Raw genomic sequence first — 57,671 nt, forward strand, 5'->3', positions numbered from 1 at the left:
GAACGCGAGTTGTTCGGCCTGTTTGGCGGCGGCCTCGGCGAGCTCTAGGCGGCCGTGCCCGGCCTGGACGACGAACAGCCCGGACAGTCCGTCGAGGTAACTCTTGCCGGTGGAGTCGAAGATGCGGGCGCCGTCGCCGCGGGTGATGATCGGCGGGGTGATGTTCTCCCCGTGCCGGGAGAAATGCCCCCACAGGTGGCGGCGGGCGGACGCTTCGAGGTCTGCTGTTGTGCGCGAGGAGGTGGTTTCCGTAGTCATCGGGTTCCCCAATCATATTGCTGTTTGACAAGTTTCAGGTACACCATCGTCTCGGTGCCGAGCACGCCGGGAATGGTGCGAATCTCTTTGTTGAGCACGGTCAGGAGGTGGTCGTCGTTCTCGCAAACGATCTCGGCCAGGATGTCGTAGGCGCCTGCCGTCAGCACGACGTAGTCGATGGCGTCGACGTCGGCGAGCCGGGCGGCGATCTCGGTGACGTCTCCCGAGCAGCGGATCCCGACCATGGCCTGGCGGGAGAATCCCACCTGCACGGGGTCGGTAACCGCGACGATCTGGGTGACGCCGGTGTCGATCAGCTTCTGCACGCGTTGGCGTACAGCCGCTTCCGACAATCCGACGACCTTTCCGATGGCCGCGTACGACCGTCGTCCATCCTCTTGAAGTTGCTCGATGATCTGCTTGGACACGGGATCGAGAGACGCGGGCTGCTCAGACATGGTCGAATCCTCCCTTGCTCACTGTGTCGAAGACAATCGGCTCGGAATCTCGGAAACTATCGCCTCTTCCCGGTGACTTCGGCGCTCATCACTCCGGCACCTTCACTTCCGTGTCGGCGGTGAGGGTGCGTCCGCGGAAGAAGTTCTTGGAACCGGTGGCGAAACACACCAACATGAGGGGGATTCCGACGACCAGCATGCCGACGCCGAGAACGAACACGCCACCGAACGGACCGAACGCGGTGAATCCGTAGTCGGGACGCAGCATGTCGACGGCGCTCTGCACGAAGGCCCACGTCATGCACAGGGCGCCGAGCAGCGGGAAGATGCCGCGCATGAACAGATTCCGGGTCGAATCGAACAGGGTCCGCCGGAAGTACCAGACGCAGGCGTAGGCGGTAATGCCGTAGTAGAAGGCCACCGCGAGCCCGAGCGAGGCCACCGAATCCTGCAACGCGTTGGAACTGGCGAACGACAGCACCAGGTAGAACAGCAGCGCCGCCGCACCCATGACGAGCGTTCCGAAGCCGGGTGTCATGTATCGGGGGTGCACGGACGCGAACCGTTTCGGCAGCGCCTCGTAGACCGCCATCGACAGCGTTCCGCGCGCCGTCGGCAGGATGGTGGTCTGGGTGGAGGACAGCGCGGAGATCGACACCGTCAGCAGCAGCAACGACGCAGCCACCGGCCCCGCGACCGGCCCGCCCAGGGTGGTCAGCACGTCGTCGACGTTCTCGGGGTTGTTCAGCCCGATCCCGGTGTCGCCGAACCCGGCGAACGACTGGACCGCGTATCCGACCAGCACGTACGTCGCCACGAGGATGACCGTCGTCAGCACCGCGGCGCGGCCCGGCGTCCGCTCCGAATCCTTCGTCTCCTCACCCACGGCGAGGCAGGCGTCCCACCCCCAGTAGATGAAGATGCAGAGGATGATCGCCTGCGCGGCACTCGACATCGAGATGCCGGTGGGGATGATCCAGTCGAGTTGCGGGGTGACGGCCTGCGGGCCGGCGGTGCCGCCGAACACCTTCGCCAACGCGAGGACGCTGACGCCGATGAGGACGGCGAACTGCACGGCGATCAGGACGTTCTGCAGCCGTTCGCTGATGAGGATGCCGCGGAAACTGACGTAGGTCATGGCCGCGATGAAGAAGCACCCCAGCAGCACCTTCGCGGCGAGCGACTCGGCCGCCGCGTGCAACCCGAGCACCTCGAACAGGTAGATCGCCGCGATCTCCGCGGTGTTGGCGAGGACGATGATCGCGGACACGGCGAGCCCCCACCCCGCCATCCAGCCCACCCACGGACCGAACGCCTTGGTGCCCCACGTGAACGAGGTCCCGCAGTCCGGGGTGTCCCGATTCAGCTCGCGGTAGGCGAATGCCGTGAGCAGCATCGGAATGAAGGCGACGAGGAACATCGACGGCGCCTTCTCGCCGACCGCGAGCACGACGTATCCCAGCGTCGCGGCGAGGCTGTAGGCCGGTGCGACGGAGGAGAGCCCGATCACCGTGTTGCCGATCAATCCCAGTGCGCCGCTGTTGAGCCCCTTCGCGGGGCCGAGCGGATCGGGGGTCTGGGTCTTCAAGGGTGGAGGTTCGGCAATGCTCATTCAAACTCCCTCGCGGTGTGGCTATGGGGCGTAATGCCCGGGCAGAAGTGGTTAAGGGGTGCAGCGGTTTTCGTGGCTAGGGGGTCGGCGCGGTGAGGAAAACCTTCCGCAGTGTGTCGCGCACGATCCACCGGGTCTTCTGACCGGCCCGCACGCGAACGACACTTCCGGGACCGAGGTCGAGATCCGGGGTGTCGTCCTCGAACTGCACGGTCGCGTCGCCGCTGAGCACCACGAACACCTCGTCGATCTCGACGTCGCACGAGACGCTGGGCTCGATCTCCCACACGCCGACGGTGACGCCGGCGAAGTCGCCGAGCACTCGTTCGCCGACCATCGGCGCTCCCTCGCCGACCACCTGGTCGCCGGGCAGGCGGTGGTACGTGAGATCGGCGGTCCGAGCCTCGGTGTGCGGTCCGGAACGCCACGACTCGTCGGTGCGGACGGCGGTCACGAATCGAATCCCAGGCCGACGGCGTCGAGGGCCTTGAGGAAGACATTTCGTCGGCCTTCGTTGTGGTCGGCGCGATCGAGCGACCAGCGGGTGGCGTTGATGCCCGCCGCCGCCAACGGCTCCGGCGGGAAGGGGAGGGGCATGTCCTTCACCAGGGCCAACTCGGTCAGGGCCGTCTTCTCGCCGGCGACCCTGTCGAGCATGACGTTCGCCGCGAACCGAGAGGCGCCGACGCCGAGACCGGTGAACCCGGCGGCGTAGGCGATGCGGCCCTTCGCCGCGGAACCGAAGAACGAGCAGAAGCGCGTCGACGTGTCGATGACGCCGCCCCACCGGTGGGTGAACTCGAGACCCTCGAGCTGGGGGAACGTCGTGAAGAAGTGTCGTGCGAGCCTCGCGTGGGACTCGGGACGGTCTTCGAGGTCGTGGTTCAAGCCGCGCCCGAAGTGGTAGATGGCGTCGTAGCCGCCCCAGAGGATCCTGTTGTCCCGGGTGAGCCGGTAGTAGTGGAACTGGTTGGACATGTCGGCGATGCCCTGTCGGGCAGACCATCCCACGTCCGCGAGCTGGGCGTCGGACAGCGGTTCGGTCATGAGGACGTAGTCGTAGACCGGAACCGTGTGCAGCCGGTACCGCTTCAGCAGCGACGGAAAGGCGTTGGTTGCCAGGATCACTCGGTCCGCCGACAGGGTTGCGCGCGCCGTCCGGACGCCGACCCGGGACGACGAGCGGGAGCGGACGAGGTCCAGAACCTTGGTGTGTTCGTGGATCTCGACGCCGTGCTCCGAGCAGACCCGGCCGAGTTCGGTGGCGAGCTTGGCCGGATGCACCAGCGCGGTGGACGTCTTGTCCCACACCCCGGCCAGATACGTCGGCGAGTTCACCTGCGCGCGCATCGCGGGCCCGTCCAGCACCGCGGTCGTGGCGGTCGGCGGGGTGCCGAGCGCCTCCTCGGCCTGATAGTCGGCGATGGCGACCGAGATGGCGCCGTTCCGTTCGAAATCGCAGTCCAGACCGAGCGTGTGGACGGTCTTCTCGATGGCATCGAGGTTCTCGAGCCCGAGCGACTCGAGGGTGTCGATCTCCTCCGGCCAGCGTCGGCGGCCGTTCTCGCTGCCGTGGGTCAGGCTGGCCTCGACGAACCCGCCGTTACGACCGGAGGCGGCCCACCCGATCGTCTCGCCCTCCACGAGGGCGACGGACAACTCGGGGTGGCGTTGCTTGGCGAGGAGCGCACTCCAGAGTCCGGTGTATCCGCCGCCGACGACCACCAGGTCGTATGCGGCGTCGGCCGTGGCGGACAGGTAGGTGGGGGTGTCGGCGACGTCCTCGATCCAGAACGGTGCCAACCGGGTGCGCCGGAGCGCATGGTCGACAACCGTGGCGTTCGGTTGTTGCTTCTCGAACACTGTCTGCTGCATGTAGCACCTTTGTCGATGGACTGACCGAAGGTGTCGTGTGAGGCACGTCACCGTGAACCATCCTGACGCGGCGGAGCCACTATTTCAATAGCCAGTGACGAAATTTGTTACCGATTTCGTTGTGCATCTCGGTTTTGGAAACCGAATCGGTTGTCTGGATCGGCTGGAGCCGAACCGCTCGCCGTCAGCGCGCGAGCTTGCCGAGGTGCAGCGACACCGAGCGGACCGGGCTGATCCTCGCCTCGTCGCCGGTCTTGACGGCGTGGATCGTGCCGAATTCGACGGTCTCGTCGGGGTAGCTGCCGGCGAACGCGTAGGCATAGTAGGTTCCCCCGACCGCATCACCCGGGACCGTGTACGTGATGGCCTCCTCGAGGACCTCGCCGGGTTGCAGGTCGACGTCGATCGGCCCGAAGAACGGATCGCTGGTCCGGTTGTCGGGCGACACGGCGCTCACCCACACCTGGCCCGCGTAGGGGCGATCGTCGGGTGCCTCGACGAGCATGGTGGCGTCGACGGTCCCGCCGTCCCCGGGCAGCGTCGTGTCGGAGTCGGCGCGCAGCGTGACTCGCACCGGCAGATCCGTGTCAGGGTTCGCCGGTCCGGTCGACGCGGGTGAACCGTCGCCGACCTCGGGCCAGCCGTTCGCCCAGACGATCCGGTCGATCATCCCTTCGCGACGCCGGGCCCCGCTGGGCAGATCCCGGTTGTCGCGCGGAATGGCGTGGTACACGATCCAATCCGCGCCTGCGTCGTCGGAGACCACCGTGTTGTGGCCCGGTCCGGCCCACGGTTCGCTGCCGGCGAGGATGAGGGCGCCGCCACCGTCGTTCAGGTCCTGCCCCTTCCGGTCGAGGTACGGCCCGGTGAGTGATTCGGATCGGCCGACGAGGACGCGGTAGGCGGTGTCGGCGCCGTTGCAGCAGTTGCCGGCCGAGAGGAACAGGTAGTAGTAGCCGTCGTGGAATTCGACGTAGGGGCCTTCGAAGCGTTCGTCGGCGACCCGGACGGGTTCACCGGCCGCCGCGGTCCCGTCGGCGCTGAGCGGGATGGCGTGGACGCCCTGGAAGTTGCCGACGAACATCGTCTTCGTCGTTCCGTCGTCCCACACGAACGGGTCGATGGTGCCGCCGACGCCGACGTCGTGGGCGCAGAAGACGGGCCGGCCGAGGTCGTTCCACGGTCCGGTGGGACTGTCGGCGGTGGCGAGACCGATGCAGGGATTCGCCTCGTCGTAGAGCGAGTAGTAGAGGCTGTAGTGGCCGTCGGTTTCGAGGACGTTCGGTGCCCACGCCAGCTTGCCGTCCGGATGCCACGCGGGCCGGTCGGGGAAGACGTCGCCGAGGTACATCCAGTCCATGAGGTCGGCGGACTTGAAGATCGACATGTTGTGCATGCCCTGGCCGTCGCCCCAGTCGTCGGCGGTTGTGTACATGTAGAACATGCCGTCGGAGGCGCGGAGGACGCTCGGGTCGGCGGCCACCGGTTGCACGATGGCTTCGGCCGTGGCAGACGGCGCCGGCGCAAGCATGAGGACGAGCAGCGTCAGCGCGGCCGTGATCCACCCGCGCCGCGGCGAGTGCCGGATATGGGACCTGTGCAATCCGGATCTGTGCAGCCCGGATTTGTGCAGCGCAGCATCGTCAGTGTTCACGTCGCTCCCAAACCTCGCCTGCCCGGAATGCGCAAATCTATAAGGGTGAGGTCGAGGTTAAGGGCGGATCCGGCTCACTGCGCCGGACTGCAACCGAACCGTGTTCTGCCGGCGGTGACCGGTGTCAGGCGGTGGGTTCGAGCAGAACGAGAGGGATCTCGCGGTCCGTGCGCTTCTGATACCCGGCATATCCCTTGTAGGCGGCGGTCACCTGCGGCCACAACCGGGCCCGCTCCTCGGGGTTTGCCACGCGGGCGCGCATGGACTGCGCGGGCTGCCCCTGGACCGACAGTTGGACCACTGGATTGGCCTGCAGGTTCAGGAACCACGCGGGGTGGCGGTCGTCGCCGCCGCGTGACGCCACCACGACGCGGGTGTCGCCCTCCGTCACCGGCACGGTGAGCATGACGGTGTGCACCTTCCCGGACTTGCGGCCGACCGTCGTCAACTCCACCGCCGGCATCTTGCCGAAACTCCGCCCCACCCGCCCGCCCGTGACGCGCAGGAGGACGCGGTGTGCGGCATTCATGAACTTGAGCGCGCGGTCGGAAGGCATGCAATTCAGCGTAACGGGGTCGGCGGCCGTGTAATCCCCGATTTGAACGCGTCGCCTTGTGCGGCGCTGTGATCGAGCCCGGCCTGTCGGGCACGATCACAGCTCACGGTTCGTTGCCGGAAGGACGGGAGCGCCACCAACGGCGTCATCGATTAATTTTCGCTCGCCGCTCACGATTACGGCGGCGATTCGCGCCTACCGTTGGTTGATCCAACCAATTCGATCCGACGAGAAGACGAACGAGGGGTCGTTGAGTACGACGTACTGTCCGGGAGGCGAGCCCTGCGGATTGTCGAAACAGACATCGCCGCTGGCAGATCCGCCCGGTGCTACCTCGCCCGAGTTCAGTTGGTTTTCAGTCCCGGTGAAAGAAGAATTGCGAATAGCGCCCGCAGGATCTTGAAGCTTCCAGTCGAAGGTGTTGAAGCTCGCTGCGCTGCTTCCGCCATTGTTGATTGTGATTGTGGTGCAAAGGAACGGCGTCGAGAACGCGGTTGTGTCGAACAGTGGCGTTGTCGTAGTGGTGACGTCGTCAAGGGTGACCGAGTCTCCTGCGTTCGCTGCGGTGTCTCCGCTCTGCTTGCCGGGAAAGGTCAATCCGCTGTCGGCCGGCTGGCTGTCCCCGTCGCCGCCCGAGGTGACGGTGGCGTCGTCCCCTCCGCTCAGGCCGGCGATGATCGCAATACAGCCGCCGAAAAACAGTACGACTACGCCGATCAGAATCCAGGGCCAAATTCGGCGCTTCTTCTGCGGCGGTTGTTGGTAATACCCGTGGGGTGGGTACCCAGGCGGGTATTGGCCGGACGAGTATTGGCCGGGAGGATACGATCCCGGCCGTCCAGGCTCGTGTTCAGGGTTGGGCGGCGGTGGTTGATCGGACATGTGGGTTCCTTGGTCGCGACGATGGTTGTGATTCAAATCACATATCGCGATTTCGGTTGCAGTGTTACCCAGCGCCGGTTCAGGTAAGCGGGCGCCGGGTTTGCCCTTCACCCGACCACCGAGCAATAGGCAAGTCCGAATGGCAACAGCTCCGGCCGCACGTGTCCGACGGGCTGCATGAGGACCGTATGGCTTCGCGACGACCGCGCAGGCAGGTGCAGCGACGTCCGCCAGTTCTGCTCAGGGCCGATGCCCGGCTAGCGCGCCCCTCGGTTCCTCGGATCGTCCGCGCTTGCCGACACCAGTTCGCTCGGGCCGATGCCGGCCTCGCCGGCGATTCCGGCGAGTTCCGCGCCGACCGACTCGTGCGGCTCGTCGGGTGTGGCCTTCTTCTGCGGGCCGGTGAGCAGCGAGGCGATTCCGCCGATCACGCAGGCGACAATCGCGAAGGCGAATGCCATGGCCAGGCCGTCGGCGAACGGTCCCGAGATCAGCTGCGGGAAGAAGTCCAGGCCGGTCAGGTGCGCCTGCTGCTGCTCGCTGAGTGCGGACAGGTTCGGGCCGAGCAGTTCCTGGATCGGGTTGACGCCGAGGAACGCGGCGAACAGGACGGCAACGGCGGGCAGGTTCGCGATCTGGGTGGCCTGCGCCGCGGGCACCCCGTTCGCCATCAGGCCGTCGCTCATCGCCGACGGAAGGTTGGAGCTGAGTCCGGCGATCATCAGGCTGAAGAAGAACCCGATCGACAGCACCATCGCCGCGTTCTGGAAGGTCGTCATCATGCCGGCGCCGACGCCACGTGCGTCGGAGGGAAGGCTGTTCATCACCTCTGCCCGGTTCGGCGCGGAGAACATGCCCATGCCCACGCCGTTGATCAACAGAATCGCGGCGAAGGCCCAGTACTCGAAATCGACCGGCAGGGCGATCAGCAATCCGAAGGTTCCCGCGGTGATGAACATGCCGACGCTGGTGAACCACTTGGTGCCGAACCTGTCGGAGATGACCCCGGACACCGGCGCCGACATCAGGAACCCGATGGTCATCGGCAGCATGTAGATGCCGGCCCACAGCGGAGTGCGGCTGTAGTCGTAGCCGTGCTGCGGCAGCCAGATGCCCTGGAGCCAGATAATCAGGATGAACTGCAGCCCGCCGCGGCCGAGCGACGCGACCAGATTGGCGATGTTGCCCCAGGTGAACGACTTGATCTGAAACAGGTGCAGGTTGAAGAGGGGATTGACGACCCTGGTCTCGACGACGCAGAAGGCGGCGAGCACGGCACCACCGCCGATGAGGCACCAGAGCACCAGCGGACTGGTCCAGCCCATCGACGAGGACCCGTACGGCTGGATGCCGTAGGTGATGCCGACCAGGACGGCGATCAGTCCGACGGCGAACGTAATGTTGCCCCACCAGTCGATGTCGGCGTGCCGGCGAACCCCGGTGTCGCGGAGTTTCAGGTACGCCCAGATCGTGCCGACCAGGCCGAACGGGACGGAGACGAGGAAGATCAGATTCCAGTGGATCGGCGCGAGAATGCCGCCGATGAGCAGTCCGAGGAACGATCCGGAGATCGCGGCGACGCCATTGATGCCGAGCGCGAGCCCACGCTGATCGGCGGGGAAGGCGTCGGTGAGGATCGCCGACGAGTTCGCCATCAGGAAGGCCCCACCCACACCCTGGACGACGCGCCACCCGATGAGCCACAGCGCGGCCTCGGAGCCGTCGAACCACGTCACGGCCAGGAAGATCGAGGCGATCGTGAAGACGGCGAAGCCCATGTTGTACATCCGGGCGCGGCCGAACATGTCGCCGAGGCGTCCGAAGCTGACCACGAGCACGGCCGTCACCACGAGGAAGCCCATCATCATCCACAGCAGGTAGCTCGTGTTGCCGGGTTCGAGCGGGTTGAGGTGGATGCCTTTGAAGATGTCGGGGAGCGCGATCAGCACGATCGACGAGTTGATCGTGGCCACCAGCATGCCGAGGGTGGTGTTCGACAACGCAATCCACTTGTAGTGCGGGCCGAGTTCGTCGAGCGTCGTGGCGCGTTCATCGTTGGGGACGGCAGGTTCCTGCGTCTGCGAGACCAAGGAATTTCACCTCTCGGGCTTTCATAGTTTTCAAAAGTAAGTAATCGGAAAGCAAAGTGTTCTGTTGTCGTGTGCGCTCGTTGTGGATGACATTCGGCCGACCCAGTCGGAGATGCCCGGTTTGTCCGTTTATTGATGTCGCTCAAATGGTTCCGCTGAGCGATGTGGATCAACTTTGGATGATACGACGTCTCGATCCACCCCGCAGCCCCAGGCGCTGTGACGTCGCCGTCGGCCGATCGGGGGACAGCGGAATCATCCGATTCTCGGCCCGATCGGGGGACAGTCGTGGGGCCCGATCCGCGACAGGATGATATGCATCCGGGGGCCGGCAACAGGATGAGGACGATGTCGACGATTGCGAGCACGACCCTGGCCGAATTGGCATCCGAGTGGTGCACCGAGGCGGAGATTCAGGTACACGCATCGCCCGCGTCGGGAGGACGGAACGCGACGCGGAGTGTGTTGTTCATCGGCAACCCGTCCACCGTCACCGAGGTGACGCACTGGGCCGCCGTGCGGCACTGGACGGTGGAGCAGGGGCTGAAACCCGTACGCGAATTCCGCGGCGACGTGGTGTGCGCGATCGTCACCGAGGCTGTAGCCGATGGAACTTGCGAGCCGAGGGATGCGGCGGCCGTGCAGCGGGTCCGCGACCGCGGTCTGGACTGCATCCCCGTCTACGACATCGAGCCGTGGGGGACCGCCCGGTTGTCCAGCGTGCGGCCGTCTACATCGGCTCCGTGAGCGCCCGCTGGGCGGCGGGCCAGAACTCGAAACCTGCAGTCATCAGTCCGCCGAGCCCGATGATGACCACGGCGGCGTCGACGCTCGTCCGCCCCTCTTTTGCCCAGTAGACGTCTTCTAGGTCGAGCAGCAACGCCAGTTCGTCGACGATGAGCGCGGTGCCGACGCCGTACGAAATCGGGACCGTCGGATGGCGGCGCTGTTTCTCCGAGCCTCGAACCGCCACCGTCCCGACGGCAGCCAGCGCGGCGATCCCTAGGTTGTAATGGTGGAAATGGCGGCCGTGGAGACTCATCCCGCCGCCTGCCGGCCCGTGCCCACGCCTGATCCAGTGGGTCAACGCCCGCACCCCGGCAAACGTCGCCGTGAACGCCGCCCACGACACGACCGCCGACTGCTCACTCGGATCGAGCTTCCTCCGCCACGCCGCACGCAGACGGCGCCAACGACTGTGGTGGGTTTCGGTCGTGGGGTCAGGTGTCGTCACGCTCTCAAGCGTGCCACCCGTCCGCGTGCTTCGTTGTCGTTCCGGGAGTTCTATGAGTACCGTGCAGTCCGAAAAGCGTTGACTCGAACAGATATTCGAACTAGGATTTGAGTATGGGGATCGGGGAGGATATCCAGGGGGCGCTGTCGGACGAGATTCTGGCAACCGCGGTGGGTGATGCGTGGCGGCTGGCCGAGACGGAGCTACTCGAATCGGTCGTTCGTATCTCGGACGAGATTCAGCGGCTCGAGGCGCTGCGCGTCAAGCTCGTCGGCGCCGTCGACCACCGCTGCACGGTCGACGTTCTGGGGTTTCCGAACGCCAAGATGTGGCTGGCCTCCAAGACACTGCTCGAGGTGGGAGCCGCCGGACGAATCGTGATGCTGGGCAGAGGTTTGCGTTTCCAGCCGGAAATCGCGGAACAGTACTTCGACACCAACATTTCAGCGGAGCACCCAGCGCTAATCATGAAGTTCTGCGAACGGCCGCCCAAGGGCATGCCGGATGAGGCGATGGATGACTGCCGAAATGCATTGCTGTTCGCAGCAACCGGTCCCACCGCCAACACCGACGCACTGCGCGCCGTCATCGCCAGACTGGAACGCATCTTCGAATCCGACGACCCGCCGCCCAGTGAAGACACCGAACTCAACGAATTCCACGCCTGCAAAACACTGAACGGGCGCATCGCCGTCAAAGGCGACCTCGACGCCGTCGCCGGCGAAATGCTGCTCTCCGCTCTCTCCGGACTATCCAAACCGCAGCCCGCACAAGACGGAACCAAGGACACCCGCACCCCCGGACAGCGAAGGGCCGACGGGTTCACCGAACTGCTGCGCCGCTACCTCGACTCCGGGATCGCCGGAGAAGAAGGCGGGGAACGACCACACGTCTCACTCCACGTCAACGCACGAGACCTGGCCGAACTCAACGCGAACGGTGAACGAGGGCAGCAGGCCGCGGCCGCAGCATCCGACGGCACACTCTTCGACGTGGACGGCGTGGCATGGACCGAGTGGATGGGGCCACTGAGTCTCCGGACAGCGCGGCTCCTCACTTGCGACTCGATCTACACACCGATCGTGCTCGACGACAACGGAGCGCCACTCGACCTCGGCATGTCCACCCGAACCGTCACCAGACGACAGCGAAAAGCACTGGTGGCAAGAGATCGAGGATGTGCATTCCCCGGATGCGGTGCGCCGCCATCGTGGTGCGAAGGCCACCACATCATCCACTGGTCCGCCGGAGGACCCTCCGACATGGGCAACCTGGTACTGCTCTGCGGATTCCACCACCGGCTGCTCCATCACAGCGACTGGGAAATCGAAATGGGCGCCGACAGGCACCCCACCTTCATCCCGCCGCAGCAAGTCGACTGGGAACGAAAGCAAATACCGGCGCACAACCGGACACGGCCCCTAATCGCCTGACCCCGGGCGCCTCACACATAGCCGACTCTGCAACAGGACGAATCCTGTTGCCGAGCCGGCATGTCGTCGTGCCCGGAGAACGGGCACAGCATCACCGCACCGTCGTCCCCATCGACTCCGCAAGCCCACCGCGATCAGCGACATCGAGCTTCATACACGCCCGGTAGATATGGCCCTCCACCGTCCGCACCGACACAACCAACCGATCCGCGATCTGCCGATTCGACAAACCGGCCGCAACCATCGACCCCACCTCCCGCTCACGACTCGTCAGCGGAAGCGGATGAGCGGCCTCCACCAAAGCAGGGGAGGACATGTGGTCACAACGCGCCGACAGCGCCTCCGCCGCGGCGGCACACTCGATCGAACGCCGCTTGTCACCGGCACCCGAAAAGGCAATCGCTGCGCGCGCATAGGCATCGGCCGCATCAGGCAAGGCGCCGATACCCTCGAACTCCGCTGCCGCCGACGCCACCCCGCGCCCGTCACCCGCCGCGACTGCCGCCGCATGAATGGCCGCAATGTCGACGAGTCGGCCGTCGCAGATGCCAGCCAACTCGGCGAGGCGCGCAGCGGTCGTGGTGTCACCGAACCGGGTAGCGAGGTGCAGCGCGACCGCCTCGATGCCGAACTGTCCGGTTGTGCACGCGGACTCTGCAGCCGACCGCGACAGACCAACGGCCCGTGACGTTTCACCGCGTGCCGCGGCAAGCCACGCCTGCGACATCATGAGTTGGGGCCAGAACACGGCAACGTGCCTGCCGTTGCGGGCCTGCGCCTCGGTGATGATCCCGTCCGCCTCGTGAATGCGACCGAGTTCCGCATACGCCTGGCCGAGCGCGACATACGCGGGGAAACTCCAGGAGATGGCGTCGGCGGTATCACCGACGTTGAGGGCGGCGATCGCCTGCTCGAGGCGACCTGCGGCGTCGGTGAACCGACCGCGGGCAAGTTCGACGGTTCCGACCAGGATGTTCGCCAGCCCCCACGCAACGTACCGGCCGCTGGACGCCAGCGAGAGATACTCGTCGGCACGTTGCTGAGCCGCATCGAAACTTCCGGTCAGCGTCAGCGCGAGGATTTCGCCGTGGCCGGCGGGGAACCGCAGCAACCCGTCGATTTGATCGGCCACCGCCGCGCTGCGCGCCGCCAGTTCGGGCACACACTCGCCACGGCCCATCAGTGCGAGGGACAGCCCGCCGCCGAAGAACGCCCACTCGACCGCCCACGGAAGCACCCGGTCCGCTGACAGGATCGCCGTCGCCGCGGCTGCCGCCTCCTCGGGCCGATTCTCGAACACCGCGCACACCGAGCCGATTCCCTCGATGATCGGCACGAGGCTGGGGTGCGTGACCTTCTCCCGCAGAACGGCGAGCACCTCGTCGGCCTTCTCCGACTTGCCGCTCGCCCAGAACAGGTTCGCGATCCGCGACGTACCCCACCGCACCAGCTGCACCTGGTCCAGGCTGTCGGGCGAGAAGGAGAGCAGCAGCGCTTCGGCCTCGGTGGCATGGCCCTGCCACAGCAGCGCCCGGGCCAGGAGGTCAGCTGCCTCGAATCCGCCGGTCTCGTCGAGGGCGGCGCGCGCGAGACGCTCCCCCAACGGGACATTCGCCAAACCGATTGCATCCTCGGCGGCAGTGACCAGCAGGCCCGGGTCGACGGTCCGGTCGCTGTCCAGGGCCAACTCGGCCAGGCGAATTCGATTCGAGGGTCCGACCACCGCGCGGCTGCTCAGGGCCTCCACGAGCCGTCCCCGGAGCCTCCGGCCCGCCGCGCGCCCCACCCGTCGCCGGATCACCTCACCGAACAGTGGATGCGTGTAGCGGACGTCGAGCCGGTGCCCGTCCTCGACGATTCTGACGAGGCCGCGTCGCTCGGCTTCCTCCACCGCGTCCTCGCCTGCCAGCTGACCGAGGGTGTCCAGATCGAGGGGTTCGCAGAAGGTGAGCAGCTGCAACGCCTGCAACACGTCCGCGGGAATCTGATCGATCCTGTGCTCCAACAGCGATGCGAGCTCGGACGAGATGGCGGCACGGCCCCGCAACTGCCAGACGCCGCCCGAACGACGCAGCGTCCCCGCTTCGAGGGCGCCCTCGACCAGATGCCGGACGAACAACGCGTTCCCGCCGGACGCCTCCCAGATCATGTCGGCACTCAGGCCCTCCAACGGACCGTCCAGCACGGACTCGATCAACTCGATGCTCTGCTCCCGGCTGAACGGCGCCAGCTCGAGCCGCAGGAGGTGACCGTCTTTCCACAACGACGTGATCGCGTCGGGCACCGTCTCACCGTTGCGGACGGTGGCGACGATGCGCACCGCCCTGTCGAGTGCGAGTTGATGGAGGAACGTCGCCGAGAGCTGATCGAGCAGGTGTGCGTCGTCCACGCCGACCACCAGGTCACTACTTCTGCCGTCGTCGAGGAGTGCCTGCCGCGCAGCGGACAGAAACGCGACCGGATCTCGAGACGTGGACGCCCCGACCAGATGGGCGAACACACCGAGCGGGATGCTGCGCGCCGATTCGGTGCCCGCCACCCACTTCACTGCACCGGGCAGCGCCTCGGTGGCGAACCGGGCGAGGGTGGTCTTGCCGACGCCGGGATCGCCCGTGAGGACGACACCGCATCCTCCGGACCGAGCCGTGAGCGACGCGGTGATCGCGTCGAACTCGACTTGTCGCTGAACGAGAGGCCACACCGGACCCATAGGTCTGATTCTAGATTCTCGCGCCCCCGGAAACAGTACCGAGACGAGGATCGGGCGCGAGTTAGGCAGCGAAACAGCGCAATACAGCCTCGGAGTCGCTTTTCGCCGCAATACTCCAGAAGCATCGACGGGTTGAGTAGTCCGACACGGGCACGTGTTCGGTTTCGATCTCGACTGGAGGTGTGTCTCGCGCGTTCGAGTAGGGCGCTACGCGCGAGACTAACCGACGTCTCGGCCACGCTGAATGCGTATGGCGGAAAGTTATTGCGTCGAACTACAGGAGAACGTCATGACCGCGCGGCCGGAACCCTTCTTCAGTTGGACGGCGAGACGGGTCGAACTCCGCGAAGCCGAATCCACCAACCTGGTGCTGGACGAACCCGTGCCGATCGGAACCGGTACGGCGCGACTGATCGCAGCCCGCGTCGACGACGTCGACTACCTTGCGTTGGTCATCGGCGATGTCGCCGACGGACGGGACATCGCAGTCCGCGTCGTCGACGAGGAGGCCCTACTCATCCAGGGCAGCCGATCCGAGTCCACTCCGGAGATCCTGATCGGATTGCGAACCGCAGCGAGCATGTGTGATTGCTTCGGCAAGCGGCACATCGGCAGCCAGTTGTGTCTCGAAGGGCCCGTCCGATCGATGATCGCTTCGGTCGGGGTGAAGTCCGTCGTCGTCGACTGGTGCCACGTGACCTCGGCGGTCGCATGAACCGAACTACTCTGCCCGTCGCCCCGGTCCGGACGATATCCGGGTAGCTCACCACTCGTGGATTCCTGGACCGCGTGGTGGACCGTTGAGGTAGCGCCCGGTACTGCAGGTGCCGAGCTCAGCGAGCGAAAACTGAAGGCAAATAAACACATTGCCGCGACAACGGGTGTGCCGCGGTCCAAGACGAAGGATGAACAGTGATATTTCGACAAGATTCCGACAGGGGCGGGGACGGCGAAGGTCCAAGTGCCGATTCGCGGGCCGAAACGACAGGCCGTCAGGTAGTGGTGTTTACGGACGACGGAAGGCGAACGGATCCCACGGCACTCCTACGGTCCTTGACTGGGGTCTCGACGGTGACGAGAAGTGGTGAGTTCGATTCTTCGGCAATGGATCTCGAACAGGCTGAAGTGGCTGACGCAGTTGTGTTCGACGAACTCGGAATTGCCGTGATCGCTGCAGATCCCGACCAATTGGAGGCTCTCCGCGCCGCCGCTGCCGCACCGGACGTCGCGGTCCTCTCCGTTGAACCCGAGTTGGTGCACCATGCACTGGACAGCGAAGACACCGTCGCAGGGGTCGCATGGCCTACGAACGGCGCCGCCGCGGTGGAGGACGCCGAACACTTCCTGGATACGCCGGAGTTCACGTGGGGCCTGCACGCGACCCGCACCACGACCTCGACGTGCAGTGGGCGCGGTGTCAGGATCGCCGTCCTCGACACCGGTCTCGACCTCACCCACCCGGATTTCCACGGTCGCACCATCACGGCCCAATCATTCATTCCGGGCGCAGCACCCCAAGACGGGCACGGACACGGCACGCATTGCATCGGTACGGCCTGCGGTCCGGCGGCAGCGGCCGGCACCCGCCGATACGGAGTGGCTCACAAGGCCGACATCTTCGTCGGGAAGGTTCTCTCCGACCAGGGCCGTGGCGTGGACAGTGGGATTCTCGCAGGAATCGAGTGGGCCATCGCCAACGGTTGTCAGATCGTCTCGATGTCGCTCGGTGCCGACGTCGAGACGGTGTCCGTCGCGTACGAGACCGTGGGGCAGCGTGCGCTGGCGGCGGGCGTGCTGATCGTCGCCGCGGCCGGCAACAACGCGAACAGAGCGGCCGGGCGCCCCGGACTGGTGGGAGTACCCGCCAACAGTCCGTCGATCATGGCCGTCGCCGCCGTCGACCCCGATCTCGGGCTGGCCAATTTCTCGGCCGCCAGCAACCCGGTCATCGGTGGTGAGGTCGACGTGGCAGGACCGGGTGTCGGGGTGTTCTCGTCGGTGCCGATGCCCGTGCGGTACGGATCGAAGAGCGGAACGAGCATGGCAACCCCGCACGTCGCAGGTATCGCGGCACTGTGGTGCGCAGAGACCGGGCGCACCGGCCGCGACCTGTGGTCCCTGCTGACCCAGCATTCCCGGCGGCTCGCGTTGCCATCACTCGATGTCGGTGCCGGGCTGATCCAGGCATCCGGGGGTTGAGGACTCGACGTATCGTGCCGGGCATGGTGGGAATCAGTGTCACGGTGGACGCCGACCACGTCGAGGACATCGACGTGGTCGGCGTCGCGTTGGCGGAGGAGGGCATGCGGGTCGACGCGGTGCACCGCACGATAGGGATCATTTCCGGATCCGTCCCAGCGAGCCGGCTCGCAGCGCTCGGGGCAGTCCCGGGCGTCCTGGCAATCGAACTGGAGCAGCACGTCGACATCGGTCGTAACGCCCCTGAACCGGTGTAGGCGACGCCCTCCGACTTCGGGAGGCTGGGGCTATTTCGTTTCGCCGTTTCCAGTGCACGTTGCCGAAATTGAGGTCATGCAGCAGCCCCGAGACGAACTGGGCGAACAGGCCAAAACACGGATTTCAAACGCCGCCGGTCCATGAGCACTCTCCCAGTAGGTACGCGGGCCGCTTGGTTGCGCTGACCGTCGGTCATTGCCATCAGGGAGCGGGTAACGCCGTATACAAGGTCGGTGACGCTGCCAGTGGACCGATCGGGTGGGAGACCGACGTTGTTCTCGCGCAACACGGACGGCACGTTCACGACACTCGATTACCGGTGACCCGGCTGAACCCCGATGTTGTTGTGCCGAGCAAGTACAGCGCCACCACTGATGTCGTCGTCTCGACTATCGGCGACGCCTCGCTGCTGAACCTTGGGCGCAACCACGGTGCGACCACCGGCAAGAATTGCGGGATCATCGGCAAGGAAGACGGTATCCACCTCCAGAATTGGGCGGTGTGGCAAGGCGATTCAGGCGGTCCGATCGTGGGGGAGAAGCTCGTCGGCCTCAACAACGGCATGGACTTCGGAACCCAGCCGACGACGTTCTACGGAAGATCACGCCGATACTGGCGGATATCAACGCAAAGGGTAGCTACGGCGCCTGGGTTCACTCTGGTGCAGTAACAACAGGCTTCCACTACCCACCCTCCGCCGTACGGCCTGCGGCCCTGCGTGCGTGCGTTCGCGTGACGAACTCCTGCTCACGCGCGGTAAGTGGGCGGCGGCGCGCGATAGCCCCCGCCTTCTGAACGAACCTGTCAGTCGTACGTGTGCTCGCGGCAGGGTCAGCTATCGGTGGTGAGCAGGTCGGCCAGGTTGTCCAGACTCGCCCGCATCGTGCGTGAGTACGCCTTTGCGACGATCGGGTCCGCCAGTTTGCCGAAGACCCCTCCGAGACCGCTCTCGCTGTCGACCCGGTACGTGAACAAGGTGCCGCCATCGACTTCCTCTAGCCTCGTCGTTGCTGTGAACCCGAACTTGCCCTCCACCGACTTGGACGTGGCCACTTTCTCTGGCTGGTACTCGACGAATTCGGTCCCCCAATCCAGCTTCTTACCCAAGATTCGGTTCACCCCGCGCCATCGGGTGCCCACCCCGAGCTCCCCGTCGCTGAGCTGCTCGCATTCGACGATCGACGCTTCCCACGACGGCCAGTTCGCCGCATCGGTGAGAAAAGCCCATACCTCCGACGCAGGGCGGGCAATGACTACGGACTGTTCGACAACTGGCATGGTGATCATTCCTTTTCGGTGGTGGCTGGATCGGTCACGACCTGCCTCGGCGCCCTCGCCCAACTGGTAAGACGGCGGAAGAATGCAGACTGGTCTGTTTAATCGTCCTCTCGCGCCGGGGCTCTGTCACTGATGGTTAGTGCAGCAAAGCGCTGATGGCGCGGCGGAAGGAGGAGGACTCACTCTCACCGGCCTCCTGCCGACGTTTCCCCCCGTCGCGGCGCAGGGCAACTACCTGCATGAACGCACTCCGTGGGGCGAAACGAGGTGCCAGTCCTCTTGCGGTCGCGCGGCACGCGGTGAAATGTCATGGTCATGGTCGACGATCTCGCGCGCGGTCGTGCCGCGTACCGAGGACACGTCTGGGACGAGGCGTTCGCGTTGCTCAGCCACGCGGACGAATCGTCGGCCCTGGACCCTGACGATCTCGAGGCGCTCGCCGAGTCCGCCCACTTCACCGGCAGGACCGAGAAGTGCGTCCAGGCGCGCGACCGGATCTACACCTACCGGCTGCGGTGTGGCGACAACCGCGGCGCTGCCATGTGCGCGTTTCGGATCCATCTCGTGTTGATGATGCACGGCGACATCTCGCCTGCCATGGGCTGGTTCGGCCGCGCGCAGCGCCTGCTGCACGAGGAGCCCGAGAGCGCAGTGCACGGCTACCTGTTGGTCGCCGAAGCTGAGGCGAACTTCCATGGAAACGACATGAACAGTTCACTCGAACTGGCCCGCCGTGCAACGACGATCGGCGCCCACTTCGCCGATTCGGATCTGGTGAACATCGCTCTGCATCAGGAGGGCCGCGCCCTCGTCGCACTCGGTGACGTATCCGGTGGAACCATCATGCTCGACGAAGCGATGGTCGCCGTGGCCTCTCGGGAGGTGAATGCAACCAGCTCCTGGTGGATCTACTGCAGCTCGATCAACGTGTGCGAATACATGTCGGACATTGGGCGGGCCAGCGCGTGGACATCCGCATTCGAGACGTGGCTGTGCACGCAGCACGGCGCCACCGCCCTCTCCGGCTCGTGCAGGATGCACCGGTCTCGGATCCTGCGCCTGCACGGAGCATGGTCGGACGCCGAACGCGAGGCGCGCCAGGCCTGCGCGGAGCAGAACGGAACCATTGCCATGGACGCGGGCCAGGCCTGGTATCAGATCGGTGAGATCCGGCGGTTGATGGGTGACCTCCCTGCTGCGGAAGAGGCGTTCGGGCATGCTGCCGGCTTCGGCTGGGACGTACAGCCAGGGCTTGGACTGCTGCGGGCCGCGCAGGGCCGCTCCGACGCAGCCACGGCCGGTCTCGCACGTGCGCTGGCCGAACATCCATCGGACCGTCTCGCGAGGGCGAAACTGCTCCCAGCGCAAGCGGAAATCGCGACAGCTGTCGGGAATCTGCAACTCGCGCGGGCGGCGGCCGACGAACTTGCCACCCTGGTGGATGGCGATCCGCCGTCCGTCCGGGCCGCCGCGGCACAAGCGGCAGGTGTAGTGCGGCTCGCCGACGGTGACCCCGCGGGCGCGCTGCCCGATCTGCGGGCTGCCGTGCAGATCTGGGCAGACCTCGACATGCCGTACGAGGCCGCACGCAGCCACCGGCTGATCGGTTCGGCCTGCCGGGCGATCGGCGACGAGGACACCGCGCGCCTCGAATGGGACACCTGTCGTGCGGTGTTCAGCCGACTGGGTGCGGTACCGGACGTGAAGTACACCGACGAATTGCTCGGGTGTGCCCAACCACCGACACCGCTCCCGGACGGTCTCAGCGCGCGGGAGGTCGAGGTGCTGCGCCTCGTCGCGGCCGGACTGACGAATCAGGAGGTGGCCGTGAAGCTGTCGTTGAGCAGGAAGACCGTCGCCCGGCATCTGAGCAATATCTTCGCCAAGATCGGGGTCACCTCACGCGCCGCCGCGACCGCCTACACCTACCAACACGGCCTGGCCTGACGCCGTCAGTCTGGTCGACGAGGCGAAGGCGGGTGCGCGACACGACTGCCCTCGCCGCTGGATCGAGCGGGTCGGTGGGTCGATATACCCATTGCGGCTCGTGTGCGTGGGACGAATGCAACCATTGCCCGATGCGACGGCGACGAGCGCAGACCTAGCCTCAAACCATGACTCCACGAACGACTCCCGCGCTACACAAGGTACGGCAACTCTCGCCGGGTGCTTGGCGACACCATGGTGTGGCCGCTCGACCGCCTAGAGGAGTGATTGTCGTGAACACCGCCACAGATCCGGACGAGCCGGCGGATACCCGTGTGATGGGCATTGTCCACTCTGCCCTGCGCCGTGACCTTGCTCGCGCGCGAAGTGCGCTCGTCGAGCGACCCTATCCCTTCGATACTCAACGGACAGCGATCGCCGAGCACCTCATCTGGATGATGGCCTTCCTTCACCACCATCATCTGTCCGAGGACGAGCACCTCTATCCGCTGGTGCGGGAACGAAACCGCGGAGCCCGAGCGCTGCTGGACGAGATGGACGCCGACCACCGGTCGATCGTTCCTGCGATGGATGCACTTGAAGGGGCCGCCGCCAAGTACCGGGCTTCGGCCGACGCCAGGGGCGAGGTGCTGGCCGCCGTGGACGTGTTGTGCGAATCGTTGCTGCCCCACCTCGAGCGGGAGGAGCGCGAGATGATGCCGATCGTGTCGGCGACGATCACCGACGCCGAATGGCGGCACTGGGACGAGGAATGCAACATCAAGCCGAAGGGGCCGATCGAACTGCTCGACGAAGGACTGTTCATCATCGACTCAGCCGAACCGGACGACGTGCGGGCCATCACCGAACTCGTGCCCCCGCTACCACGATGGCTCATGCTCAACGTCATGATCCGGCGCTACCGCACAGCGGCATTCCGGCGCTGGCGAACACCGCAGTTCTCACCGCTGCGCGCGCACCTGCGTGGCCGTTGCGAAACGACATCGACCGCGTACCCGACCACGGTGTGGGCCGTGCTGGCCGACATCACCCGGGTCGGCGAGTGGAGCCATGAGTGCCGGCGAGCGCGCTGGCTCCATGGCGCAACCGCACCCGGGGTCGGCGAGCGATTCCGGGGCAGCAGCAAGTCCGGAATCATGCGGTGGAGCAGGTCGTGCACCTTCACCGAACTCGACGAGCCACACGAGATGGCATGGATCACGCACGGCGGAGTCTACGGAGACAGCACCGAGTGGCGGTTCATCCTCGACTCGGATGGAACCGGAACCCGAATCGAACAGTCATTTCGCGTGCTGAGCCTGCCGCGTTGGTTCGACCGGATGATCTCGTTGACCGTTCCGGCCCACCACGACCGCGACAACGCTCTGCACGAGGATCTCGTTCGACTGGCAGCACTAGCCGAGCGGGATCAGGAGTCCGGACATCACTTACCACCGAACATCGAAGCGAGTACCCATCGAAATGAGAACACGCCGAGGACTCGGCCCACGTAGCCGACGAGCGCGTGGGGATGAGACCTCCACCAAGATGGGAGAGAGATTCGACGAGTCAGCTGAGCATTCCTCACGAAAAGTGTTGTGAGATACCTTCAGTCCCACGTCGGGACGTTGTGAGAGCGGAACCGGGACCATGTGCAGCACTGCAAGAGACAGAATCACCCAGAACGCCGCACCGGGCGGTCACTACGACACGACCATTGGCAGCGCCGTCACACGAGCACGCATCGCCCGCGCGATCGCAGCGGACGCGGGAATCTCCACGCAACACCTCGCAGCCCTCCTCGACGTGATGGACTGGCCCACGCGGCAGCTCTACAGCTACGCGCAGGCAGCAGGAGCCCGGGTTGACACCGAAGGTTGTTGGTGGCCCCGGCCGACGAATAGGCCGCTGTTCGGCAATTCCTTCCCTGTCTAGGTCCCAGCATCGTACGTGGACAGTCACACAAGGCTCCACTTTGAGCGCAGAGGGGAGATGGACTAAGCGATTTCTCGCACCGAACGGTGCCTGCCGCTCAGCAGGCTCACTGTGCATCCACAATTTTCACAGACCGGATAGGAGCTCATCATGGGATGGGACGACTTTCACAGACGCAACCGCGCAACCGACGCAGTTCTTGAATATGCCCACCGCACAGGGCAAACATCACTGCCGTTCGCGGAAGTTCCCTTAGCCACCACCATCTTCGAGAACAGAAACGACCTACTTCTCGCACTGCAGGCAAAATGGTCGAAAATTCTGGCGGGTTATCTGGAATACGAACTGTTCGACGACAATGAAAATTCGGGAATGAATTCCCAGTACTTGGCCGAGTTGGCGTGGAAGAAGGCCGTTGCTCGGCAGCCCACGCTACGGAGGCTCCTCGACAGCAACGAGTTCCACCTCGTCAAGGGGCGGTGGGCTGCATCAGCACGAGAGTTCGCAAGCTCGTACTAGCGACCTCAGCCCGACGACGGGTCGTCGCCGGATCTGCTTGTCGAGCAAGCTCGACGATAGGTGGCCCAGCTGTTGACCCGACGGCGTCCCGCCACGGCGACGCCCGGCACAGGTGAAACCCGAGGCAATCGCATACTCATGTACGAGGCCGCCGACGTCGACCCACTCTGGCGGTCGTTCATCAGAACGCTGCGGATCGTCCGCCGCCACGTCCGGGGGGCCGGCGGGTTTTCCCTGTCCGGCTCATCACCCCCGCCGCACACGCGATCGCCAGAAAACTCGAACGTCCCAATCCACCTCGCCGCTACCGCACCTGTCCCCGTGTCACCAAGCGAGCCGCATGTAGCCGATACGCCCGCAAGAACCTCGACCACCGCACCGTCAACGCGGTTCAGATCGGCCTCGCCCAGAACGAGAAACTTCCGCCCCCAAGGTAGGAAGTTTCATGCGGACAGGCCCAGCGCATGAGCCGCGGTTTCACGGCCACCGTGCACTTCGCCGGCCGCACCTGTTCGGTGACTGCGGCATCGAAGTCCGGAGGGAAGAACGAATCCGCAAACCTTCTCGTGGAGAATCTGTTTGCGCAGCCGTGACCTGCCCCATGGTCGGGTCAGGACGTCGTGGGAATGGTGGTCTCCGCTCGACCGTCGACGGCAGATAACAGATAGCGGGCAGGTGACCACCTGCCGCCGCACGGGGTACCCCTGCGTGGAGTCGACGGTCGAGAAGATCGCCCGCGCCACTCGGCGGATTCCGCGGTAGCGTGGCCGGCCGGTCGCCGCGTCAACGATGTGCACGAGGACCGTGACTGCGAACCCGGTCGCGGCGGGGAAGTACTGTCCGCCGCGACGTCGAACTGCTCGACGGAGGTGTGAATCCGCAGCTCGATGTCCGTGTCAGTGCCAGTGCCAGCCGCCGTTGAACGCCCCTTTCCGGAACGAGCCGGTCATCGTTCGGTTTCCGGCAAACGTGAGCGTCAGCGCTTCGGTGGCGATCTCTGCGGTCATCACGTGTGCCGGCGCCGAGCGCGGCGAGAGCTTTCGGGGAGAATGAGCCGATCGCAGTGTCGGCAAGCTGTTGCGAAGCCTAACGACCAGTGACAACCGCCCCTCCGTGAGAGCAGGATAAAACAGACCGGTCTTTCAGGGTTGTCGCCGCAGAGATGGGGATCCAACAGGCGACGGCCCGGGTCCACAACGTTGTACACCTGTCCACGAGACTCTGATCCGCTTGTCGGTAGGGGAGGTCGAACGATGCGTCGTCTCGTCATGTGCTGCGACGGCACCTGGAACACGCCGGGCCAGTTGGCGCCGACGAATGTGCGCCGCTTGTACAGCGCCCTGGTGGATTCCGCGACGGACGGGCCGGACCCGACGGACGGGCAGGACACGACGGACGGGGAGATCGCGACCGATGGGCGGGAGCAGCTGACGCGGTACCAGCCCGGGGTGGGGACCGTCAGCGGTGGCCTGTTCGGCTGGCTGCTGGGGGGCGCCGCCGGGGTCGGGCTGTCGAGCGACGTGATGGACGCCTACCACTGGCTGACCACCACGTACCGGCCCGGGGACACCATCGCGCTGTTCGGCTTCAGTCGCGGCGCCTTCACCGCCCGCAGCCTCGCCGGGATGATCGCGGCGTGCGGGCTGATCGATACCACCTGCCTGGACGAGGCCGCGACCTGGCGTCAGATCCGGCACGCCTATCAGCAGCGGTACCGGCGCGGACCCGACGCCGATCCGAGCTGGAGTGACGGTCTCCGATTCACCTACCACCCCGAGCACCCGGATCGGATCCCGGTGGACTTCATCGGGGTGTGGGACACCGTCGGAGCGTTGGGCGTCCCGGACACGCTCGGTTGGACCAACCTGCTGGACCCGCCGACCCGGTATGCCTTCCACAACGTCAAGTTCAACCCGCATGTGCGGCACGGCCGTCACGCGGTGGCGCTCGACGAGCAGCGGGCACCGTTCACGCCGACGCTGTGGTCCGACCTCGAGCCCGGCCAGGACGTCAAGCAGGTGTGGTTCCCCGGCAGCCATATGGATGTCGGTGGCGGGCACCCGCAGACGGGTCTGAGCGATGGTGCGCTGCATTGGATGATCGACGAGTCACGCACCGCGATCGGACTCGAATTCCGCAATGCGGTCGAGAAACAGATCGAACCCGACCCACTCGGCATGGTGCATGACGACAACCAAGGTATCTACGGCTTGCTCGAGCCGCTGTACGAGCCTCTGCTGCGCTCGATGCTCGAGCCGTTCATGGAGCCGCGGCCCCGGGCCACCCCCGTGATCGACAAGTACGAGAACAACGCCTCGCTGCACCCGTCGGTGTACACGCGTCACGAGAGACCACCGATCACCAGTGGCCCGTACCGGAGCACGAGGACCCTTGCGCCGGGTGAGTCCGCCACGGTCGGCGTGTCCGCCCGTGATCCGTGGAACTGGACGGGCCTCTACCTCGACGTCGGCGAGTACGCCTTCGCCGCCACCGGCGAGTGGACGGATCTGAGCATCGCGTCCGGGCCTGCCGGCACCACCGGCTGGCGCCGGTTCCACCCCCGGGAGGCCTTCCGCCTGGCCAGCACCGTGCTCGGTCAGGGCGAGCGGTTGTTCCGGCGCGTGACCGGGAACCCGCAGGCCAACTTCCTGCTGACCCGCCGGGACGAGAACGAGCCGTGGATGTCGCTGATCGGCGTCGTCGCCAACGACGCGATCGCGCTCGAGGGTGCCCAGGCCCTGCACGAGCGCATCGCCATCGGGGCCGGCACCAATCACCGGGTGTGCCGGTCCGGGTACCTGTACGCATTCGCCAATGACGCGTGGGGCTTCTACGGCAACAACCGGGGCGATGTGCACCTCACGGTGACCAGGACGCAGTGACTGCGCCACTCCTCACTGTCTCCAGGCCATACCAGGTCGAGGCCGCCTGGGAAGGCTATGCGTGGCGGCCCGTACACCGGCACCGCGTTCGACATTCGAGCCGTAACCGAGGAGGTCTACGGATCGCCCCATTCTCCTCGGGAATCCACACCTGCAGCGGACATCAGCTGGCAGAACCGGATCACCGCCTCATTACCAACACCGGCACTGGCGGCGGCTGGCGTCGTCCTGCTCGGACTGATTTGGTGGACCGCCTCGATTCTCCGCCGGCGGTGTGTCCGGAGGAACGCACACCGCAAGTCAGCTTCGCGAAGCGAGGCGCACCACCCACGAACAGGATCGAGGTGGAGGTCGGGCGTGGCGGCGGGTACCAGCGATCGAGATCGAGTCCGCAATCGAGGAACACTTTGTTCGGGACGCTGTCGACGATGAGGCTGAGGTTGTGCATGGTGAGCGATCCGAGCGTGTACGGAAATGCCGCATTCGATTTCTTCCGTAGATCCGGCGCATCGAGTTCATACAGCGGGACGTCCCTGATCTTGTCCAAGAACAGTAGGTGGGTCAAGAAGTAACCCATGTACGACGTCAGATGGAGTGTGGCAGAACGCGGCTGCACCGATACGACCGCACCACTGTCGGAAACATAGGGCTCGTAGGGTTGATCGTCGCGCAGCATGTACCCGGTGCAGTTCACTATCCAACTGCCCGGCTGAATCGTCTTCGCTAGTCCGCTGCGGAACACCAAGTCGGTCTCGCCGTTGCGGTCGACGGCATCCACGACGTGATCCATGATCACCTCGGTCAAACCGGCGGCAATCGTCTTGTTCTCCGATTCGGACAGCAGGCCCAGCAGGTAGTTGCCTGTGGTGGGGGTTAACCAGGTGCCGTAGGTATCGCGTAACCAGGTCGCGACATCGGTCTCGTTGGTCCCGTCGAAACGCCGACCCAGTTCCATGAAAATGCCGGTCACCAGCGTGCCGCCCCACCATCGTCGGCCGCCAGCGGGGAACAAGCGGTCGCGGCTCGAAAAGAACGTGCCTGAACCTGCCACAAGATTCACTTCCCGACCGGGGTATTCCGTGATCAGCGCGTGGGCGGTATCCATCCCGGTCTTTCCGCCCCCCACGACCCACACCGGGGTGTCACTCGCCCGCATCTCGTCCCCCCGCATGTCGCAGAAGTCGGGTGACACCGACACGACTCGCGCACTGGAAACCTCGAGCGGGTCGTTGGGCACAACCCCGAATCCGCTGGCTTTGATCAGTCGCTTCGCCTCGACAACCATGAGTTGGCCGTCCGACGATGTGCAGGTGAGGCGCACGATCCCGTCGGACTCGTCGTGTGACTCGAGCGCCCAGCCGAAGTACTCGTCCACCTGCACTCGTTGCTTGACAACGTCGAGGCAGTGGTCGAAGTGGATGAGCACCTCGTCCTTTGTTGCCAGGTAGGAGCGATCCTGGCCGAGAGTCCACTTGATGTTGCCGGCGGTGAACATGCCATGCGGTTGGTGCAGTCGCACATATGCATAGGTGTCGACCCACATACCGCCGGATCGATCGCGGCGATCTACCAGGATGACCTTCTGCGAGCGCGACAGGTATTGACTGGTGACGAAGAGGGCATTGAGTCCGGTGATGCCGGCTCCGACGATGCAGACGTCGCAGCGCTCTACCCGAACGGGCGTCTCGGCTGACGCGGCACCATATGTCACCGCAGCCTCCTGAGGGAGATTCCTAATTACGAGCGAGACTGGGCTGTGGTGATGTCAGGCTTCGCCTCGTCTTATTTGCGACCAGTTGGTTCCATATCGATCTTCCTCGCAGCCAGCACCAATGTCACCGATGGTTTGCCGCGCTAAGCGCCCGACCTGAACAATGCGCCTGGTCCGCGGCCAACACGCTGCCCGCACACGGAACCATTGCCGGCGAGGTGGCGTCACGTACGTCCGGGAGCGGACCTCGTCCCGAAAGCGGATCCGCCTATGGGACTGGCACCGACTGCCTTCGGCCCAGCGCCCGACGCAAATCTCGTCCCGATGACACCTCGGCTTGCGGACGCGTTTCTGACCACCACACGCGGGGTCCGCGTCCATGTCTGAACCGACGTCCGTGAGGTGGGTGCTCGCCCGCTGATGGTGGGCTACTGAGCCGGCGCGCCAGCATACGAGTCTCCACGTCGGCACGTGATATCCTATGATATCTAGGAGGTTTTCATGCCTGACGTTTTGATCCGCAACTTTCCCGCGGAGGACCTGGCGCTGCTCGACGAGCACGCTGCCCGCCTCGGGATCTCGCGAACCGAGTACCTGCGCCGTCATCTGCAGCAGGAGGCACGTCGCACCATCACCACGGTGTCGGCCGCAGACCTGAAGCGGTTCTCCCAAGACTTTCCTGACCTGGCAGACGACGAGGTCATGCGCGGCGCCTGGTCATGAGTGGCTCCACGTGGCTCATCGACAAGTCTGCAATGGTGCGCCTCGGCACCAGCCCGGACGTCGAGCAGTGGGCCAATCGAATCCAGCGCGGTCTGGTTCACATCTGCACCGTGACGCTGCTCGAAGTCGGCTACTCCGCCCGTACCGCCCACGACCTGGTACGGGGACGACGCACCCCACCGCTGTCGGCCATGCCCCTGGAGTATTCGACACCCGCGATCGAAGACCGCGCCCTTGATGTGCAACGGCAACTGGCAGAACGCGGACAACATCGCGCACCGTCGATCCTCGATCTGCTCATCGCGGCGACCGCGGAGATCAACAACCGGGTCGTTTTGCATCTCGACAAAGACTTCGACCTGATCGCCGCGATCACCGGCCAGCCACTCGAACGACTGGTGATCTAGCGCGTCGGACAAGCGCCCGATCCGGTCTCACCGCGAGTGGACGTGCACGTAAAAGCCGACCGCGTCTGCGAGTCGACGGGGCACTGGGCACTGGTCGATCCCTTACCGGTCGAGTCCCATGACCGTTCGTCGCCGCGATTGCCCCGGGTGCTGTGACGTCACGGTCGGCCGATCAGGGGACAGTGGAATCATCCGATTCCACGCCCGATCGGGGGACGGTCGTGGGGCCCGATCCGCGGCAGGATGATTTCTATCCGGGGGCCGGCAACAGGATGAGGAAAGATGTCGACGATTGCGAGCACGCCCCTGGCGGAGGTGGCGTCCGAGTGGTGCACGGAGGCGGAGGTTCAGGTTCAGGTGCAGACGTCGGCTGTCGCGAGCGGACGGCACGCGACGCGAAGTGTGTTGTTCATCGGCCACCCGTCCACCGTCACCGAGGTGACGCACTGGGCCGCCGTGCGGCACTGGACGGTGGAGCAGGGGCTGAAACCCGTGCGCGAATTCCGTGGCGACGTGGTGTGCGCGATCGTCACCGAGGCCGTTGTCGAGGGCACGTGCCCGTCGGCGGATGCGGCGGTCGTGCAGCGGGTGCGCTCCCGCGGTCTGGACTGCATCCCGGTCTATGACATCGAGCCGTGGGGGACCGCCCGGTTGTCCTGTGTGCGGCCGTCTACGTCGGTCCCGTGAGTGCTCGCTGGGCGGCGGGCCGAAACTCGAAACCTGCAGTCATCAGTCCACGGAGGCCGATGATGACCACGGCGGCGTCGACGCTCGTCCGCCCCTCCTTCGCCCAGTAGACGTCTTCCAGGTCGAGCAGCAGTGCCAGTTCGTCGACGATGAGCGCGGCGCCGACGCGGTACGAGATCGGCACCGTCGGATGGCGGCGTTGCTTCTCCGAGCCCCGAACCGCCACCATCCCGACGGCAGCCAGCGCGGCGATCCCAGGTTGTAAAGGTGGAAATGGCGGCCGTGGAGACTCAGCCCACCCCTCGGGACGGAGTTTGCCCCACCGGGGTTCGTCGGTAACAAAACGTGACATAACTGGTCTAAAAGTCTCGTTTCGGCGCAAAAACAGACTGTACGGCTGGTTATGGGTGATACTGAGCCCATGTGGTGGGCCATTGGAATAATCCTGGTGTGGGGACTCGGTGCGATACCACTTGCCGTAGTGATGGGCTCGGCAGCCCATCTGAAAGATGTGCGCGAGTTACCACTCTGAATCATCCACCGAGGGGTTGATCGGCTCGTCGGGAATCCTTCTCGGTACAATGATGTTTCGCGGTGGGCGATGGTCAAGCAGTGGTGACGGTCCACGGTATGGAAGAGATGCGGGAGCTCGATGGTGACGTGGTGTGCGTGATCGTCACGGACGACGTTCGCGAAGGGGCGGGCTCACCCGAGGAAACGGCGTAGATGAACACAGCGCGAGCGCTCGGCGTTCCGTGCGTGGCAATGTGTCACGCAACTGTGCAGTCGGGCGGATCGTTTCTCCCGTCCTCACTCGGCGGTGCGGGTGGCTCACGCAAATCTTTCAGCCGGGCCGCTTTCCCGATCAGAATCGCCAGCGGTACCGACAGTGCCACCCACAGCAGCACCGCCGCCCCCACGATCCACCACCACACGCATCGAGTATGCCCGCGGCTGGACGCTCGACCAAGGTGCGGCACCTGTGTAAATCCTGTGGATACCGATCGCCGACAAGTTCGTAGTGCTCGCGGCGGCTGCCCCCGCACTGGCACGAGCGCATCAAACACGGTGGCTGCCTGTTCGGGAAGGGAGCTCCCACGCTTACATCGGATCTCACCTCAGCACTGACGTAGGGAAGGTCACCCAGGGTGTTGGAATCCCATTTCCCGCGCGAAAACCCGATACATGTATAGGTTTTGGTGAGGAAAACGATGCCACGATCTAGCGGTCGGCGAGATCGCCGCCCCTGTCATCGGTTTGCCTTCTCCGCTTCGTTCAACTGCCCTGCGATGACGGGTGTGTTTCCTTGGCTCCGTATAGAAGAGACGCGCTGATCATGCTCGCCTACCGGCTCACCCGTGAGTATCACCCCCGCGTGAATCTCGGCCGACGTTGCCGGTGACGAACTCGGAGTGACTCGGCGGCGTTGCTGTCAAGGGGATTTGGCCTCTTACTTGCCGGTAACTTGAACGCCGACGCCGAGAAAGTTTCGGAGCGTGTTGTGATTTGCATCACATTTTGCTGGGATTCTCTCGGGTTTCGGGCGGACCGGCGAGACGAAACAAGCCTGACCAGTCGGTTCTATTCGGGTGTTGCCCCCGCTGCTGTTCTGGGCAGATTCTCGCTTGCCGCTAATGAATTCGCCGTGAGTGCGATCATCTACACGGCAGCTTTCGGGGAGCGGTCTTTCTTCCGTCATACATCGGGTTCCACACGGGCTGCCGACGGGGAACGGCTTTAGGTGAGCTTTAGGTGGAAGGCGTGTGATGGTTACGGCATTCAATGTGCCCCTCAGCCCCGCGTGGGGTGAAGAAGGTTCAGCGAGCGTCGCGGGGGCTGAGAAGGTTGGCAGTCGTCGAGACTGGCAGGCAGCTTACATTCGGAGATTGAGAATTTCGGACACGCTGATCGTGGTCGCAGCCGTAGCGATTGCGCAGTGGGTGCGCTTCGGCGACCGCGGAGTTCTGGCATCGTCCCATGCGATCCCGAACCTGAGCTACTCGTTCATCTCGGCGGCACTCATCGTCATGTGGCTCGTCGCCTTGGTGATTTTTCGGACCCGCACGATTCGAGTGATAGGGAGCGGCCCGGAGGAATACCGGCGGATTCTCGCCTCCACTATCCGTCTCTTCGGAATCATTGCGATCGTATCTCTGCTGTTCAGAATCGATTTGGCACGGCTCTACCTCGGCATCGCCTTCCCGGTCGGATTGGCGGGGCTCATCGTCAGCCGATGGTGCTGGCGCCGCGTGATCGCGCGCAAGCGGGCACGGGGAGAATTCCAGACTTCCGTCCTCGTGGTGGGTGGCGAGCGGTCAGTGCGTAGCCTCGCCGAATCTTTTTCGCGTGGTACCGCCGATGGATACCGCGTCGTCGGTGTCTGCACACCCGGACGTAGTACCGAGCGTGGGCAGGAGATCGTGGTCGGCGGGCGAGAAATCCCCGTGCTCGGCGACGAGCGCCACGTGTTAAGCGCGTTGAAGTTCTGCGGTGCGGACACTGTGGCTGTGACGGCCACCGAACACCTCGGCCACGACGGTATGCGCGCCCTGGCCTGGGCCCTGGAACCACACCATGTGGATTTGGTGGTGGCGCCCGGGATGATGGACGTTGCGGGTCCACGTCTGTCGATGCGCCCGGTGGCCGGGCTCCCGCTGATCCATGTCGAGAAGCCCCGGTATCACGGGGCCCAGAAGTTCTCGAAGACGGGATTCGACTTCGCGTTCGCGAGCCTGGCTCTGTTCGCCATCAGCCCGCTGATGCTCGCAGTCGCAGTCGCGATCAAGCTCACCAGCACCGGGCCGGTATTCTACAAGTCGGAACGGATGGGATTGAACGGTAAACCCTTTCCGATGTTCAAATTCCGAAGCATGGTGGTGGACGCCGACAGGCAGGTCGATTCGCTCATGAAGGCCAACGAGGGCGCCGGCGTCCTGTTCAAGATGCGAGAGGATCCGCGGGTAACCAAAGTCGGACGAATCATGCGGAAGTTCAGCATCGACGAACTGCCCCAGTTCATCAACGTCTTGCGCCGCGAGATGAGTGTGGTCGGTCCCCGCCCGCCATTGCGCCGAGAGGTGGAGGCATACGACGGCACCGTGCGGCGCCGACTCCTGGTGAAGCCTGGAATCACAGGACTGTGGCAGGTAAGTGGGCGATCGGACTTGTCGTGGGAAGAGACTGTCCGGCTTGATCTTTCTTACGTGGAGAACTGGTCGATGACGGGTGACGTGCTGATCATCGGAAAAACATTGAAGGCGGTGGTGTCGAGTGATGGGGCTTACTGACACGCTTTCGGACCCTGGAAACGACGATCCACTTGGTCGGCTCCCTGCGTGAAGGCCACATGACTGCCATCCAACCGGGCATTCTTCCTGACGGCGGCGAAAACCACCGACTGGGGCCGACGTCTGAACGATCGATCTCTCCCCGATGGGAGAGATCGTATCGGACGAAATTCATCCGCTTCGTCTGATTGCCGCTGTCTGCTCCGAAACCGACGCTGCCGACCGCGGTTGCCGTTCCCGACGCATCGGTCTCGCCAGAATCAAGGATGTGGGCATCACGCACGTGGAGTTGGGAGCCTCGATCAAGGCGGAGGTTTCGAGGCCAAGTTCGGCACGGTGAGGCGATGGGCCTGCACATCGAGTTCGTGACCAAGGCGGAGCCGCTCGGCACCGCTGGCGGTATCCGGAATGTCCCCTACCTCATCTCCGTGCCGGACTACGACCTGATCACGGACATGCTCGACGGATACGAACCGTTACATTTTCGGCGCAGACCCGGGGAACGCCGGTGAGTTTCGACGCGAGGCGCAAACCGCTCTGGCTCTGGGATGAGGTATCCGGGTTGTCAGCCATCGGCCAACCTCCGAGAGTGGGGTCAAGGTGAGCAATTCTGCGCGGTCTACCAGTGTCATTCGGATGAATGACATAACCGGCGAGTAGGTACCGGCCGGTCTATATTGTCCACATCCCCATCTTTAACGGGGCTGAGAGATTCTGAGGGGAACTCCGTGACAACCATCACGCGGTCTAGTTCGTCGCGCCGGAAACCGGCCCAGCCGAAGGCGACGCAGAGACTCGACATCCAAGGCCTGCGCATGGTCGCAGTCATGCTCGTCGTGCTCTCACACCTGTTCCACTTCCCGCGGGGCGGGTTCGTCGGCGTAGACGTCTTCTTCGTGATCTCCGGATTCCTCATCACCGGATCACTTCTGCACACGTTCGAGCAGACCGGACGGATCTCGTTCTCCAGCTTCTACCGGCGACGTATCCGGCGTATCGTCCCCGCCGCCACGCTCGTTCTCATGGCGACGGTCATCGCCGCATTCTTCATTTACACGGGTAGTCGGTTCAAGTCCACCGCTCTCGATGCGGTCGCCGCGTTCTTCTTTGTATCGAACTGGCGGTTCGGGATCGAAGGGACCGACTACTTTAGTTCGTCCGGGCCCGTGTCACCTTTGCAGCACTACTGGTCACTGTCGGTCGAGGAGCAGTTCTATTTCGTGTGGCCCGCGGTCATCCTGGCCATCGGGATCCTCGTCGGGCGTAAGTCTTGGTCGGCCAAGGCGCGACTCGCGCTGTCCGCCGCCGTCATGGGGGTTGCCGTACTGGTGTCGTTCGGCTACTCGGTACTGAACACTGCGAGCAGTCCTACCTGGGCGTACTTCTCCACCCTCACCCGCGTCTGGGAGTTGGGCGTCGGCGCACTTCTCGCGATCTCGATCAGCTACTTCGAGAGCATCCCCGACAAGGTCCGCCCCTTCATTGCGTGGGCTGGGCTCATCGCGATCACAGTCGGAGCCTTCGCCATCACGGAAACCGGCGGGGGATTCCCTGCGCCATGGGCGGCCGTTCCCGTGCTTGGTGCGGCAATGGTCATCGCCGCTGGAGTGGCCGGCGAACAGAAGTACCTACAGGTGTTGACCAACCGTGTCAGCACCTACATTGGCGACATCTCGTATTCGCTGTACCTCTGGCACTGGCCGGTCATCGTTCTACTCGCCGCGCTCATGGACCGAAGTGGCTACTACTTTGCTACTGCGTTGCTCCTCATGTTCGGCCTGTCGATTGCGAGTTACCACTTCTTCGAGAACAGGATTCGCTCCTCGAAATGGCTCGAGACAGGCATCGAGAAGAAGGAGCGGATCATCCTCGACGTATCGCGCTGGCGTCTGCGAACGTTGAAGATGAGCGAGCCAAGCCAAACAATCGGAATCGCATCGTTGGCGCTGGTGACCGCAGCGCTGGCTGTCTACGCGACCACACCCACCGACCCACAGTTGCTGCCCCCATCAGCGGCTGCAGTTAACCAGTCAATCACCGCTAACGTCGGACCAGAGCAGGGCAAGCTCTCAGGCGAAATCTCAGCGGCGCTGGCTTCGCGGGCGTGGCCGGAGCTGAGCCCCACGATGGACGAGGCGATCGCCGGACCGCAAGCACCCAAGGCGATAAGCGATTGCGGCTCAATTAATCCCCCACCCGAGAGTCGATGCATCTGGGGTGATCCCAACGCACCAAAGAAGATCGTCATTGTCGGAGACTCTGTGGCGATGACGTACGTGGAAGCGTTCAAGAACATTGCCGAGAGTAGCGGCGGTCAGTGGCAAGTACGTTCCCGCGCCATGTACGGATGCACCTTTATTGATCAGACCATCAGCAGCCCCGACCCTGAGATCACCGAAGCGTGCTCGCAGCGGAAGGCGGAAGCAATTTCCGCCATCAACAAGTTGCGGCCAGATCTGGTTGTCATCACGAATACCTACGAACCTCGAACGAACGACGCCACAAAGCAGTCGGTGACCTGGACCGAATGGGTGACAGGAATGAAGGCGCTCACGTCCCAATTCGCCGCGAATGTCGGAAAGGTCGCCTTCCTTGCTCCGCCCCCATCCGATGTGAATGTTCGTGACTGTTACAACAAGCTGTCCGTCCCGGCGGAGTGCGTCAGTGGCCTGACGGGCGATTGGACGACGATGTCAAAGGTCGAGGAAGATCTCGCACACGGGAGTGGCTTCGCATACGTCAACTCAAGGGATTGGTTCTGCGTCGGCGGATACTGTCCCGCATTCGTTGGAACGACCCCCGTCAAACTCGACAAGGTGCATATGACCTCGCAGTACGCGGACAGGATTTCCCCTGCGCTGCGCGAAAGTCTCACAGCGCAGGGGTTGCTCTAGCCCTCCACGAGATACGTGACCTGGTACGTGCTTCCCGCCTGACTCGCGGGCAGCGTTCCCGAGCAGTAGATCGTCATGGTCGTTGTAGTGGTGCTCGCATAGAAACTCCCAAGCGCGACGGCGTCGGCGTTGCTCGGGTTCACCTGAACGTAAGGAGCTGACGCGAACGCATTCTTGAAGGTCAGGGGCGCTACGGCCTGCCCCGCTGCCGGTGTCGCCCCGGACCGAAGAACACTTTCCCGCGACGATCGTTGCACGCCGTGAGGTTCTGCAGAGACGGGGGCAGGCATTGCGAAACACTGTGTCAGGGACAACTCGCAACGAGAGCACTCCGGGGGGCGCGGTCGAGTGGCGCGCCCGCCGCTGTCGGGTTTCAATTGTGCCAGTGCATTCAGCCACATAGGGGGAGTCAGTACATCGGAACCGATTCTGCGACCGACGCAGTAGTTCTGGTTGGCGTCTCACGGAGTGGCAGGGTTCGCAGCCGAGGCGCAGACCGCCCTCGACCTGGGGAGTAGGTATCCGAAAGACCCGGGTGTGCTGATCTCGCTGCTGCTCAATCGGATCACGCTCGAGCCCGGAGGGGGACTGTACCTCGCGGCCGGAAATCTGCACGCATACCTGAGTGGCGCAGCCGTCGAGATCATCGCCAACTCCGACAACGCGCTTCGCGGCGGATTGACGTCCAAACACGTCGATGTGCCGGAGCTGCTTCGTGTCCTCGATTTTCGGTCGAGTCATATACCGGTTGTGCGCGCGGACAGCGACGGTCCTCGCCGGGGTCTGTATCGAACGCCGGGAACTGGAATTCGAGCTCACTCGAGTGGAACTCGACAAGAACGGAAGCGGTGCCACATCCACGGCAACGCTCGACTTCGGGAAGCCTCAGATAGTCTTGTGTACCGCGGGCTCAGCTGTCATTTCCTCGCTCGAGCTGAGTGAGGGAGAGTCCGCGTGGGCTGTCGGCATCGGACCCGGCCCCAACCCTCACGCCTGCCCTCAAACAGGCTCGGATATTCATCGCCACGATCGGCTCCGGGATGATGCCGACGCGTTCCGATCCAACGGATTGCTTCCGTGCTCATCGGCAACGAACCTGGACAACCGACCAGCGGCTCTTCGGTTTTGGCGGGCATCCGGTCGTCTCCGGAGCGCCGTCTGCGATGCCCGCTTGTTACCTAGGTCACTTGGCCTCGTTCGAAACGGGCAAAGGGGTCTCTCCGATGCGATCATTGGCCCAAGCGCAAGGGTCGCGCGACACTGCAGCGCATTCTGCATTCTTCGAGAAAGGCATCACCATGGGGGAATTCGGTACAGGTGTGTTTCGGACGGCCGTAGTGCCGGCGGCGGGAATGGGCACGCGATTTCTGCCGGCCACAAAGACCGTCCCCAAAGAGCTCCTTCCGGTGGTGGACACGCCCGGGATCGAGCTGGTGGCCGGTGAGGCAGCCGACTCGGGTGCCGAGAGGCTGGTCATTGTGACGTCACCCGGCAAGGACAGTGTGGTGGCGCATTTCGTCGAAGACCTGGTTCTGGAAAATGCTCTCGCTGCCAGGGGCAAACACAAGCTGCTCGAGAGGGTCCGCAGGGCTCCCGGTCTCCTTGCGGTGGAGTCGGTAGTGCAGGAACAGCCGTTGGGGCTGGGTCACGCCGTCGGATGCGCAGAGGTGGTGCTGGGGCCGGACGAGGACGCGGTCGCGGTCCTGCTGCCGGACGATTTGGTTTTGCCGAACGGAGTACTCGAGATCATGTCTCGCGTGCGAGCCAAGCGGGGCGGATCCGTGTTGTGTGCCATCGATGTCACCAAAGAGGAGGTGAGCGCATATGGAATCTTCGACGTCGAGACGGTGCCCGATGCCGCAAACCCCAATGTGCTGAGGGTAAAAGGCATGGTGGAGAAGCCGAAGCTCGAGGACGCGCCATCGACGCTCGCGGCTGCGGGCCGTTATCTCTTGGACCGGGCGATTTTCGGGGCGCTCCGCCGTATCCGTCCGGGCGCGGGCGGCGAGCTGCAATTGACGGACGCCATCGCACTGCTGATCGCCGAGGGGCATCCCGTGCACGTAGTGGTACATCGCGGTGCGCGGCACGACCTCGGTAATCCCGGCGGGTATCTCCGTGCCTCCGTAGATTTGGCGCTCGAGCATCCCGAGTACGGGGCGGACCTGCGGGATTGGCTGCAGCATCGCGTGAACATCGAAGAATAGGCTTTGTTTCAGTGCACTCTCATGTCGCAGTGCTAGTCATCGTCGTTATCGCATTGTTACTGCTCGGTATCAAGCGCGCAAAATACTCGAGCCTCGGCAACATGGCCAGTACGAGGCCATGAGTTGGCCCCTAGAGGCTTTCGCGAAGGTCCGATTGGGTTGCTGCTCGTCTCGCTGACCAGCATCGAAACACGTTCTCGCTGTTGTGAATAGATTGCTGTGAGTCTCGTCACTACGGACCGCTCGGTGTGTAACGATGGGGCCAATAGTGCGATCATCATGTGGCAGCAAGACTCGGGGGGCGGTCTTCAACTACCGCCACACAGGTCGCGAGACGGTAACGCTCCGGCTCATTTGGTTCCTAGTTGGAAGGCGCGAATAGTGACGTCGTTCGGTGTTTCGCTCGATTCGGCAACCGCTGCTCAGGGCGCCGCGCCCGTCTCTGGACGCGAACTACAGCCCAGTGGTCGGCGTGCATGGCAGGCCACATACATCCGGCGGTTGTGGGTGTCGGACACGTTAGTCGTGATCGCCGCCGTGGCGCTCGCGCAGTGGGTGCGCTTCGGCGACAGCGGTGTCTTGCAGACCACTGTATTTCCTCAAACTCTAAGCTACACGCTGGTCTCGGGCCTACTGGTCCTGTCATGGCTCGCCACCCTCAGCATCTTCCGGACCCGCACGGTTCGCGTGATCGGCAGTGGACCGGATGAGTACCGGAGAATATTTGTCTCCACGGTCAGGCTCTTTGGCTTGATCGCCATCCTTTCCCTTCTGTTTCGCCTTGACCTCGCTCGCCTGTATCTCGCGATCGCCTTTCCAGTCGGGCTCATCGGCCTCACAGTCAGCCGGTGGGCATGGCGTCGAGTGATCGCCCGCAAGCGGTCCCGCGGAGAGTTCCAAACCTCTGTGCTGGTGGTGGGCGGTGAACGCTCAGTACGCAACCTGGCGGAATCGTTCGAGCGCGGCACGGCCGACGGTTACCGCGTAGTAGGTACTTGCATCCCGGGGCACACAGGCGAGCGCAACGACAAGATAATTGTCGGTGGGCGCGATATCCCTGTCTTCGGCGACGAACGAGACGTCGTGCACGCCCTCGGTTTCTGCCACGCCGACACGGTCGCGGTGACCGCTACCGAGCATCTCGGACACGAAGGCATGCGTACACTCGCGTGGGACCTGGAACCACATCACGTGGATCTCGTTGTCGCTCCCGGAATGATGGACGTTTCGGGACCACGCCTATCGATGCGGCCGGTGGCAGGGCTTCCGCTGATCCACGTGGAAAAGCCGCAGTATCACGGGGCGAAGAAGTTTTCGAAGCTCTCGTTTGACTTCGTGTTCGCAATCCTCGCACTCGTCCTCATCAGCCCGGTGATGATTGCTGCTGCCCTGGCCATCAAGCTGACCAGCAGGGGGCCGGTATTCTACAAGTCGGAACGTATGGGGTTGGACGGCAAGCCATTTCCCATGCTCAAATTCCGCAGCATGGTCGTTGACGCGGATAAGCAGGTGGCATCGTTGCTTACGGCGAACGAGGGCGCCGGCGTGCTGTTCAAGATGCGTGACGACCCCAGGGTGACCAAAGTTGGAAATTTCCTTCGCAAGTACAGCCTGGACGAATTGCCACAGTTCATTAACGTCCTGCGCCGCGAAATGAGTGTGGTTGGGCCACGCCCTCCCCTGCGGCGAGAAGTAGAGGCCTACGACGGGGCCGTGCGGCGCCGGCTGCTGGTCAAGCCTGGAATCACAGGGTTGTGGCAGGTCAGCGGACGATCAGACCTTTCGTGGGACGAGACTGTGCGGCTGGATCTTTCGTATGTGGAGAACTGGTCGATGGTGGGGGATGCGCTGATCATCGGAAAGACGGTTAGGGCGGTGGTGGCGGGTGACGGTGCTTACTAATAAAGCTGGCCGCTATCTCTTCGACACCCATCGTACAAGCCTTCCGGTTCCCGGATGGTCGGTAACCAATCTTGGTCGACGATCTCCTAAGCCTAGTTCGAAATGAGTCGTACCCGATCGCCATAAGATAAACCATTAGAGAATGAGGTGGCATGACGCCCAAACTAAAGCCGTGTGGTGATTGAGAATGCCGAAGCGAATTCTGTATTGCCATCCGGGAGCCGAACTCTATGGCAGCGATCGGATGGCGGCGGTGACAATTCAGGGCCTAAGAGGCGCCGGACACACCGTTACGGTCGTTTTGCCCAACCATGGACCACTTGTCGATCACTTGACAACAGGCGATACTGACCTCATAGTGCAAAATGTGCCAGTACTTCGGAAGGAGTACCTTTCGCCCCGAGGAATGCTTAGCCTCATCTTAAATTCGATTGTGGCATTGGGTCGGGCTATGCAAACCATCCGCGATACAGGGGCGGAGATCGTCTACGTCAATACTCTCACGCAGCCACTCTGGATAATCGCGGCGAAGGTAACTCGGCGGCCGATCGTTTGTCACGTAAGAGAACTTGAGCAAGGCAGATCCCGGCTTCTTCGGTCTATTCTTGTCCGTCCACTCCAACTGGTAAACGGCATTGTCTGCAACAGTAGGGCAACAAAAGACTTTGTTATGCAGAACGCGAATATTCCAGCGAGCGTCGTAGACGTTGTTTACAACGGAAAAGACTGGGCAGAATACTTTTCCCACACCCCGGCGCCCTTTCGGACACCGGTTCGAATCCTGCTGGTCGGGCGAATCAGCCCTCGCAAAGGCCAGGATATCGCAATCCGCGCTATAGATCGACTAAGCCGAGCGGGGGTGAAAGTGAGCCTAACATTCGCAGGTGACGTATTCGATGGATACGATTGGTACAAGGACGAACTGATCAAACTCGAAGAGCAGCTGGGTGTTGATGAAAGCTGTAACTACCTTGGATTCGTCGAGAATACCAAACAACTACTCGCAGACGCAGACATCGTCATTGTTCCATCCCGACAGGAACCGTTTGGGACCGTCGCAGCCGAGGCAATGGCCGCCATGCGTCCAACTATTGTTAGCGATGTAGAAGGATTGGCAGAGATCGTGGTCAATGGTGTAACCGGACTGACCGTGCCACCCGGCGATGACGAAGCCCTCGCAAGCGCGATATCAACGCTAATTTGCAACCCGCTACAAGCAGCCGATCTGGCCGTTAGTGGATTTAAGTATGTCAACGCAAAGTTCTCGACAGATCGCTACAATGCAGGAATACAGGATGCTGTCCTGCGTGTTTGCTAAATACTTGTATTATATGCATTGGGGCTAAATATGGAATATATGATCTACCTGATCCTACCAGTTCTCGCGCTAGCAGCCATTGCGCCACTAATCTTTCCTCGAATTACCGGCTGGAACGGAGTCGCGATTGTCGTTGCGTTCTCTTTACTTTGCCTTGGTAGCAGCCCCATTGTACCAAGCAATACGAGGCTCACTGTCTTGCTCTTGACACTATTGGTATTGAGTGTCGCCTACTTTCGTAGGCCTGGCGGAATTGAAGCCTCGCCCACTCGCATCAAATGGGTAAACTTTTGGATAGCTGTGTGGTTCGCGATGCTGATACTGGTTACCGCTCTTCATTCGTATCCTCTGACGGTCCTAATGCTAATGGCAGGGATATCTGTATGTGCAGTCGAGATCTGCCGACGTGGCTGCGACGCAGATAGGGAGACAATCAAGTACGGAATCGTGGTCGTTGCAGTTGCGCAAACGCTGATTGCATTCATAGAGTTAGTTGTAACGCATATACCTATATTATGGGGATACGGACGTTACGCCGACGGTACTGAAGTGAAGCTTGCCAATCCCTTGCTTGGCCCCGAGATTGTACGTACTCAGGGAACTATGGGGCACCCGATAGTTCTGTCAACCCTGCTTGTTATCGCCGTTTTGATAATAATAGATGGGGGAACGATCAGAACTCGTTGGATTAAGTATCCGATCTTCGGACTTTTGGCTTTCGGATTGCTAATTTCAGGGACAAGAAGCGCCTTCGTTGCGCTCGCTATCGCGGTAGTGTTCTCATCGGTGCTGCACGTCAATGCAAGAGACCGGTGGCGGAACCTGATCACGGTGCTGGCTGTGTCGGGCACACTTCTCATTTTCGATTTTGGCATTCGGCAGATATGGGCAGACCTCGTTGGCTCCGGTTCATACACCAATCGTGCGGCCGCGATAAGTGCCCTGCCCGGTCTGTTTAATTTGAACATCTCAAGACTGCTGTTAGGTAGCGGGTTTGGATCGGAGAACGATCTATTCCAGGCAGGGTATCTGCAGCAGAATGGGTTTCGGATCGTGGACAATCAACTTGTTACCACGATCGCCACCAACGGATTGTTCGGTTTCGTCATTCTTATAGCACTAATTACGGTCGGAATCGCAAAGGGAAATTCGCTTTTTGGCTCTGCGTTGGTTGCAATGGGCGTCATGATGTTTTCATTTGACTACCTACGGTGGCCGGCGATAGCATTCCTTTTCTTCATTCTTGTCGCTCTGGGAGCTGGATCGACCAGGTCGGACCTAGGGCGCGATGCACGACCGCACGCCGGAAGCAGTAACAAGAAGAATGCAGATCTAGTGCTGGCACGTGAAGGGTATGTCGCATGAATTCGGCAATGGCGACTTTGTCGCGAAGGCTCCGCGAGCTGCGCGGACGGGGGCTGCGTGACGACTCACAGCAAGACCACAAGATCCGGGTTCTCTATCTAAACGTTACGGATTGCGAATATCCGAGGAACAGAACCCTGAGAAAAGTGTTAGACAGCTCGCAGTGGAATGTCATCGTTATTCAGCGATTAAGTGGAGTGCCGTATCCCCTACGCTGCGCCGCTATGTTCTTCCAAGCAATGAAACAAGTGAGAATGAACTCCGTGGTGATCATGTCCGAGTTCGGAAATTCGTATGCTTGGGTGTCGTATCTCGTTGCCAGGCTTTCGAGATCGGTTCATGTTGTTGATGGTTTTATTGGTATGCATGAAACGCACGTTCAGGATCGGGGAACTTACTCCAACGCGTCGTTGAAAGGCCGTGTGTATTCGATTCTTGATAAAGTTGCCTTGCACACGTCAGATTTGTATCTGATCGATACTCTCATTCGTGGTAGAGAACTAAGTCGGCGAGAACGGTTTCCTGACGGCAGAATCATGGCGGTACCAGTTGGTGCGCCAGAGTGGGCTACTTCAACCTCGGTTTGGGAGCGGCAGCCGAATCGCTTGCGGATTCTCTACTATGGAAACTTCACGCGGTTGCATTCCGTTGACACGGTGATCCGAGCCCTTCCGCTAGTTAGACGCAACATTGGAATAGAAGTTTTGCTCATTGGGGATTTGAAGGCTGCACAGCCGACTATGGATTTGGTGTCCGCACTGGGGCTAGGTGACTGTGTCACATTCAACGATTTACTTCCTGAATCTGAGCTTCGAACCCGTATTCATCAGGCTGATGTCGTGCTAGGCGTATTTGGTGATTCCGCAAAGGCCAAGTCGGTCATCGCGAACAAAGTGTGGCAGGGCCTGTGCTGTGGGCGGTATGTATTAACTCAACGGAGTATCGCGTTTGATGAGATTGAGAAATTTTCGGCTCCGCTTCTGCGGACCGTTGATGCTCAAGATAGAGAGTCTGTGGCTAAGGCATTAGTTGATATTGCCCTTGAGCCGGGACTGCCTGTGGCGGAAATCGAGGTCACTAGGCGTGCTTTGATAGCATACGCCCGCGAAGGACAAACCGCATTTGCGCATCGCATAGAGGAACTCCAATTGTCGAAATTCTCCGCCGGCATGAGAGGATAGGATTGCGGTGAGTCATTATGCAGGATTATCGAATGCGAATTTGGATTTTGGAATGAGTGCCAAAATTGGTAAGGTGCGCTCACGGATGGGTCGGCGACGAGTTGATCGGGCGGCGAACGAGATCGCCGGCAGCGCATCATACCGTGGTTTGGATGTGAACAGCCTAGCTTTCGTTCCCATTCGAACAGGCATAATTTCGCCAAGGCTAAACATCGTGTTGCCTGAGTTGCACCCGGGTGCGTTCTTTGCGGGTATACGTACTGCATTGGACGTTGGGCTCAGAGTCGCGTCCACGGTCGGACTGCAGCCGCGCCTGATCGTAATGAGGAACAGCCCGTTTGGCTCCACACGGCGCGCCACGTACGCGTTGTTGAGTCGGGAGTTCGGTCTGGAGGAGTCGCAGTTCAGCCTGTTCGACCCAGCAGGCTTGATGGATACGACTATTAGTGAAAATGATGTGTGGATGGCAACCCACTGGACGACAGCGCACGCTTTGGATATTGCTTCAAGACTCGGCCGCATATCGCCCTCGCGAGTGCTCTATTTGGTGCAGGATTATGAAGCGGGGTTTTCGGCCTGGTCAAGTGAGTATGCGTTGGCACGTTCAACGCTACATACCGGTTTTCACCTAATCGTGAATTCGTCGCCGCTGGCATTGTATTTGACTTCGGTTGAAAATATTGCGGTTAGAGATGAACTTGTATTCGCCCCGAGTCTTGATATGAGTCGATTGGAGATCGCCGCAGCTCACCGTCGCGTGGATTCTTCGAAGACCCGTATTCTATTCTACGGGCGACCGAGTAAGCCTCGAAACTTGTTTCGTATCGGTTGTTCATCGCTTTATAGGCTATCGAGCCGTATCTTGGCCAATGGGCATGAGGTAGAGTTCAGTTCCGCAGGTGAAGCCCATCCCAACATCGCATTAGACGGCGCGGTTCTTACGTCCGTCGGAAAGTTGGGTTGGCATGAATATTTCGATGTTCTCGCAAGAACTGACATCGTGTTTTCACTGCAGCACAGTCCTCATCCCTCTCATCCGCCCCTTGATGCCGTTTGTAGTGGGGCGATCGCGGTAACAAATGAGATGGGAGGGACGCGAGACGGTTTGCATGAGCGCCTGTTGGTCAGTCGGCCGGACCCTGACGAGCTAGCGAACAAACTTTGTCTAGCGGTCGAACGTGCGCGGAGCGGTGGTCTCGGTGGCTTTGATCCGTCGTTCATCAAAAATCTTGGTCGTGAACTGGACGACGTCGTCAGAGTAATATCGGCCGAAATCGAGCTGTGATGAAGCGGTGGCTTGTCGGACATCTGGGCCGCGTATTCTCGGTTTTCCCCTACATTGTGATTCCCCTCGTCTCGGCAGGTACCCCTCTGCTTGCTATCCCTGCTATCACGGCTCGCTATGGTTCTGACGGCTGGGCGACAATGGCTATCGCCCAGTCAATTGGTTCTACGGCAGCGCTGATCGCGGAGTTGGGCTGGAGTGTGACGGGCCCGCAGCAGGTAGCGAGGGCACAGGCGACAGATCGGGTCGCCTTGTATCGCTACGCGTTGACGACGAAGCTTACCGTGCTTGCATCGTTGTGCTTGCCCGTAATTCTTGCAACCTTTTCGATCTGCGATTCCTTTAAAATTGGCGGGGTCTTGGTTGCGTTAGGCTCGGCAAGTCTTGCGCTTAGTCCATCTTGGTATTTTATTGGTTTGGGGCAGCCTCGAGTTATTCTCATCTATGAGAGTATTCCTCGAGTGGTCCTGGTCGGAGCTTCCGCATTGCTAATATTTCGCGGTGAATCGATTGCGATGTTTGGGCTTGCCCTCGCTTTTTCCGTGGCGGGGACTTTAGTGCTTGTGGGTACCACGACTGGTCTGAGATGGTTTGTGTGGCGTGGAAATGTTGACCGGCTGCGAAGGCAGCGGACAGTAGCAATTGGGCGGATTATCGGTGGCCTCTACACGTCATTACCGGTGGCCCTAGTCGGAGTTATCAACGCGGGAGCCGTCCCTGAATTCAGCGCCGCCGATAGGTTGATGCGAATGGTTTTAAATGTTTTGTCGGGGGTCCCTAGCCGGCTGCAGAGTTGGATTGGTTCAGCGGACAGATCGGTGAGATCGGCTCGGGCGAAGTCTTCCGTGCGATATAATGCGGTACTTGGTCTCGCGGCTGGTCTGGTATTCGCCATCACGGCTCCAAGCGTAGCGTCGCTCCTGTTCTCCGGGGCGGTGCATATCGACTTTCTTCTTTCTGGCCTGTCTGGGCTCCTGCTATTTCTGATATGTGTGTCACGTGGTCTTGGCCTTGGGCTCGTCGGTGCCGGTCGCGCCAATTCGATTACTGTCTCGGTCGCTCTATGCGCGTTGCTGGGAGTTCCAGCGGTATTAATGCTTTCCATGGGGGTTGGTGCGCGAGGCGCAGTTCTGGGCGAGGTCATCGCGGAGGCTTTTGGTATTGCCATCCAATTGACCATATTGTCACGAACGTGGAATGTGCAGGAATCGTGGAGGCGTCATGCCGAGTGGGCGCGTTAGCGCAATTACACGGCACTCGCCAGTCGTTCGTTCAGCGCTTAGGCTCGTTCTCTTGTTTTGGATTCGACGCGGGTTTGGTTTGGCTTCTCGATGAGGATGTCCCGAGCCGCGGTCGTTTTTCTTTTCCGAGGAAGAATTTGTGCGGCGGGTGTAATGTGCCCTACTCGGCAGAACGGGTTGTTTCCATAAGTTTAGGGCTAAGCTTGGCCAGAAGTGCCTCCTCGTAGTCACGGCACACGGATTCCCACGTGTATCCATCTTGCTGTCGAGTGGTTGAGTTCTCTCGCAATTCATTCTGTAGGTCAGGTCTCTGCAGGACACGTGCGAGAGCGTCTGCGATCGCGTGCGCCTCAGGCTGGACGTAGATCCCAGTTGCACCTAGTACTTCTCGATTGAACACCGTATCTCGGGCAACGATCGGCGCGCCGCACGCCATTGCCTGAATAAGAGCCGGATTGGTACCTCCAACGCTGTGGCCATGGAAGTAGACCCCTGCATTTTGCCAAAGCGAGAACAGTATATTGTCGTTACTGATATGGCCCAGCCAATGTATTTTGTCGGACCCATCAGAGAGTTCTTTCGCTTTAACGTCGAGCTCTCCGCTATATCCCGAGGATCCGACGATAACAACGTCGTGTGTCTTGCCTAATTCGTGTGCCGCGAGGAAGAACTCTTCGACGGTATTTTCGGGAACAAAGCGCGCAACCATAAGTGCGTACGTTCGGGATCTCAGCCCCTCTACTGGTCGGAGGGCTTCGGGGACTGTTCCTCCGTAAGGAATGAATGTCCCGTCGCGATGAAATTCTGCTTTCCACCGACGAGCGATCTCCCGCGAGTCGAAAATGAGGTGGTCACCAATCTTCGCTGTGAGGTGTGCTCCGCACTTGAAGACAGCTCTTGCTGCCCGACCCCACTTGGCGCGCTCCCACTCGATTCCGTCCACATTTACAACTGTCGGGATCCCCCGTGCTTTGAGTAGAGGTAGCCAGTATCCATTTGCGACATTCATTACGAGCGCGACATCGGGACGGCTTCGACTAGCGTGAACTGACGACGAGAAGCCATATGTTAAAGTGCTGAGCGATTTACTCTCTACGCCCTTCGTGACAACGCTGTGGATCCGACGATCATGCTCGGGGTCATCAATCCTGGTTGATCCGTCGCGTCCGTATACCGTGACGTCCCAGCCTCGATCTGTGAGATAGGGGGCTAGCTGACGTAACAACGTTTCAAACCCGCCGTAGTAGCTCGGGTAACCCCGGGTGCCAATAATCGCAACTGATTTGCCCACGAGGCTCGTCCTCCGGTTGTCGTCACTGATCCGTGCGTTGGTTTCGCGCGGCCTTTTGGGCCTCACTTAAGGTGATCGGCGAGGCCTCGAGTATCCTATTACGGCGTGTAGCGGTTCGCACGACTGACCTCATGACTGCGGACGCGCGCGCGTTGGCTGCACGACGTAAACTAGGTCCCGGCGGGTTCGTCCTCAGCAGATTTCGCGGCGCCTCGCTAAACTCAGCGGGTACCTCACCCAACCTCAAGGGGATTTCGTGCGTATTTTAGTCACTGGTGGTGCTGGTTTCATTGGATCAAACTTTGTGAACGCTACCGCGCGCACGCGCGGTGGAGTCGAGATAACCGTGCTCGATGCGTTTACGTACGCGGGTTCGCGAAGCTCGCTATCGGCGGTTTGCGATGCGGTCAAGGTCGTGGAAGGCGACATCACTGACGTGGCGCTGGTGAACGAACTCGTTTCAGGCTCTGACGTGGTCGTCCACTTCGCCGCAGAATCCCACAACGACAACTCGCTTGCGGATCCATGGCCATTTGTGCAGACGAACGTCATTGGCACCTACACCCTCCTGGAAGCGGTGCGTAGGTACGATGTGAGGTATCACCACGTCTCGACCGACGAGGTGTATGGCGATCTGGCGTTGGATGATCCGACAAAGTTCACGGACCGCACGCCATACAACCCATCTAGTCCGTACTCTTCGACGAAGGCTGCCTCTGACATGCTCGTTCGTGCCTGGGTGCGATCATTTGGCGTCCAGGCGACACTGTCCAACTGCTCCAACAATTACGGGCCCTACCAGCACATCGAGAAGTTCATCCCTCGTCAGATCACGAACATTCTCTTAGGCGCTCGTCCGAAGCTGTACGGCGCGGGAAAGAATGTTCGCGACTGGATCCACGTTGAAGACCACAACACTGCCGTCTGGCGGATCCTCGAGTCGGGGTCGATCGGGCGAACTTACCTCATCGGTGCCAACGGCGAACTCGACAACCAGTCGGTCGTCCGAATGATTCTGGAACTGATGGGCAGAGACCCCGGCGACTTCGAACACGTCATCGACCGGCCGGGGCACGACATGCGATATGCCATTGACTCGTCGACAATGCGCGACGAACTCGGCTGGCACCCGCACTACACAAACTTTCGTGAAGGCCTGCAAGCCACCATCGACTGGTATCGGGATAACCGGAACTGGTGGGAGAACGATAAGGACGCCGTAGAGGCGCGTTACCAGGCGCAGGGGGCATGACAGTGGATGTTCGAGAGCTGAAGGTACCGGGCTCGTGGGAACTCACTCCCAAGCAGTTCGGGGACGACCGGGGAGTTTTCCTCGAATGGTTCAAAGAATCCACATTCGTGGAGGCAGTAGGACATCCACTGCACCTCGCGCAGGCAAACTGCTCGGTCTCGGCGGCGGGGGTTCTCCGGGGTGTCCACTTCGCGGATGTGCCTCCTGGCCAAGCTAAGTACGTCACCTGCGTCAGGGGAGCAGTTCTGGATGTTGTCGTCGATATACGTGTGGGATCACCCACCTTCGGGTCGTGGGACTCGGTTCTACTCGACGATCTGGATCGCCGTGCAATCTACTTATCCGAAGGGCTGGGTCATGCGTTCCTCTCTCTGGATGATGATTCGACAGTGGTATACCTGTGCTCGTCGGGCTACCAGCCTGGCCGCGAACATGGAATCAACCCGCTCGACCCTGAGATAGGAATCCAGTGGCCGATAACCTCGCGGTCGGGATTCGCACTCGAACTGATCCTGTCGGAGAAGGACGCATCAGCGCCCTCTCTGTCTGATGCAACGAACCAGGGACTGCTGCCCAGGTATGACGGCGTGAGGGAGTGGATGAATGGCCTCACCTAACGAAGCTCAGGAAACTTACACGACACCTGGTGTGAAGGAGATTCGCGCATGAAAGGCATTATCCTGGCCGGCGGTTCCGGCACTCGCCTGCACCCGATCACCATCGGAATCAGCAAGCAGCTCGTACCAGTCTACGACAAGCCGATGATCTACTACCCGCTCACGACACTGATGCTCGCCGGCATCCGCGAAATCCTGGTAATCACCACGCCGCACGACGCCGAACAGTTCCAGCGTCTACTCGGGGACGGATCTCAGTTCGGGGTAAGTCTCAGCTACGCAGTGCAGCAGGAACCGAACGGGCTCGCGCAGGCATTTGTGCTGGGAGCCGACCACATCGGCAGCGACTCCGCCGCCTTGGTTCTGGGCGACAACATCTTCTACGGTTCCGGCCTCGGCAACCAACTCGGCCGATTCGATCAACTGGACGGCGGCTCCATCTTCGCCTACTGGGTTGCGGATCCGTCCGCCTACGGTGTGGTCGAATTCGACGACCGGCGCCGTGCGCTGTCCCTCGAAGAGAAGCCGGCAACTCCCAAGTCCAATTTCGCGGTGCCTGGATTGTACTTCTACGACAACGACGTGGTGGAGATCGCAAAGAGCCTCCGGCCGTCCGACCGTGGCGAGTACGAAATCACGGATGTGAACCGCGCCTACCTCGAGCAGGATCGTCTTAACGTCGATGTCCTCCCCCGTGGTACTGCCTGGCTTGATACAGGCACTTTCGACTCACTTCTCGAAGCGTCGAACTACGTCCGCACCATCGAGCAGCGGCAGGGTTTGAAGATTGGCGCGCCGGAGGAAGCCGCGTGGCGGCAAGGGTTCATCTCGGACGACGAATTCCGAGTGCGCGCTGAGAAGCTGGTGAAGTCTGGCTACGGCTCCTATCTGCTAGAGCTCCTTGATTATCGCTAGTCCAATCGCCGAATCGCTGTAGATGCTTGCGCTCCGCCCCAGCATTCGCGGATGAACCGACAACAATCTCACTGGACAGAAACGAATGAGCACATGACCACACGCATTGCAGTCTTCGGAACCGGATATCTCGGGGCGACTCACGCCGCTTGCATGGCGGAGCTGGGTCACGATGTCCTAGGTGTTGATGTCGATACCGCCAAGCTCAAGAAACTTGAGGCCGGCGAGGTTCCTTTCTACGAACCCGGCCTAGAAGAGGTTCTGCGGCGAAATATCGCCGCCGGGCGCCTACGCTTCACCGCCTCATACGACGAGGCCGCGGCCTTCGCTGACGTCCACTTCCTTGGTGTCGGCACGCCGCAGAAGAAGGGAGAGTTCGCCGCGGACCTGAAGTACGTCGACGCCGTTATCACAAATTTGGCACCATTGATTACCGGTCCCGCAGTAATCTTCGGTAAGTCGACTGTTCCCGTGGGCACCGCCGAGCGGTTAGGCGTACTAGCGCGCGAGCTGTCGCCAGCCGGGGATGGTCTCGAGGTGGCATGGAACCCCGAGTTTCTTCGTGAAGGCTTCGCTGTCCAAGACACGCTGCACCCCGACCGCTTAGTGCTCGGTGTCGACCGCGTCTGTCCCGGACGCGCCGAGGAGGTTGCACGTAAAATCTACGCAAACCTCCTCGACGAAGACATCCCGTTTCTCGTCACCGACCTGGCGACAGCTGAACTCGTAAAGACATCCGCGAATGCATTTCTCGCCACAAAGATTTCGTTCATCAACGCGATATCTGAGGTATGCGAGGCAGCAGGAGCTGACGTGACGGTGTTAGCGGACGCGATCGGCCACGACGCACGCATCGGTCGTCGCTTCCTGAATGCAGGGGTCGGATTTGGCGGTGGTTGTCTCCCAAAGGACATCCGGGCCTTTATGGCACGTGCGGGCGAACTCGGCGCAGATCAGGCTCTTACTTTTCTTCGTGAGGTTGACAACATCAATATGCGACGCCGAACTCGTATGGTCGAGATGGCTCGGGAAGCCTGCGGATCGCTCTTGGGCGCGCGGGTAGCCGTACTTGGTGCTGCGTTCAAACCTGACTCTGATGACGTCCGAGACTCGCCTGCTTTGAACGTGGCAGGCCAGATCCAGCTGCAGGGCGCGACAGTGACTGTCTATGACCCGAAGGCGATGGACAACTCGCGCGCTCTATTCCCGACGCTTGGATATGCAAATACGACGCTGGATGCTTGCGAGGGCGCCGATGTTGTTCTCGTACTGACAGAGTGGCCCGAGTTCCAGAAGCTGCAGCCATCGGACCTCGAAGCTGTGGTGCGCAAGAATGTTCTCATCGACGGTCGCAACTGCTTAGATCCTCGACAGTGGCGCGAATCCGGATGGACGTACCGTGGACTGGGACGGCCATAGGCACGGAGCGCCATTAATCGTTGGATTCAAAGTTCGTCAGGGGTCATGCCCGTAGGGTTCGGTCGTCGTCGAGCCGTTCGAGGTGTCGGTGTAGCTCGGTGGTGGTGTATCGCTACTTGACCGGCAACGACGCATTCCCTCCGAGAACAACAGGAACCACTCACGGCACATGCATCACACCGGCCGCAGATACTTCGGGCTGAGACACGCCGGCCACTGCGAAAATCAGCGCGATCGGGCACTATCGCAGGCATGGCCGCACCCCCGGAATCGACGAAGAGCTCGCTGCGCTGGAAACTGCAGGGCGGGCCCAGGCAGGTGGTCACAGCTGGCCATGATCAACACGCGCTTCACGGCACCTTTGTCTATGTCTGTCTACGTCGACGACGTGCTGACTGACGCAACCTTGATGACGCTGATGCGACTGCGCTAAGGTGGATCGGCCAGTCGGTGGGGATTCACGATCTACCTCGTCAGCACCGACGAGTACCAGGACTCCGTCCTGCCCAATGGCGCCTTTGCCGGTAGTCCGCGAGATGCACTCGACGCCGCCTGCGGATGCAACCTCGCCGACACCGCCTGGCAACAACCCCGACGAACTTATGAATCCAACCACGGCCTGCCACAGGAGCTCCGATGATCCGGCGATTTTTCATGTTGCTAACTAGGCTGAGGTAGTGCGACGGTTTGTCACACTCCTAGTGGGCGCGGTGAGCGTGCTCGCTATGGTCATCGGCGGCGTGGGTATCGCGGGCTACTTCGTGTACACCAAGTCTCACGTTGATCCTGTGAAACCCGTTGACGCCATCATCGTGCTCGGCGGCGAGCACGACGGGCGCGAGGAATACGCTATAGGGCTTGCGCGCCGGGGCGTGTCGAAGAATCTGGTGCTGTCCAACGCCTATGGGACGGGCGACAAGAAAATGGTCGCGCTCTGTGCGACGAAGGACCCACGCTTCACCGTCACGTGCATCCCCCCAATCCCCGCGACGACACGAGGCGAGGCTCAGTTCACCCGGGACCTCGCGGAAAGAAACGGGTGGAGCAGCATCCTGGTGATTACCTGGCGTTACCACCTTCCACGGGCGAGATACATCTTCTCCCAGTGCTTCGATGGTGAGATCGTCATGCACCCCGTTCCGCGCGACTACAACTTCAGCCTGGCCGAATGGGAATACGCATACCTGTATCAGACGGTGGGGTTCGCCAAAGCGTTCCTACAGGGGCGGTGCTGACGGGCGCCCCGGTCTTCCGGTTACTGCAGGCGCGTCGGAATCTTCTCGAACGCAATGCTCCCCACATCGGCCAAGATGTACCCCACAATCGCCATCGACACGCCACCCAAGACGGCCCAGCAAGCCAATTGAAACGTCCGACGCCGTGATCGTCGTTCGCCGTCTTGGCCGAGAACCAGCGCGGTGAGCGCCGTGAACGGGGCCATGGAACCGAGAAACCCGACGCCGAAGAACGCGTAGCCGTCCCCACTCCGGCCCGAGGCAACAACAATGCCGAGCAACACGCACGCACACGTCGTCAGCAGGAGTACGACTCGGCCCGCACCGATACGAGGACAAAGCGCCGTCACGGCCAGGTAGTGCACCATCGCTCCCGCGGCGCCGCCGGCCGCTACCCACCAGCCGTAGTCGATCGACGTCGACACGTTCACTGCGCATGCCTCCTCGCACGACGTGCGTGAATCGGGAGAACGAACGCGCACGCCCGGCCGGCCCACGCCGCACCGGCAGCCACAACGGGCGTCAACGCGAGACACAGCACACCCACGCGGGGTGAGGTGAGTGTGACGCCCTGTACCGCAAAGAAACTGAATGTAGTGAAACCCGCGAGAACGCCAAACATGAGAAATGCACGGACGATGGCCGTCGAATCGCGACCCGTATCCGGAATGACGCCGATGCACAGACCGAAGAGGAAGCATCCTACGACGTTGATGGTGAAGGTGGTGAACGGAAACGTCGCAGCGTCGTCGGGCCAGCACCGCCACACTCGGTATCGCAGGGCGGCGCCCAACGCGCCGCCCGCCGCCACGGCCAGGGCCGTGGCGGCGGTGCGGGATCCGTCGGAGAGCATTCCGAATCAAGCGCCGCAGTCGGGCACGTTCACCGTCACGGTCGGATCATCCACCAGCGGCTGCACCGGAACTCGTGCCTCGCCGGGCGTTGCGGGCTCGGTCAGCTCGTACTTGATCTCGGTGCTTTGCCCTTGCCTGACGGGGACCAGGATGTCGAACAGGGGATGACCGAGCTCCTTGCCGGTGAGGAACATGGCCGGCTTGCCGTCGACGGTCACTTTCCGCAGCTGAGCGCCCTGCGTCGCGAGGAGCGAGACAGCGGACACATTGGTGCCCTTCGGAACCCCGAGGGTGTTGATGAACGTTCCCGCCACGTAGTCGGGGAAGTCGCCCGGCGGCGTGTTGTTGGTCAGCTTGACCGTGACCGTCGAGCGTCGGGTGTCGCCGGCGCAACTCTCCGCCGTGTAGTCGATCTCGCGCGTGGTGTGGTAGTCGAGTTTGCCGCCGGCCTGGTTGTTGATCACCACACCGGCGAACGGTGCGGCGTCCTCGGGCACGGTGTGGCCCAACGGTGTCCCGGCCAGGACGGCCTGCTCCTCCGGGCGGGAGCTCCACACGGCGATGCGGCGCTCACCGGCAGCGCGACCGAGTGCGTCGAGCAGCTTCTGCGGCGACTGGATCTGACCGGTCATCTTGTCGATCACGCGGGCGGCCACCGTCTGCAGGTACTGCTTACGCGCGTTGTTGTCGTCCGCGAACCGGACGTAGGCGGTCGATTCGGTCAGTTCCACAACGTTGTCCGCATTGATCACTTCGCCGTCCGGCATGGTGACCGGACCGATGGCGCCGAGCAGATAGCTCAGGGCGATCGGGTCGGTGGCAATCGCCCCGTCCACCTGTTCGCCTGATTCCTGGGCCCACATCGATTTCCAGATTTGCGCGGCGTAGGGAAAGTGTGAGCTCAAGTTGCTGTTACGGATGTCTGTGGTGGGGCGACTGCGGCCATATTGCGCGGCGAACTCCGGGCCCAGATCCAAGGGGGCCGGTGCGCCGGCAAGGTCTGTATTCCGTCCCAGGGTATCCACGCGTGCCACACCGTCATTCGCGCGAATGACACCAAAGCCGCCCAGCAGGCCGCCGGTTCCACGCGCCTCGGCGTTGGTTTGGAACGCCATGAAGTAGTTGCGGGGGCCGTCGGCGCCCAGCATTGCGGGCGCGACCTTCGCGGCAAGTGCCGTGTTACCGATTAGTTTCGACAAATCTTCTGTCTGAACTTGAAGTTGGGTTCTCGCATTGATAACCGCGTCGAGGTACGAGGGCTCGTTGATGTCCTGTGCCTCGATGTTCAATTGTCTAGCCGCAGCTGCTGTCTCGTCGAGAACGGGAGAGGCATCCCGTAGCGGCTGCAGGTTTACCTTGCCGCCCGTCGCGATCAACTCGTTGGGGGCCAACGACGTCCCGGCGGCCACCGCCGGCGTCAGCACCTCGGACGTGAGGCCATGCACCACTGCGGAAATCTGCTGCGACGTCTCGAACGGGCTGCCGAGCCATGGGATGGCCGAGGCGATGCTCCACGGGATCGAATGCGTGTTGTCGTAGGCGCGGGAGGCGTACTTGTCCGCGTCGGCGGACGTGCGCTGCGCATCTTCTGTATTACCGTCCAGTAAGGCGTCTTTGGCAAGCTGCGCGTGATGGCGTGCCTCGTTGAGATTGGCCTGCGCCTCGCGGGCCGTGTACCCGAGCCAGGCGCCGAACGCGACGACGGCCAGTGCTGCGACGGAACCGCCGGCGATGATGCGGCGCCGGCGCTTGTAGGCCTTGGATAGGACGGTGGTGCGTTTGCGTACGCGCCGGGCGGAAGGGGTGTCCGGGGGAGTAGCGTCCCGGGGGTCCGGATTGTCGTTACCCGACGTGCCCGTGACGTTCTCGTCCATGCAGATCGGCTCCTGTCTGGTAGGTGAGGAGACCATACCGTGAGGTAGCTCGCTCTGCCGCCCCCCAGGGGTGGAACGCAGACCGTTTGCCCCGTATTGTCTGCGCAAAGAACTCCACTGGAGATCCCAAAGTAGGAGAGCGTCGGGTTCACCGGCGTGCACGGGGAGGCATCGTGATGTTGTTGGGGTTGAACGCTCGGTGCGATGCGCAGCGGACGGGGGGATTGCGCAAGTGAGCGCCTTCCCATTTTCGCGTGCGCAGCAGGGCCTCTGGTTCGCTCAGCAACTCGATCCGAATGTCCCCCTCACTGTGGCCCAGTATGTGGAGGTCCGCGGGGTGCTCGATGTCGACGCCCTGATCGCGGCCACCGACCGCGGGTGCCGCGAGCTGGAATCTCCGTTTGTGCGTCTGGTCGAAAATGAGGGCGAGCCTTACCAACTGGTAGATCTGACGTTCCCTGATGCCCTCGTCTACCGTGACCTGCGTGGATGCGGCGATCCCGTCGCCGAGGCGCACCGGTGGATGACCGCGGAATACAGTCGGCCGCTGAATGTCTTGACCGACCGACTGATTACGGCCACGCTGCTGCATCTCGGCGAGCAGCACTACTACTGGTTCTCATACGCGCATCACCTGGTGATCGACGGCCACGGTGCCATGGTGCTGACCAACCGGGTAGCTGAGCTGTACACGCACCTGGTGAACGGAACCGAGCCGCCGCCGTCAAAGGCGCTGGGCCTGCGGGAACTCTACGAGGGCGAGGCGGATTACCGCTCGACCAGCAGGTTCGCGAATGATCGGGAATACTGGGCCGAGCGGACGGCCGGGCTGCCCGAGCCGTCCCGGCTCACCGATCGGGAGGCCGGCCTCTCCGTGCCGTCCCGCCGGGTCAGCCGCTTGATGGACACCGAGGTCGCAGACCGGATCGGCAGCCTTGCGCGCAAATGGAATTCGTCCGACGTTCCCGTGGTGGTGGCAGCCTTCGCTGCCTACCTCGCGCGGATGACGGGAAACGCCGACATCGTCCTGAACTTTCCCGTCTCGGGGCGCACCACCGCCGCCGCGCGTCGCTCGACCGGCATGGTGTCGAACGTCGTTCCCCTGCGCGTGCAGGTCGAGCGCTCCGATGGCACCGAGGACCTGGTGCGGCGCGTGCAGCTGGAGCTGACCGGCGCCCTGCGTCATCAGCGGTACCGGTACGAGGACATGCGCCGTGACCTGCGGGTTTCCGGGATGCGCAGCAGCTTCGGACCCACGGTCAACATCATGATGTTCCACAGCGAGATCGTGTTGGGCGACGTGGTCGGCGAGCTCACTCTGCTGTCGTCGGGCCCGGTCGACGACTTGTCGCTCAAGCTTTACCCGGCGGTAACCGGGAGTGCCACCCGCGTCGACTTCGAGGCCAATCCTGCGCTGTACGGCGAGGAGGAACTGCAGCGGCACCACTCCCGGTTCCTGGACTTCTTGGCGGTCTTCGTCGACGCCGCACCGGATATGGCAGTGTGCGAGCTCTCCTTGCTCACCGACGACGAGCAGGCCGCTTTGGTGCCATGCGCCGGGCCGGCCGCCGCCCGGCCGGTGACTTTGGTCACATTGCTGGATGCGGGAGTGGGGAATCCCGACGCGGTCGCTCTGCGGCAGGGTGGCCTCGACGTGACGTACCGGGAACTGGACGATCGTTCAACTCGGTTGGCGCGCAGGTTGATTGGTTCGGGTGTGGGGCCCGAGGATCTGGTGGCGGTGATGCTGCCCCGATCGGTCGAGTACTTCGTCGCGCTGTGGGCGGTGGCACGATCCGGCGCGGCATTCGTGCCCGTCGATCCGAGTTACCCCCCTGCGCGCGTGGCGCACATGCTGAACGACTCCGGGGTCCGCACGGTGATCGCCGACTCGGCGGACGAAGTCCCGGCGGGTGCCCACTGGGTGGATATAGCCGACCTCGACGGCGACACGGCCCCGATCACGGACGCCGACCGGGTGCGGCCGCTACACGTCGACCACGCCGCCTATGCCATCTACACGTCCGGTTCCACCGGTACCCCCAAGGGCGTCACGGTTACCCATCGTGGATTGTCGAGTCATGCCGCGGCACTCCAGCGGCTGTACGGGGTGGACGCCACGTCCCGGGTGCTGGCCTTCGCGTCACCGAGTTTCGACGCGTCGGTCCACGAGGCGCTCTCCGCATTCACGGCCGGGGCGACACTGGTGATTGCCCCCGCCGACGTGTACGGCGGCGAGGAGCTGTC

The 57,671-nt window shown here is 62.4% G+C and carries 45 protein-coding genes and 3 pseudogenes (1 of these 48 running past the window's edge); 28 read left to right on the plus strand and 20 right to left on the minus strand.

Features of this window, described 5'->3' with window-relative positions:
- The 9 genes from MLGJGCBP_RS14930 to MLGJGCBP_RS14970 all read right to left on the minus strand — a co-directional run.
- Positions 1 to 258: aminotransferase class III-fold pyridoxal phosphate-dependent enzyme (locus tag MLGJGCBP_RS14930; RefSeq protein ID WP_160096524.1), on the minus strand; the 258-nt coding region annotated here is incomplete at its 3' end.
- Complete coding sequence (locus MLGJGCBP_RS14935) at positions 255 to 716, minus strand: Lrp/AsnC family transcriptional regulator (protein ID WP_124391986.1); 462 nt, start codon at positions 714 to 716, stop codon at positions 255 to 257. The genes MLGJGCBP_RS14930 and MLGJGCBP_RS14935, both read right to left, overlap by 4 nt.
- Positions 717 to 804: 88 nt before the next feature.
- Positions 805 to 2,328: an APC family permease gene (locus MLGJGCBP_RS14940; protein WP_160096526.1), complete on the minus strand. Its 1,524-nt coding sequence runs from the start codon at positions 2,326 to 2,328 to the stop codon at positions 805 to 807.
- Between the two features lie 76 nt (positions 2,329 to 2,404).
- On the minus strand, positions 2,405 to 2,782 hold the full coding sequence (locus MLGJGCBP_RS14945) for a cupin domain-containing protein (protein ID WP_160096528.1): 378 nt from the start codon (positions 2,780 to 2,782) through the stop codon (positions 2,405 to 2,407).
- A complete protein-coding gene (locus MLGJGCBP_RS14950) occupies positions 2,779 to 4,203 on the minus strand; it encodes an NAD(P)/FAD-dependent oxidoreductase (protein WP_160096530.1) in 1,425 nt (474 codons plus the stop codon). The genes MLGJGCBP_RS14945 and MLGJGCBP_RS14950 overlap by 4 nt, the downstream gene beginning before the upstream one ends.
- A 184-nt stretch (positions 4,204 to 4,387) precedes the next feature.
- On the minus strand, positions 4,388 to 5,857 hold the full coding sequence (locus MLGJGCBP_RS14955) for a family 43 glycosylhydrolase (RefSeq protein ID WP_268960746.1): 1,470 nt from the start codon (positions 5,855 to 5,857) through the stop codon (positions 4,388 to 4,390).
- A 124-nt stretch (positions 5,858 to 5,981) separates the two neighbouring features.
- Positions 5,982 to 6,413: a nitroreductase/quinone reductase family protein gene (locus MLGJGCBP_RS14960; protein ID WP_160096532.1), complete on the minus strand. Its 432-nt coding sequence runs from the start codon at positions 6,411 to 6,413 to the stop codon at positions 5,982 to 5,984.
- Between the two features lie 195 nt (positions 6,414 to 6,608).
- On the minus strand, positions 6,609 to 7,406 hold the full coding sequence (locus MLGJGCBP_RS14965; protein ID WP_236581101.1) for a DUF4352 domain-containing protein: 798 nt from the start codon (positions 7,404 to 7,406) through the stop codon (positions 6,609 to 6,611).
- Positions 7,407 to 7,552: 146 nt separating this feature from the next.
- Positions 7,553 to 9,385, minus strand: coding sequence for an MFS transporter (locus MLGJGCBP_RS14970; RefSeq protein WP_160096534.1), 1,833 nt, complete (start codon positions 9,383 to 9,385; stop codon positions 7,553 to 7,555).
- A 348-nt stretch (positions 9,386 to 9,733) separates the two neighbouring features.
- Between MLGJGCBP_RS14970 and MLGJGCBP_RS14975 the strand changes: the two genes are divergently transcribed.
- Positions 9,734 to 10,132 (plus strand): hypothetical protein, encoded by a 399-nt coding sequence (locus MLGJGCBP_RS14975; RefSeq protein ID WP_160096535.1) that lies wholly within the window; start codon positions 9,734 to 9,736, stop codon positions 10,130 to 10,132.
- Here the strand turns inward: MLGJGCBP_RS14975 and MLGJGCBP_RS14980 are convergent.
- Positions 10,116 to 10,619 carry a hypothetical protein gene (locus MLGJGCBP_RS14980; RefSeq protein ID WP_160096537.1) on the minus strand — a complete coding sequence of 168 codons (504 nt, stop codon included), beginning with the start codon at positions 10,617 to 10,619 and terminating at the stop codon, positions 10,116 to 10,118. The genes MLGJGCBP_RS14975 and MLGJGCBP_RS14980 overlap by 17 nt on opposite strands.
- Positions 10,620 to 10,732: 113 nt before the next feature.
- On the opposite strand from MLGJGCBP_RS14980, the gene MLGJGCBP_RS14985 reads away from it, so the two are divergent.
- Entirely contained in the window at positions 10,733 to 12,052 is a 1,320-nt protein-coding gene (locus tag MLGJGCBP_RS14985) for an HNH endonuclease signature motif containing protein (protein WP_160096539.1), read from the plus strand.
- 91 nt (positions 12,053 to 12,143) lie between these two features.
- On the opposite strand, the gene MLGJGCBP_RS14990 is transcribed toward MLGJGCBP_RS14985, so the two are convergent.
- Positions 12,144 to 14,762 (minus strand): helix-turn-helix transcriptional regulator, encoded by a 2,619-nt coding sequence (locus tag MLGJGCBP_RS14990; protein ID WP_160096541.1) that lies wholly within the window; start codon positions 14,760 to 14,762, stop codon positions 12,144 to 12,146.
- 289 nt (positions 14,763 to 15,051) lie between these two features.
- Here MLGJGCBP_RS14990 and MLGJGCBP_RS14995 point away from each other — a divergent pair, with 289 nt between their 5' ends.
- The 4 genes from MLGJGCBP_RS14995 to MLGJGCBP_RS15010 all read left to right on the plus strand — a co-directional run bounded on the left by MLGJGCBP_RS14995 (position 15,052) and on the right by MLGJGCBP_RS15010 (position 17,889).
- Positions 15,052 to 15,477: a hypothetical protein gene (locus MLGJGCBP_RS14995; protein WP_160096543.1), complete on the plus strand. Its 426-nt coding sequence runs from the start codon at positions 15,052 to 15,054 to the stop codon at positions 15,475 to 15,477.
- 197 nt (positions 15,478 to 15,674) lie between these two features.
- Entirely contained in the window at positions 15,675 to 16,961 is a 1,287-nt protein-coding gene (locus MLGJGCBP_RS15000; protein ID WP_160096545.1) for a S8 family serine peptidase, read from the plus strand.
- Positions 16,962 to 16,975: 14 nt separating this feature from the next.
- A complete protein-coding gene (locus MLGJGCBP_RS15005; RefSeq protein WP_160096546.1) occupies positions 16,976 to 17,218 on the plus strand; it encodes a hypothetical protein in 243 nt (80 codons plus the stop codon).
- Positions 17,219 to 17,538: 320 nt separating this feature from the next.
- Positions 17,539 to 17,889 carry a hypothetical protein gene (locus MLGJGCBP_RS15010; protein ID WP_236581102.1) on the plus strand — a complete coding sequence of 117 codons (351 nt, stop codon included), beginning with the start codon at positions 17,539 to 17,541 and terminating at the stop codon, positions 17,887 to 17,889.
- A 161-nt stretch (positions 17,890 to 18,050) separates the two neighbouring features.
- Here MLGJGCBP_RS15010 and MLGJGCBP_RS15015 read toward each other — a convergent pair whose 3' ends face one another.
- On the minus strand, positions 18,051 to 18,506 hold the full coding sequence (locus MLGJGCBP_RS15015) for an SRPBCC family protein (RefSeq protein WP_160096548.1): 456 nt from the start codon (positions 18,504 to 18,506) through the stop codon (positions 18,051 to 18,053).
- Positions 18,507 to 18,806: 300 nt separating this feature from the next.
- On the opposite strand from MLGJGCBP_RS15015, the gene MLGJGCBP_RS15020 reads away from it, so the two are divergent.
- The 3 genes from MLGJGCBP_RS15020 (at position 18,807) to MLGJGCBP_RS15030 (ending at position 22,877) form a co-directional block, all read left to right on the plus strand.
- Entirely contained in the window at positions 18,807 to 20,444 is a 1,638-nt protein-coding gene (locus MLGJGCBP_RS15020) for a helix-turn-helix domain-containing protein (protein ID WP_160096550.1), read from the plus strand.
- 272 nt (positions 20,445 to 20,716) lie between these two features.
- Positions 20,717 to 21,937: a hemerythrin domain-containing protein gene (locus MLGJGCBP_RS15025; protein WP_160096552.1), complete on the plus strand. Its 1,221-nt coding sequence runs from the start codon at positions 20,717 to 20,719 to the stop codon at positions 21,935 to 21,937.
- 571 nt (positions 21,938 to 22,508) lie between these two features.
- Positions 22,509 to 22,877, plus strand: a complete 369-nt coding sequence (locus tag MLGJGCBP_RS15030; protein ID WP_160096554.1) for a hypothetical protein — start codon at positions 22,509 to 22,511, stop codon at positions 22,875 to 22,877.
- A 610-nt stretch (positions 22,878 to 23,487) separates the two neighbouring features.
- On the opposite strand, the pseudogene MLGJGCBP_RS51740 reads toward MLGJGCBP_RS15030, so the two are convergent.
- Positions 23,488 to 23,790 (minus strand): annotated as a pseudogene (locus MLGJGCBP_RS51740) (N-formylglutamate amidohydrolase); the annotation flags it as partial.
- Between the two features lie 340 nt (positions 23,791 to 24,130).
- On the opposite strand from MLGJGCBP_RS51740, the gene MLGJGCBP_RS15035 reads away from it, so the two are divergent.
- Positions 24,131 to 25,759 carry a DUF2235 domain-containing protein gene (locus MLGJGCBP_RS15035; RefSeq protein ID WP_160096556.1) on the plus strand — a complete coding sequence of 543 codons (1,629 nt, stop codon included), beginning with the start codon at positions 24,131 to 24,133 and terminating at the stop codon, positions 25,757 to 25,759.
- 181 nt (positions 25,760 to 25,940) lie between these two features.
- On the opposite strand, the gene MLGJGCBP_RS15040 is transcribed toward MLGJGCBP_RS15035, so the two are convergent.
- A complete protein-coding gene (locus tag MLGJGCBP_RS15040) occupies positions 25,941 to 27,470 on the minus strand; it encodes an FAD-dependent oxidoreductase (RefSeq protein ID WP_236581103.1) in 1,530 nt (509 codons plus the stop codon).
- 501 nt (positions 27,471 to 27,971) lie between these two features.
- Between MLGJGCBP_RS15040 and vapB the strand changes: the two genes are divergently transcribed.
- From vapB to MLGJGCBP_RS15055, 3 genes are all read left to right on the plus strand, one after another.
- Entirely contained in the window at positions 27,972 to 28,193 is a 222-nt protein-coding gene (gene vapB, locus MLGJGCBP_RS15045) for a type II toxin-antitoxin system VapB family antitoxin (protein WP_160096558.1), read from the plus strand.
- Complete coding sequence (locus tag MLGJGCBP_RS15050; RefSeq protein ID WP_160096560.1) at positions 28,190 to 28,600, plus strand: PIN domain nuclease; 411 nt, start codon at positions 28,190 to 28,192, stop codon at positions 28,598 to 28,600. The genes vapB and MLGJGCBP_RS15050 overlap by 4 nt, the downstream gene beginning before the upstream one ends.
- A 282-nt stretch (positions 28,601 to 28,882) precedes the next feature.
- Positions 28,883 to 29,287: a hypothetical protein gene (locus tag MLGJGCBP_RS15055; protein WP_160096562.1), complete on the plus strand. Its 405-nt coding sequence runs from the start codon at positions 28,883 to 28,885 to the stop codon at positions 29,285 to 29,287.
- Here MLGJGCBP_RS15055 and MLGJGCBP_RS15060 read toward each other — a convergent pair.
- Positions 29,271 to 29,587, minus strand: a pseudogene (locus MLGJGCBP_RS15060) (hypothetical protein); the annotation flags it as partial. The gene MLGJGCBP_RS15055 and the pseudogene MLGJGCBP_RS15060 overlap by 17 nt on opposite strands.
- 1,466 nt (positions 29,588 to 31,053) lie before the next feature.
- Here MLGJGCBP_RS15060 and MLGJGCBP_RS15065 point away from each other — a divergent pair.
- The 3 genes and pseudogenes from MLGJGCBP_RS15065 to MLGJGCBP_RS15075 all read left to right on the plus strand — a co-directional run bounded on the left by MLGJGCBP_RS15065 (position 31,054) and on the right by MLGJGCBP_RS15075 (position 35,468).
- Entirely contained in the window at positions 31,054 to 32,574 is a 1,521-nt protein-coding gene (locus tag MLGJGCBP_RS15065) for a sugar transferase (RefSeq protein ID WP_160096564.1), read from the plus strand.
- 188 nt (positions 32,575 to 32,762) lie between these two features.
- Positions 32,763 to 33,007: pseudogene (locus MLGJGCBP_RS54310) on the plus strand (NDP-sugar synthase); the annotation flags it as partial.
- A 295-nt stretch (positions 33,008 to 33,302) separates the two neighbouring features.
- Positions 33,303 to 35,468, plus strand: coding sequence for an acyltransferase family protein (locus MLGJGCBP_RS15075; protein ID WP_236581104.1), 2,166 nt, complete (start codon positions 33,303 to 33,305; stop codon positions 35,466 to 35,468).
- Here the strand turns inward: MLGJGCBP_RS15075 and MLGJGCBP_RS15080 are convergent.
- A complete protein-coding gene (locus MLGJGCBP_RS15080) occupies positions 35,465 to 35,611 on the minus strand; it encodes a hypothetical protein (RefSeq protein ID WP_160096566.1) in 147 nt (48 codons plus the stop codon). The two genes, MLGJGCBP_RS15075 and MLGJGCBP_RS15080, sit on opposite strands and share 4 nt — an antisense overlap.
- Positions 35,612 to 36,766: 1,155 nt before the next feature.
- Here MLGJGCBP_RS15080 and MLGJGCBP_RS15090 point away from each other — a divergent pair.
- The 6 genes from MLGJGCBP_RS15090 (at position 36,767) to MLGJGCBP_RS15115 (ending at position 44,726) form a co-directional block, all read left to right on the plus strand.
- A complete protein-coding gene (locus MLGJGCBP_RS15090; protein ID WP_160096613.1) occupies positions 36,767 to 37,675 on the plus strand; it encodes a UTP--glucose-1-phosphate uridylyltransferase in 909 nt (302 codons plus the stop codon).
- Between the two features lie 378 nt (positions 37,676 to 38,053).
- Positions 38,054 to 39,577 (plus strand): sugar transferase, encoded by a 1,524-nt coding sequence (locus MLGJGCBP_RS15095; RefSeq protein WP_160096615.1) that lies wholly within the window; start codon positions 38,054 to 38,056, stop codon positions 39,575 to 39,577.
- Between the two features lie 187 nt (positions 39,578 to 39,764).
- Positions 39,765 to 40,895 carry a glycosyltransferase family 4 protein gene (locus MLGJGCBP_RS15100; RefSeq protein WP_160096568.1) on the plus strand — a complete coding sequence of 377 codons (1,131 nt, stop codon included), beginning with the start codon at positions 39,765 to 39,767 and terminating at the stop codon, positions 40,893 to 40,895.
- A 447-nt stretch (positions 40,896 to 41,342) separates the two neighbouring features.
- Positions 41,343 to 42,260 (plus strand): O-antigen ligase family protein, encoded by a 918-nt coding sequence (locus MLGJGCBP_RS15105; RefSeq protein ID WP_160096570.1) that lies wholly within the window; start codon positions 41,343 to 41,345, stop codon positions 42,258 to 42,260.
- On the plus strand, positions 42,257 to 43,441 hold the full coding sequence (locus MLGJGCBP_RS15110) for a glycosyltransferase (RefSeq protein ID WP_160096571.1): 1,185 nt from the start codon (positions 42,257 to 42,259) through the stop codon (positions 43,439 to 43,441). Before MLGJGCBP_RS15105 ends, MLGJGCBP_RS15110 begins: the two co-directional genes overlap by 4 nt.
- A gap of 7 nt (positions 43,442 to 43,448) precedes the next feature.
- Complete coding sequence (locus MLGJGCBP_RS15115) at positions 43,449 to 44,726, plus strand: rhamnosyltransferase WsaF family glycosyltransferase (protein WP_160096572.1); 1,278 nt, start codon at positions 43,449 to 43,451, stop codon at positions 44,724 to 44,726.
- A gap of 1,401 nt (positions 44,727 to 46,127) precedes the next feature.
- On the opposite strand, the gene MLGJGCBP_RS15120 is transcribed toward MLGJGCBP_RS15115, so the two are convergent.
- Entirely contained in the window at positions 46,128 to 47,258 is a 1,131-nt protein-coding gene (locus tag MLGJGCBP_RS15120; protein WP_160096573.1) for a glycosyltransferase, read from the minus strand.
- A 256-nt stretch (positions 47,259 to 47,514) separates the two neighbouring features.
- Between MLGJGCBP_RS15120 and rfbB the strand changes: the two genes are divergently transcribed.
- The 5 genes from rfbB (at position 47,515) to MLGJGCBP_RS15145 (ending at position 52,696) form a co-directional block, all read left to right on the plus strand.
- On the plus strand, positions 47,515 to 48,510 hold the full coding sequence (gene rfbB, locus MLGJGCBP_RS15125; RefSeq protein WP_160096574.1) for a dTDP-glucose 4,6-dehydratase: 996 nt from the start codon (positions 47,515 to 47,517) through the stop codon (positions 48,508 to 48,510).
- A gap of 2 nt (positions 48,511 to 48,512) precedes the next feature.
- A complete protein-coding gene (rfbC, locus tag MLGJGCBP_RS15130) occupies positions 48,513 to 49,127 on the plus strand; it encodes a dTDP-4-dehydrorhamnose 3,5-epimerase (protein ID WP_201453069.1) in 615 nt (204 codons plus the stop codon).
- A 48-nt stretch (positions 49,128 to 49,175) separates the two neighbouring features.
- Positions 49,176 to 50,042 carry a glucose-1-phosphate thymidylyltransferase RfbA gene (gene rfbA, locus MLGJGCBP_RS15135; RefSeq protein WP_160096576.1) on the plus strand — a complete coding sequence of 289 codons (867 nt, stop codon included), beginning with the start codon at positions 49,176 to 49,178 and terminating at the stop codon, positions 50,040 to 50,042.
- 93 nt (positions 50,043 to 50,135) lie between these two features.
- Entirely contained in the window at positions 50,136 to 51,461 is a 1,326-nt protein-coding gene (locus tag MLGJGCBP_RS15140) for a UDP-glucose dehydrogenase family protein (protein WP_160096577.1), read from the plus strand.
- A gap of 710 nt (positions 51,462 to 52,171) precedes the next feature.
- Positions 52,172 to 52,696, plus strand: a complete 525-nt coding sequence (locus MLGJGCBP_RS15145) for a YdcF family protein (RefSeq protein WP_328799516.1) — start codon at positions 52,172 to 52,174, stop codon at positions 52,694 to 52,696.
- A 20-nt stretch (positions 52,697 to 52,716) separates the two neighbouring features.
- Here MLGJGCBP_RS15145 and MLGJGCBP_RS15150 read toward each other — a convergent pair whose 3' ends face one another.
- Genes MLGJGCBP_RS15150 through MLGJGCBP_RS15160 form a run of 3 tightly spaced genes read right to left on the minus strand, consistent with a single transcriptional unit; the run spans position 52,717 to position 55,424 of the window.
- On the minus strand, positions 52,717 to 53,127 hold the full coding sequence (locus MLGJGCBP_RS15150; protein WP_160096578.1) for a hypothetical protein: 411 nt from the start codon (positions 53,125 to 53,127) through the stop codon (positions 52,717 to 52,719).
- On the minus strand, positions 53,124 to 53,549 hold the full coding sequence (locus MLGJGCBP_RS54315) for a fluoride efflux transporter FluC (RefSeq protein WP_160096579.1): 426 nt from the start codon (positions 53,547 to 53,549) through the stop codon (positions 53,124 to 53,126). Before MLGJGCBP_RS54315 ends, MLGJGCBP_RS15150 begins: the two co-directional genes overlap by 4 nt.
- A gap of 6 nt (positions 53,550 to 53,555) precedes the next feature.
- Positions 53,556 to 55,424, minus strand: coding sequence for a DUF4012 domain-containing protein (locus MLGJGCBP_RS15160; protein WP_160096581.1), 1,869 nt, complete (start codon positions 55,422 to 55,424; stop codon positions 53,556 to 53,558).
- 232 nt (positions 55,425 to 55,656) lie between these two features.
- On the opposite strand from MLGJGCBP_RS15160, the gene MLGJGCBP_RS15165 reads away from it, so the two are divergent.
- Positions 55,657 to 57,671, plus strand: the beginning of a protein-coding gene (locus tag MLGJGCBP_RS15165; protein WP_160096583.1) for a non-ribosomal peptide synthetase. Its footprint extends 20,320 nt past the window's final position; the window shows 2,015 of its 22,335 coding nt (coding positions 1–2,015); it begins with the start codon at positions 55,657 to 55,659; its stop codon lies off the right edge, out of view.

The sequence above is a fragment of the Rhodococcus sp. T7 genome, from assembly GCF_009872365.1.
Taxonomy (GTDB): domain Bacteria; phylum Actinomycetota; class Actinomycetes; order Mycobacteriales; family Mycobacteriaceae; genus Rhodococcus_F.

What these genes read in the sequence shown, in the direction of transcription:
- MLGJGCBP_RS14935 (WP_124391986.1), bottom strand. Translation starts at nt 716, where the DNA reads ATGTCTGAGCAGCCCGCGTCTCTCGATCCCGTGTCCAAGCAGATCATC.
- MLGJGCBP_RS14940 (WP_160096526.1), bottom strand. Translation starts at nt 2,328, where the DNA reads ATGAGCATTGCCGAACCTCCACCCTTGAAGACCCAGACCCCCGATCCG.
- MLGJGCBP_RS14950 (WP_160096530.1), bottom strand. Translation starts at nt 4,203, where the DNA reads ATGCAGCAGACAGTGTTCGAGAAGCAACAACCGAACGCCACGGTTGTC.
- MLGJGCBP_RS14960 (WP_160096532.1), bottom strand. Translation starts at nt 6,413, where the DNA reads ATGCCTTCCGACCGCGCGCTCAAGTTCATGAATGCCGCACACCGCGTC.
- MLGJGCBP_RS14975 (WP_160096535.1), top strand. Translation starts at nt 9,734, where the DNA reads ATGTCGACGATTGCGAGCACGACCCTGGCCGAATTGGCATCCGAGTGG.
- MLGJGCBP_RS14985 (WP_160096539.1), top strand. Translation starts at nt 10,733, where the DNA reads ATGGGGATCGGGGAGGATATCCAGGGGGCGCTGTCGGACGAGATTCTG.
- MLGJGCBP_RS14990 (WP_160096541.1), bottom strand. Translation starts at nt 14,762, where the DNA reads ATGGGTCCGGTGTGGCCTCTCGTTCAGCGACAAGTCGAGTTCGACGCG.
- MLGJGCBP_RS14995 (WP_160096543.1), top strand. Translation starts at nt 15,052, where the DNA reads ATGACCGCGCGGCCGGAACCCTTCTTCAGTTGGACGGCGAGACGGGTC.
- MLGJGCBP_RS15015 (WP_160096548.1), bottom strand. Translation starts at nt 18,506, where the DNA reads ATGATCACCATGCCAGTTGTCGAACAGTCCGTAGTCATTGCCCGCCCT.
- MLGJGCBP_RS15020 (WP_160096550.1), top strand. Translation starts at nt 18,807, where the DNA reads ATGGTCATGGTCGACGATCTCGCGCGCGGTCGTGCCGCGTACCGAGGA.
- MLGJGCBP_RS15030 (WP_160096554.1), top strand. Translation starts at nt 22,509, where the DNA reads ATGGGATGGGACGACTTTCACAGACGCAACCGCGCAACCGACGCAGTT.
- MLGJGCBP_RS15035 (WP_160096556.1), top strand. Translation starts at nt 24,131, where the DNA reads ATGCGTCGTCTCGTCATGTGCTGCGACGGCACCTGGAACACGCCGGGC.
- vapB (WP_160096558.1), top strand. Translation starts at nt 27,972, where the DNA reads ATGCCTGACGTTTTGATCCGCAACTTTCCCGCGGAGGACCTGGCGCTG.
- MLGJGCBP_RS15050 (WP_160096560.1), top strand. Translation starts at nt 28,190, where the DNA reads ATGAGTGGCTCCACGTGGCTCATCGACAAGTCTGCAATGGTGCGCCTC.
- MLGJGCBP_RS15055 (WP_160096562.1), top strand. Translation starts at nt 28,883, where the DNA reads ATGTCGACGATTGCGAGCACGCCCCTGGCGGAGGTGGCGTCCGAGTGG.
- MLGJGCBP_RS15065 (WP_160096564.1), top strand. Translation starts at nt 31,054, where the DNA reads ATGGTTACGGCATTCAATGTGCCCCTCAGCCCCGCGTGGGGTGAAGAA.
- MLGJGCBP_RS15090 (WP_160096613.1), top strand. Translation starts at nt 36,767, where the DNA reads ATGGGGGAATTCGGTACAGGTGTGTTTCGGACGGCCGTAGTGCCGGCG.
- MLGJGCBP_RS15100 (WP_160096568.1), top strand. Translation starts at nt 39,765, where the DNA reads ATGCCGAAGCGAATTCTGTATTGCCATCCGGGAGCCGAACTCTATGGC.
- MLGJGCBP_RS15110 (WP_160096571.1), top strand. Translation starts at nt 42,257, where the DNA reads ATGAATTCGGCAATGGCGACTTTGTCGCGAAGGCTCCGCGAGCTGCGC.
- rfbA (WP_160096576.1), top strand. Translation starts at nt 49,176, where the DNA reads ATGAAAGGCATTATCCTGGCCGGCGGTTCCGGCACTCGCCTGCACCCG.
- MLGJGCBP_RS15140 (WP_160096577.1), top strand. Translation starts at nt 50,136, where the DNA reads ATGACCACACGCATTGCAGTCTTCGGAACCGGATATCTCGGGGCGACT.
- MLGJGCBP_RS54315 (WP_160096579.1), bottom strand. Translation starts at nt 53,549, where the DNA reads ATGCTCTCCGACGGATCCCGCACCGCCGCCACGGCCCTGGCCGTGGCG.
- MLGJGCBP_RS15160 (WP_160096581.1), bottom strand. Translation starts at nt 55,424, where the DNA reads ATGGACGAGAACGTCACGGGCACGTCGGGTAACGACAATCCGGACCCC.